Source organism: Massilia timonae (assembly GCF_001866515.1).
Lineage (GTDB): Bacteria > Pseudomonadota > Gammaproteobacteria > Burkholderiales > Burkholderiaceae_D > Telluria > Telluria timonae.
In genome coordinates, this window is sequence record NZ_JRYB01000001.1 from 1,026,594 (window position 1) to 1,083,060 (window position 56,467).

General features: G+C 68.2%; 49 protein-coding genes (2 of these 49 only partly in view). 18 read left to right on the forward strand and 31 right to left on the reverse strand.

Translation table 11 applies throughout. From position 1 onward, the window contains the following. The 4 genes from LO55_RS04530 to LO55_RS04545 all read right to left on the reverse strand — a co-directional run. Nucleotides 1–134 carry the beginning of an FAD binding domain-containing protein gene (locus tag LO55_RS04530; RefSeq protein ID WP_071360608.1) on the reverse strand. 820 nt of this gene lie to the left of the window's left edge, so only the first 134 of its 954 coding nucleotides appear in the window; its start codon is at nt 132–134; the stop codon falls past the left edge of the window. Next, entirely contained in the window at nt 131–787 is a 657-nt protein-coding gene (gene paoA, locus LO55_RS04535; protein WP_071360609.1) for an aldehyde dehydrogenase iron-sulfur subunit PaoA, read from the reverse strand. The genes LO55_RS04530 and paoA overlap by 4 nt, the downstream gene beginning before the upstream one ends. 102 nt (nt 788–889) lie before the next feature. Further along, entirely contained in the window at nt 890–2,089 is a 1,200-nt protein-coding gene (locus tag LO55_RS04540) for an MFS transporter (protein WP_071360610.1), read from the reverse strand. A gap of 77 nt (nt 2,090–2,166) precedes the next feature. Next, nucleotides 2,167–3,216, reverse strand: a complete 1,050-nt coding sequence (locus LO55_RS04545; RefSeq protein WP_071360611.1) for an NAD(P)-dependent alcohol dehydrogenase — start codon at nt 3,214–3,216, stop codon at nt 2,167–2,169. 228 nt (nt 3,217–3,444) lie between these two features. Between LO55_RS04545 and LO55_RS04550 the strand changes: the two genes are divergently transcribed. Beyond that, nucleotides 3,445–4,353, forward strand: coding sequence for an AraC family transcriptional regulator (locus tag LO55_RS04550; RefSeq protein ID WP_071360612.1), 909 nt, complete (start codon nt 3,445–3,447; stop codon nt 4,351–4,353). Here LO55_RS04550 and LO55_RS04555 read toward each other — a convergent pair. From LO55_RS04555 to LO55_RS04565, 3 genes are read right to left on the reverse strand one after another with little or no spacing between them, the layout of a single operon-like run. Then, entirely contained in the window at nt 4,350–6,551 is a 2,202-nt protein-coding gene (locus LO55_RS04555; RefSeq protein ID WP_229410068.1) for a xanthine dehydrogenase family protein molybdopterin-binding subunit, read from the reverse strand. The genes LO55_RS04550 and LO55_RS04555 overlap by 4 nt on opposite strands. Nucleotides 6,552–6,564: 13 nt before the next feature. Further along, on the reverse strand, nt 6,565–7,557 hold the full coding sequence (locus LO55_RS04560; protein WP_071360614.1) for an FAD binding domain-containing protein: 993 nt from the start codon (nt 7,555–7,557) through the stop codon (nt 6,565–6,567). Nucleotides 7,558–7,560: 3 nt separating this feature from the next. Continuing rightward, on the reverse strand, nt 7,561–8,199 hold the full coding sequence (locus LO55_RS04565) for a (2Fe-2S)-binding protein (protein WP_071360615.1): 639 nt from the start codon (nt 8,197–8,199) through the stop codon (nt 7,561–7,563). Between the two features lie 216 nt (nt 8,200–8,415). Here LO55_RS04565 and LO55_RS04570 point away from each other — a divergent pair, with 216 nt between their 5' ends. Then, nucleotides 8,416–9,978 (forward strand): GGDEF domain-containing protein, encoded by a 1,563-nt coding sequence (locus tag LO55_RS04570; protein WP_083415170.1) that lies wholly within the window; start codon nt 8,416–8,418, stop codon nt 9,976–9,978. Between the two features lie 13 nt (nt 9,979–9,991). Here LO55_RS04570 and LO55_RS04575 read toward each other — a convergent pair whose 3' ends face one another. Beyond that, nucleotides 9,992–10,597 (reverse strand): TetR/AcrR family transcriptional regulator, encoded by a 606-nt coding sequence (locus LO55_RS04575; protein WP_071360616.1) that lies wholly within the window; start codon nt 10,595–10,597, stop codon nt 9,992–9,994. 139 nt (nt 10,598–10,736) lie between these two features. On the opposite strand from LO55_RS04575, the gene LO55_RS04580 reads away from it, so the two are divergent. Next, nucleotides 10,737–11,954: an MFS transporter gene (locus LO55_RS04580; RefSeq protein ID WP_071360617.1), complete on the forward strand. Its 1,218-nt coding sequence runs from the start codon at nt 10,737–10,739 to the stop codon at nt 11,952–11,954. Nucleotides 11,955–11,956: 2 nt separating this feature from the next. Here the strand turns inward: LO55_RS04580 and LO55_RS04585 are convergent, their stop codons facing one another. Beyond that, nucleotides 11,957–12,655 carry a YjjG family noncanonical pyrimidine nucleotidase gene (locus LO55_RS04585; RefSeq protein ID WP_071360618.1) on the reverse strand — a complete coding sequence of 233 codons (699 nt, stop codon included), beginning with the start codon at nt 12,653–12,655 and terminating at the stop codon, nt 11,957–11,959. A gap of 64 nt (nt 12,656–12,719) precedes the next feature. Next, nucleotides 12,720–12,914, reverse strand: a complete 195-nt coding sequence (locus LO55_RS04590) for a hypothetical protein (protein WP_071360619.1) — start codon at nt 12,912–12,914, stop codon at nt 12,720–12,722. Nucleotides 12,915–13,032: 118 nt separating this feature from the next. Here LO55_RS04590 and LO55_RS04595 point away from each other — a divergent pair, with 118 nt between their 5' ends. Beyond that, complete coding sequence (locus LO55_RS04595; RefSeq protein WP_005663121.1) at nt 13,033–13,551, forward strand: CcdC protein domain-containing protein; 519 nt, start codon at nt 13,033–13,035, stop codon at nt 13,549–13,551. A gap of 66 nt (nt 13,552–13,617) precedes the next feature. Here LO55_RS04595 and LO55_RS04600 read toward each other — a convergent pair whose 3' ends face one another. From LO55_RS04600 to LO55_RS04625, 6 genes are all read right to left on the reverse strand, one after another. Then, nucleotides 13,618–16,440 carry an ATP-binding protein gene (locus LO55_RS04600; RefSeq protein WP_071360620.1) on the reverse strand — a complete coding sequence of 941 codons (2,823 nt, stop codon included), beginning with the start codon at nt 16,438–16,440 and terminating at the stop codon, nt 13,618–13,620. Between the two features lie 8 nt (nt 16,441–16,448). Further along, complete coding sequence (locus tag LO55_RS04605) at nt 16,449–17,180, reverse strand: hypothetical protein (RefSeq protein ID WP_005663123.1); 732 nt, start codon at nt 17,178–17,180, stop codon at nt 16,449–16,451. Further along, on the reverse strand, nt 17,177–18,553 hold the full coding sequence (locus LO55_RS04610) for a hypothetical protein (protein ID WP_071360621.1): 1,377 nt from the start codon (nt 18,551–18,553) through the stop codon (nt 17,177–17,179). The genes LO55_RS04605 and LO55_RS04610 overlap by 4 nt, the downstream gene beginning before the upstream one ends. Before the next feature lie 187 nt (nt 18,554–18,740). Continuing rightward, on the reverse strand, nt 18,741–19,502 hold the full coding sequence (locus LO55_RS04615; protein WP_071360622.1) for a DUF3108 domain-containing protein: 762 nt from the start codon (nt 19,500–19,502) through the stop codon (nt 18,741–18,743). A gap of 1 nt (nt 19,503) precedes the next feature. Further along, entirely contained in the window at nt 19,504–20,652 is a 1,149-nt protein-coding gene (locus tag LO55_RS04620; protein ID WP_071360623.1) for a DUF3108 domain-containing protein, read from the reverse strand. Nucleotides 20,653–20,715: 63 nt separating this feature from the next. Beyond that, nucleotides 20,716–21,456 carry an SDR family NAD(P)-dependent oxidoreductase gene (locus LO55_RS04625; RefSeq protein WP_071360624.1) on the reverse strand — a complete coding sequence of 247 codons (741 nt, stop codon included), beginning with the start codon at nt 21,454–21,456 and terminating at the stop codon, nt 20,716–20,718. Between the two features lie 146 nt (nt 21,457–21,602). Here LO55_RS04625 and LO55_RS04630 point away from each other — a divergent pair, with 146 nt between their 5' ends. Continuing rightward, entirely contained in the window at nt 21,603–22,274 is a 672-nt protein-coding gene (locus LO55_RS04630) for a TetR/AcrR family transcriptional regulator (protein ID WP_071360625.1), read from the forward strand. Nucleotides 22,275–22,287: 13 nt separating this feature from the next. Here LO55_RS04630 and LO55_RS04635 read toward each other — a convergent pair whose 3' ends face one another. Beyond that, nucleotides 22,288–23,817, reverse strand: a complete 1,530-nt coding sequence (locus LO55_RS04635) for a GMC oxidoreductase (RefSeq protein WP_071360626.1) — start codon at nt 23,815–23,817, stop codon at nt 22,288–22,290. 214 nt (nt 23,818–24,031) lie between these two features. Here LO55_RS04635 and LO55_RS04640 point away from each other — a divergent pair, with 214 nt between their 5' ends. From LO55_RS04640 to LO55_RS04650, 3 genes are all read left to right on the forward strand, one after another. After that, nucleotides 24,032–24,766 carry a PhaM family polyhydroxyalkanoate granule multifunctional regulatory protein gene (locus LO55_RS04640; protein WP_071360627.1) on the forward strand — a complete coding sequence of 245 codons (735 nt, stop codon included), beginning with the start codon at nt 24,032–24,034 and terminating at the stop codon, nt 24,764–24,766. Nucleotides 24,767–24,866: 100 nt separating this feature from the next. Further along, nucleotides 24,867–28,064 (forward strand): patatin-like phospholipase family protein, encoded by a 3,198-nt coding sequence (locus LO55_RS04645; protein WP_143054451.1) that lies wholly within the window; start codon nt 24,867–24,869, stop codon nt 28,062–28,064. A 51-nt stretch (nt 28,065–28,115) separates the two neighbouring features. Next, nucleotides 28,116–28,403, forward strand: coding sequence for a barstar family protein (locus LO55_RS04650; protein WP_071360628.1), 288 nt, complete (start codon nt 28,116–28,118; stop codon nt 28,401–28,403). On the opposite strand, the gene LO55_RS04655 is transcribed toward LO55_RS04650, so the two are convergent. Together LO55_RS04655 and LO55_RS04660 are read right to left on the reverse strand one after the other, a co-directional pair. Next, nucleotides 28,394–29,758, reverse strand: coding sequence for an MFS transporter (locus LO55_RS04655; RefSeq protein ID WP_071360629.1), 1,365 nt, complete (start codon nt 29,756–29,758; stop codon nt 28,394–28,396). The genes LO55_RS04650 and LO55_RS04655 overlap by 10 nt on opposite strands. Before the next feature lie 4 nt (nt 29,759–29,762). Continuing rightward, the gene (locus LO55_RS04660) at nt 29,763–30,776 is read right to left on the reverse strand and encodes a LacI family DNA-binding transcriptional regulator (protein ID WP_071360630.1); all 1,014 of its coding nucleotides are present in this window, start codon (nt 30,774–30,776) and stop codon (nt 29,763–29,765) included. Between the two features lie 302 nt (nt 30,777–31,078). Here LO55_RS04660 and LO55_RS04665 point away from each other — a divergent pair, with 302 nt between their 5' ends. From LO55_RS04665 to LO55_RS04685, 5 genes are read left to right on the forward strand one after another with little or no spacing between them, the layout of a single operon-like run. Then, nucleotides 31,079–33,970, forward strand: coding sequence for a TonB-dependent receptor (locus tag LO55_RS04665; RefSeq protein ID WP_071360631.1), 2,892 nt, complete (start codon nt 31,079–31,081; stop codon nt 33,968–33,970). Between the two features lie 5 nt (nt 33,971–33,975). Further along, on the forward strand, nt 33,976–35,304 hold the full coding sequence (locus LO55_RS04670; protein ID WP_229410071.1) for a BNR repeat-containing protein: 1,329 nt from the start codon (nt 33,976–33,978) through the stop codon (nt 35,302–35,304). Between the two features lie 8 nt (nt 35,305–35,312). Next, nucleotides 35,313–36,470, forward strand: a complete 1,158-nt coding sequence (locus LO55_RS04675) for a glycoside hydrolase family 88/105 protein (RefSeq protein ID WP_071360633.1) — start codon at nt 35,313–35,315, stop codon at nt 36,468–36,470. Then, nucleotides 36,467–38,827, forward strand: a complete 2,361-nt coding sequence (locus LO55_RS04680) for a beta-galactosidase (protein WP_071360634.1) — start codon at nt 36,467–36,469, stop codon at nt 38,825–38,827. Before LO55_RS04675 ends, LO55_RS04680 begins: the two co-directional genes overlap by 4 nt. Nucleotides 38,828–38,850: 23 nt before the next feature. After that, complete coding sequence (locus LO55_RS04685) at nt 38,851–40,101, forward strand: DUF2264 domain-containing protein (RefSeq protein ID WP_071360635.1); 1,251 nt, start codon at nt 38,851–38,853, stop codon at nt 40,099–40,101. Here LO55_RS04685 and LO55_RS04690 read toward each other — a convergent pair. From LO55_RS04690 to soxR, 6 genes are all read right to left on the reverse strand, one after another. Further along, nucleotides 40,095–41,879 (reverse strand): response regulator, encoded by a 1,785-nt coding sequence (locus LO55_RS04690; protein WP_083415173.1) that lies wholly within the window; start codon nt 41,877–41,879, stop codon nt 40,095–40,097. The genes LO55_RS04685 and LO55_RS04690 overlap by 7 nt on opposite strands. Beyond that, nucleotides 41,876–42,577 carry a sensor histidine kinase gene (locus LO55_RS04695; RefSeq protein ID WP_071360636.1) on the reverse strand — a complete coding sequence of 234 codons (702 nt, stop codon included), beginning with the start codon at nt 42,575–42,577 and terminating at the stop codon, nt 41,876–41,878. The genes LO55_RS04690 and LO55_RS04695 overlap by 4 nt, the downstream gene beginning before the upstream one ends. 112 nt (nt 42,578–42,689) lie before the next feature. After that, the gene (gene mnmC1 / locus LO55_RS04700) at nt 42,690–44,390 is read right to left on the reverse strand and encodes an FAD-dependent 5-carboxymethylaminomethyl-2-thiouridine(34) oxidoreductase MnmC1 (protein ID WP_083415174.1); all 1,701 of its coding nucleotides are present in this window, start codon (nt 44,388–44,390) and stop codon (nt 42,690–42,692) included. Further along, nucleotides 44,363–44,929 (reverse strand): DNA-3-methyladenine glycosylase I, encoded by a 567-nt coding sequence (locus LO55_RS04705; protein WP_071360637.1) that lies wholly within the window; start codon nt 44,927–44,929, stop codon nt 44,363–44,365. The genes mnmC1 and LO55_RS04705 overlap by 28 nt, the downstream gene beginning before the upstream one ends. Next, nucleotides 44,926–45,189, reverse strand: a complete 264-nt coding sequence (locus LO55_RS04710) for an antitoxin Xre/MbcA/ParS toxin-binding domain-containing protein (protein WP_071360638.1) — start codon at nt 45,187–45,189, stop codon at nt 44,926–44,928. Before LO55_RS04710 ends, LO55_RS04705 begins: the two co-directional genes overlap by 4 nt. A 10-nt stretch (nt 45,190–45,199) precedes the next feature. Then, a complete protein-coding gene (gene soxR, locus LO55_RS04715) occupies nt 45,200–45,700 on the reverse strand; it encodes a redox-sensitive transcriptional activator SoxR (RefSeq protein ID WP_071360639.1) in 501 nt (166 codons plus the stop codon). A gap of 156 nt (nt 45,701–45,856) precedes the next feature. Between soxR and LO55_RS27335 the strand changes: the two genes are divergently transcribed. Both LO55_RS27335 and LO55_RS26190 read left to right on the forward strand, forming a co-directional pair. Next, on the forward strand, nt 45,857–46,168 hold the full coding sequence (locus tag LO55_RS27335) for an antibiotic biosynthesis monooxygenase family protein (protein ID WP_177185500.1): 312 nt from the start codon (nt 45,857–45,859) through the stop codon (nt 46,166–46,168). Between the two features lie 351 nt (nt 46,169–46,519). Next, nucleotides 46,520–46,777 carry a hypothetical protein gene (locus LO55_RS26190; protein WP_143054452.1) on the forward strand — a complete coding sequence of 86 codons (258 nt, stop codon included), beginning with the start codon at nt 46,520–46,522 and terminating at the stop codon, nt 46,775–46,777. 95 nt (nt 46,778–46,872) lie between these two features. On the opposite strand, the gene LO55_RS04725 is transcribed toward LO55_RS26190, so the two are convergent. Both LO55_RS04725 and LO55_RS26620 read right to left on the reverse strand, forming a co-directional pair. Continuing rightward, nucleotides 46,873–48,213 carry an MFS transporter gene (locus LO55_RS04725; protein ID WP_071360641.1) on the reverse strand — a complete coding sequence of 447 codons (1,341 nt, stop codon included), beginning with the start codon at nt 48,211–48,213 and terminating at the stop codon, nt 46,873–46,875. Beyond that, the gene (locus LO55_RS26620) at nt 48,210–48,383 is read right to left on the reverse strand and encodes a hypothetical protein (RefSeq protein ID WP_169331305.1); all 174 of its coding nucleotides are present in this window, start codon (nt 48,381–48,383) and stop codon (nt 48,210–48,212) included. Before LO55_RS26620 ends, LO55_RS04725 begins: the two co-directional genes overlap by 4 nt. Between LO55_RS26620 and LO55_RS04730 the strand changes: the two genes are divergently transcribed. Together LO55_RS04730 and LO55_RS04735 are read left to right on the forward strand one after the other, a co-directional pair. Further along, nucleotides 48,367–50,496: a sensor histidine kinase gene (locus LO55_RS04730; protein WP_071360642.1), complete on the forward strand. Its 2,130-nt coding sequence runs from the start codon at nt 48,367–48,369 to the stop codon at nt 50,494–50,496. The two genes, LO55_RS26620 and LO55_RS04730, sit on opposite strands and share 17 nt — an antisense overlap. After that, nucleotides 50,493–51,104 carry a response regulator transcription factor gene (locus LO55_RS04735; RefSeq protein ID WP_071360643.1) on the forward strand — a complete coding sequence of 204 codons (612 nt, stop codon included), beginning with the start codon at nt 50,493–50,495 and terminating at the stop codon, nt 51,102–51,104. The genes LO55_RS04730 and LO55_RS04735 overlap by 4 nt, the downstream gene beginning before the upstream one ends. A gap of 4 nt (nt 51,105–51,108) precedes the next feature. Here LO55_RS04735 and pdxR read toward each other — a convergent pair whose 3' ends face one another. Continuing rightward, nucleotides 51,109–52,659 (reverse strand): MocR-like pyridoxine biosynthesis transcription factor PdxR, encoded by a 1,551-nt coding sequence (gene pdxR / locus LO55_RS04740; RefSeq protein ID WP_229410077.1) that lies wholly within the window; start codon nt 52,657–52,659, stop codon nt 51,109–51,111. 114 nt (nt 52,660–52,773) lie between these two features. On the opposite strand from pdxR, the gene LO55_RS04745 reads away from it, so the two are divergent. After that, on the forward strand, nt 52,774–53,322 hold the full coding sequence (locus LO55_RS04745; RefSeq protein WP_071360645.1) for an FMN-binding negative transcriptional regulator: 549 nt from the start codon (nt 52,774–52,776) through the stop codon (nt 53,320–53,322). A gap of 7 nt (nt 53,323–53,329) precedes the next feature. Here LO55_RS04745 and LO55_RS04750 read toward each other — a convergent pair whose 3' ends face one another. The 3 genes from LO55_RS04750 to LO55_RS04760 form a co-directional block, all read right to left on the reverse strand. Then, nucleotides 53,330–53,953, reverse strand: a complete 624-nt coding sequence (locus tag LO55_RS04750) for a DUF4142 domain-containing protein (RefSeq protein WP_005663188.1) — start codon at nt 53,951–53,953, stop codon at nt 53,330–53,332. 241 nt (nt 53,954–54,194) lie between these two features. Continuing rightward, the gene (locus LO55_RS04755; protein ID WP_071360646.1) at nt 54,195–55,853 is read right to left on the reverse strand and encodes an acid phosphatase; all 1,659 of its coding nucleotides are present in this window, start codon (nt 55,851–55,853) and stop codon (nt 54,195–54,197) included. A gap of 262 nt (nt 55,854–56,115) precedes the next feature. Then, nucleotides 56,116–56,467, reverse strand: the 3' portion of a protein-coding gene (locus LO55_RS04760) for a GyrI-like domain-containing protein (RefSeq protein ID WP_071360647.1). The gene runs 119 nt beyond the window's last position; 352 of the gene's 471 nt are visible here — the last part of the coding sequence; its start codon lies off the right edge, out of view; its stop codon occupies nt 56,116–56,118.

Consider the following 56,467-nt stretch of genomic DNA (forward strand, 5'->3'; position numbering starts at 1 on the left):
GGGGTTTCGATCTCGAGCTTCATCAGGTCGAGCAGGTTGGTCCCGCCCGCGATGAAGCGCGCGTTCGGGGTCCTGGCGGCGGCGGCCGCCGCTTCGGCCGGGGTCGCGGCCTTCTGGTAGCTGAATGCCTTCATGCCTTGACTCCTCCGACTTCCTTGATCGCGTCGATGATGTTCGAATAGGCGCCGCAGCGGCAGATATTGCCGCTCATGCGCTCGCGGATCTCGTCGACGGACAGCAGCGGTTTTGTGTTCAGGTCGCCGGTCACATGGCTCGGGATGCCCTGGCGGATCTCGTCGATCACCGCCACGGCCGAACAGATCTGCCCCGGCGTACAGTAACCGCACTGGAAGCCATCGTGCTTGACGAACGCCGCCTGCATCGGATGCAGCTTGTCGGGCGTGCCCATGCCTTCGATGGTGGTGATCTCGGCGCCGTCGTGCATGATCGCGAGGCTCAGGCAGGAATTGATGCGGCGGCCGTCGACCAGCACCGTGCAGGCGCCGCACTGGCCCTGGTCGCAACCCTTCTTGGTGCCGGTCAGGTGCAGGTTTTCGCGCAGCGCGTCGAGCAGGGTGGTGCGGGTGTCGAGCGTCAGTTCGCGCGGCTGGCCGTTCACGCGCAGGGTGACCTTGCTGGTCACCGGCGCCGGCGTCTGGGCCGCGCCGGCGGCGCCCTGCCCCGCCGCCTGGGCGCCTGCCAGCGGCAGGGCCGCCGCCGTCGCGCCGAGCGCGCCGCCGATCAGGACACCGCGCCGGGTCTGGTTGATATTGGTGGAGTCGTCCATCAGGGTTGCTTCCTTCTGTCAGCGGTTAATAAATCTGGTTGATGTTACGGCAAGCCCTTCCCGCGATTCATGAAGGACGCGGCATAGGCTTATGTTTCCTGTTCATGAATCGGCATGGCGCGCCGACCGTCCCGCCAGTACGGCAAGCACGGCGGCGGCGACCAGCAGGCCCGCGCTCAGGTAAAAGGTCGCGCGGTAGCCGCTGGCGTCGAACAGCAGGCCGCCCAGGGTCGCACCTAACATGATCGCGAGCTGGACCACGGCCACCATCAGGCCGCCGCCCGCTTCCGCATCCCGCGGCAGGGTCTGGGCCAGCCAGGTCCACCAGCCGACCGGCGCCGAGGTGCCGACCAGGCCCCAGATCGCGAGCAGCACGGTCACCGCCGCCGCCGAGTGGCCGAACGCCACCAGCGCGCCGGCGACCGCCGCCATGATCAAGGGCATCGCCACCAGCACCCGGTACAGCCGGTCCTTCAGCACGGCGCCGATCAGGGTCGTGCCGACGAAGCCGGCCACGCCCAGCACCAGCAGCATCAGCGACAGGCTCGCGGCGTGCACGCCGGTGACGCTTTCCAGGAACGGGCGCAGATAGGTGAACAGTGCGAACTGCCCCATGAACAGCAGGCTTACCGCCACCATTCCGAGCACCACTGCCGGCCGCCGCAGCAGGCGCGGGATGCCGCCGGCCGCCGTGGCGTCAACGGCGCGCAGTGACGGAAGGCGCAGCAGCAGCCAGGCGAGCGCGATCGCCGCCACCGGCACCAGGCAGAAGAAAGCGCCGCGCCAGCCGACGATCGCGCCCAGGTAGCTGCCGGCCGGCGCCGCGATGACCGTCGCCAGCGCATTGCCGCCGTTGAGCAGGGCCAGGGCGCGCGGCACGTCGCGCGCCGGCACCAGGCGCATCACGGTCGCCGCCGACATCGACCAGAAGCCGCCGATGGCGACGCCGATCAGCGCGCGGCCGACCATGAACAGGAAATAGTTGGGCGCGAACGCGGCTACCGTGCCGGAGACGACCATCAGGAAGGTCAGGCCCAGCAGCAGGATCTTGCGGTCGAGCCGTCCGACGACCGACCCGAGCAGCAGGCTGGTGACCAGGGCGAAGGCGCCGGAGATCGCGATCGACTGGCCGGCCTGGCCTTCGCTGATGCGCAGTTCGGCCGCCAGAGGCGTCAGCAGGCTGACCGGCATGAATTCGGAGGCGACCAGGGCGAAGGCGGCGAGCGACATCGCCATCACGGCGCCCCATGCCGCGGGCGTTGCCGGCTTGCTGTCGCAAGCGGCGGAAATGGTTGGATTCATGATTGAGAAAACGGGGTTGATGCGGAACGAGCGGCGACGCCGCTCGTGAAGGCCCGCGTAGCGGGCCGGTGAATGGATCAAGCGGCCAGGCTGGCGTTATCGATCACGAAGCGGTACTTGACGTCGCCCTTGAGCATGCGCTCATAGGCGCCGTTGATGTCGTCGGCGCGGATCATCTCGATGTCGGCCACGATGCCGTGCTCGGCGCAGAAGTCGAGCATTTCCTGGGTTTCCGGAATGCCGCCGATCATCGAGCCGGCGATCGCGCGGCGCTTCGTGATCAGGTTGAACACCTGCGGCGACGGATGCGGCGACTCGGGCGCGCCGACCAGCACCATGGTGCCGTCGCGCTTGAGCAGGTTGAGGAAGGCGTCCAGGTCGTGCGGCGCGGCGACCGTGTTGACGATCAGGTCCAGGCTCTTGGCCTGGGCCGCCATCGCGTCCGCATCCTTCGAGACCACGACTTCGTCGGCGCCCAGGTCCAGGGCATCCCGGCGCTTCGATTCCGAGGTAGTGAAGGCGACCACGTGGGCGCCCAGGGCGTGGGCCAGCTTGATGCCCATGTGGCCCAGGCCGCCGATGCCGACGATGCCGACGCGCTTGCCGGGACCGGCGTTCCAGTGGCGCAGCGGCGACCAGGTGGTGATGCCGGCGCACAGCAGCGGCGCCACCGCCGCCAGCTGCTCTTGCGGATGGCGCACGCGCAGCACGAAGCGCTCGTTGACCACGATCTGCTGCGAATAGCCGCCCAGCGTGTGGCCGGGCGCATCCGCGGTCGGGCCATTGTAGGTGCCGACCATATTGTCGCAATAGTTTTCCAGGCCTTCGCCGCAATCCGCGCACGCCTTGCAGCTGTCGACCATGCAGCCGACGCCGACCAGGTCGCCGACCTTGTGGCCGCTCACGTGGGCGCCGACCGCCGACACGCGGCCGACGATCTCGTGGCCCGGCACGCAGGGGTACAGGGTGCCGGCCCATTCGGCGCGCACCGTGTGCAGGTCGGAGTGGCAGACGCCGCAGAAGTCGATGTCGATCTGGACGTCGTGGGCCCCGGGCGCGCGGCGGGCGATGTCCAGGGATTCAAGGGGTTTGTCGGCGGCATGGGCGCCATAGGCTTTGACTGTCATGAAGTTTTCCGTCAGTGTCGAGTAGTGATCGTGCGTGTGTAACGCGATTTGTCAGGGAAGCATGGTAGTCGCAAATTCATGTCGAAAACGAGCCTGAATTTGACTGGGCTTATGAATCCACGTCATGAATTGACTGCCGTGCCCGGTGGACGAGGATACCCCTCGCCTTCACCGCGCAGCGCCACGTTCCACTGGACAGCCACGCCAACCGGCGACACACTATTGGTCATGAACCAGGAATTACTCGACGCCGTGGCCGCCTACGCCCGCGCCCACGCCAACCGCGACGGCCTGGCGCTCACGTCCATCCCGGGCCTGCGCATGATGTGCCTCGACCAGCCGGGCGACAAGCTCGAATCGACCTACCGGCCGCTGGTCTGCCTCGTGCTGCAGGGCGAAAAGCATTTGCTGGCCGGGCGCCAGGAGAAGCTGTGCGCCGAAGGCCAGGCGATCATCGTCAGCGCCGACCTGCCGGTGACGGGCCAGGTGGTGAGCGCCTCCAGGGAGCGTCCGTATATCGCGCTGGCGATCGAACTCGACATGGCCCTGCTGTCCGAACTGGCCGACCAGATGCGCAAGAACAGGCCAAGCCCGCCCGACCCGGCGGCGACACTGCTGGTCCAGGATGTCGATGCGGCGATCCTCGATTGCGCGCGCCGCCTGATGCACCTGGTCGCGCATCCCGAGGCGGTGGCCATCCTGCATCCCGGCCTGATGCGCGAGCTGCATTTCTGGCTGCTCAACGGCGCGCATGGCGGGCAGTTGCGCGCGTCCATGGCGCCGGAGGCGCATCCGGTGCGGCTGAACCGCGCGGTGGCGCTGCTGCGCCTTTCATACCGCCAGAAGCTGCGGGTCGAGGAACTGGCGGGGGCCGCGTCGATGAGCCTGTCGGCCTTCCACAAGCACTTCAAGGACTACACCTCGCTCACGCCGGTGCAGTACCAGAAGCGCCTGCGCCTGATCGAGGCGCGGCGCCTGATGCTGTACGAGGGCGTCACCGCCAACAAGGCGGCGTACGAGGTCGGCTACGAAAGCAGTTCGCAGTTCACGCGTGAGTATGCGCGCCTGTTCGGCGCGCCGCCGCGGCGCGATGCGCGGCGTCCGGCCACCGTTGCGGCGCCGGAACTCGCGGCTTAAAGAACATCTTCGATCCGGATCGGCAGCCGGCGGATGCGTTTGCCGGTCGCGTGATGCACCGCATTGGCGATCGCCGCCGCCACGCCCACCATCGCCACCTCGCCCAGTCCCTTCACGCCGCTCGCATTGAGCAGCGGGTCGGGCCGGTCGATGAAGCCCACGTCGATGTGCCCGATGTCGGCATGCACCGGCAGCACGTACTCGGCCAGGTCGGCATTGAGAAAGCCGCCATAGCGCGGGTCGACCTCGCTGATTTCGCGCAGGGCGGCGCCGATGCCCCACACCACGCCGCCGCGCACCTGGCTGTCGGCCGTCACCGGGCTCACCACGCGGCCGCAATCGATCATGCTCACCACGCGCGGCACGCGGATGCGGCGCGTCACCGGCTCCACGCTCACCTCGACGAAGTGGGCCGCATAGCTCATCGACACGAAGTCCGGATACACCGGCCCCGCCGGCGCCGGCATGCCGCCCTGCAGGCGGCCGTAGACGGCGTCCGGCTGGCCCGGCGCCTTGCGCCGCACCTCGGCCTCGATGCGCTCGCGCTGCGCCAGCGCCAGCACCTCGGCCGGCTTCAAAGCTGCATCATGGCCAGGCGCCAGCTGCGCCAACGCGTCCAGCAGCGCCTGCGCGGCTTCGTCCGCCGCCGGCGCCACGCTGGCCGTGCCCCAGGAGCCGGCGGTCAGGTGCTGCGGCGCGCCGCGCGTGTCGCCGATCTGGATCACCAGCGCCTGCGGATCGACCCGGAGCCGGCGCGCCAGCACATTGGCGATCGCGGTGCGCATCCCCTGCCCCATCTCATGGCCGGCCACCGTGAACAGGATGCGGCCGTCGCGGGAGGCGGCGATGCGCGCGATCGCCGGACTGGTCGCGGCCTTGTAGGCGCCGCAGGCCACGCCCCAGCCGATGGCGGCGCCATCGGCCGCCTTCATCGAGGCCGGGCGTGGGTCGCGCCGGCTCCAGCCGAAACGGCGCGCGCCTTCGCGCAGGCATTCGGCCATGAAGCGCGAGGACAGCGGCTTGCCGGTGAGCGCGTCGGCCTGCGTATCGTTGCGCAGCCTGAGCTCCACCGGATCGATGCCAAGCTGCAGCGCCAGTTCATCCACCGCCGATTCGAAGGCGAACGACGCCGGCTGCTCGAACGGCGCGCGCATATAGCCCGGCGTCTGCACGTCGGTGCGCACCAGCCGCTCGCGCCCGCGGAAATTCGGTATGCCATACAGGCGCGCGCTCATGTCGGCGTACGAGGCAGGGAACAGGTCGTGGCGCGAGGTCTGCTGGTCGGCTTCGTGGATCGCCGCCAGAATCTTGCCGGAGGTATCGGCGCCCAGCTGGATGCGGTGGCGGCTGGCCGGGCGGAAGCTGGCGTCGTGGAACAGCTGGCTGCGCGGCACCACCAGCTTGACCGGCTGGCCGAGCTTGCACGCCGCCACCGCCGCCAGCAGCGTCTGCATCTGCAGCGAGTTCTTGAGGCCGAAGCCGCCGCCGCACTGCGGCGAGATCACGTCGATGCGCGCCGGATCGAGGTTCAACTGGCGCGCCAGCCCGTGGCGGATCGCCCCGCTGTTCTGCGTGCCCTCGTGGATCACCAGCGTGCCCTTGCGCCATTCGGCCACGGTCGACACCAGCTCGATCGGGTTCTGGTGCTGGGGCGGGTGCAGGTACTCGGCATCGAGCTTGTGGGCCGCGCCGGCGAAGGCGGCGTCGGCGTCGCCCGCCACCTTGTCGGCGAACATCTGCTGCGGCAGCGGCGAGCCCTGTTGCGGCACGATGTCCCTGGCCGGCGCGTCCAGCGTCACCTGGAATGGCTGTTCTTCATACTTCGCCCGGATCAGCGAGGCCGCTTCGAGCGCCGCTTCCAGCGTATCGGCCACCACCAGCGCGATCGGCTGGCCCCGATACGCGATTCCTGACTCCAGCATCGGCTGCATGCTCTGGAAGGCAAAGCCGCCGCCCAGCACGTGGCCGGCCGGCTTGTACTCGCCCATGTCGGCATGGGTCAGCACCAGCCGCACGCCCCCTACCTCACGCGCGGCCCGGGTATCGATGGAGCGCACTTCGCCGCGGTTGATGGTGGACACCGCCAGCGCCGCATGCAGCATGCCGGGCAGCGCCTGGTCGGCCGCGTACAGCGCGGCGCCGCGGACCTTGTCGCGCGCGTCGATGCGCGGCTGGTTGGGGAAAACGGACTCATTCATATTCATGCTCATGTCAAATCCTTTGTGCGGCGGTCAACAGGGCGTCGGCCACCGTGCGGGCGCCGAGCTCGATGCGAAAAGCATTGTGGTGTCCGGCCCTGGCGTCCGCGAAGGCGGCGAAGCCGGCCGCCAGCGCCGTCTCGACCGTGAGTTCGCGGCCGGCCAGGCCCTGCTCGGCCAGGTGCGCGCGCCACGGCTTGGTGGCGACGCCGCCGAGCGCGATGCGGGCCTGCACGACCCGCTTGCCGTCCATCGTCAGCGCCACGGCGGCGGAACTGAGGGCGAAGGCATACGATTCGCGGTCGCGGATCTTGTGATAGGTCGAGGCGCGCCCGAGCGGCGTGACCGGCACCCGGATGCGGGTGATGATCTCGCCCGGCGCCAGGGTGGTCTCGAGGTCGGGCCGGTCGCCCGGCAGCCGGTGCAGCGCCTCGATCGGGATGCTGCGCACGCCGTCCGGGCCCAGCACGTCGAGCACGGCGTCGAAGGCAACCAGCGCGACGGCGAAGTCGCCGGGATAGGTGGCGATGCAGCTCGGACTGGTGCCCAGCAGGGCATGGCCGCGGTCGATGCCGCCAAGCGCCGCGCAGCCGCTGCCCGGCGCCCGCTTGTTGCAGGCGAACGGTTCGCCGCCGCGGAAATAGGCGCAGCGCGTGCGCTGCAGCACGTTGCCGCCCAGGCTGGCCATATTGCGCAGCTGCTGCGAGGCCGCGCGCCACAGCGATTCGGACAGCGCCGGATACTCCTTGACCAGGCGCGCGTCGGCCGCCACGTCGCTCATGCGCGCCAGGCTGCCGAACACCAGCTCGCGCGCGCCGGACGTGTCGAAGGCGCGCAATTGTTCGATCGCGTTGATGTCGACGATGGCGGGCGGACGCTCGACGCCGAGCTTCATCAGGTCATACAGGGTGGTGCCGCCGGCCATCAGGCGCGCTTCCGGATAGGCGGCCATGGCTTGCACGGCCTGCTCGGGCGAGCGCGCGCGGATCAGGGTGAATTCACGCATGGCTCATGCCTTTCCCATCTCGCCGGCGACCTGGCCGATGGCGGCCACGATGCCGTTGTAGGCGCCGCAGCGGCACAGGTTGCCGCTCATATACTCCTTGATGCGTTCCGGCGAACCCGCGTTACCCTCGCGCACGCAGGCGATCGCCGCCATGATCTGGCCCGGGGTGCAGTAACCGCACTGCAGGGCGTCGTGGTCGATGAAGGCTTGCTGCATCGGGTGCAGGCTGCCGTCGGGCCGCTGCAGGCCCTCGATGGTGTCGACCCGGCGGCCCTCGAGCTGCAGCGCCGGCGTCAGGCACGCCACGACGCGGCGGCCGTCGACGTGGATGGTGCAGGCGCCGCACTGGCCATGGTCGCAGCCCTTCTTGGCGCCGGTGAGCGCCAGCCGCTCGCGCAACAGGTCGAGCGCCGACGTCCTGGGGTCGACCGTCAGCGCGCGCTGCTGGCCGTTGACCACGAAGCTGAGCGGCACGCCGCCGGCGTGGACTTCCGGCGCGGCATCCGCAGGCTGGGCCTGGGCCGGGGCGGCGTTGGCGGCACCGCTCGCCGCGGCCACCGACAGCACCGACAGCACGAACTCGCGCCGGTTGACCTGTGCGCCATGGGCAGTCGGGATGGATGGATCGGGGCCGGTCGTCATGGCGAACTCCTTCTGTGTGGAATGGGGTATTGCCGGGAATGTAGACCAAGCGTCCCGCTCACACGAGCCGCACGAAAAGAAAAGGCAACAACTGCGCAGGATCAGGCAAGCGGGGGCGCGCCGGCGCAGTCCGGCGACAGGATTTTCTTTCTAATGGCACAATTTTTGGACAGCATTGCTACCTTATGCATCGCAACCCTGTTTTGGCGAGGCGCATTGAATTCTTCCACCGACAGCCTGGATAACCACGTCGAACGCCTGAGCGGCAAGCGGCGCCCGGTCGTGCGCCTGGTGGTGGCGGCCACCGCCCTGGGCTGCAGCCTGCTGGTCGCGTTCGCGGCCTGGTTCATCTGGTCGTCGCGGCACACGCAGATCCAACAGACCGAAGTGGCGACCTCGAACGTGGCGCGCATGGTCGGCGTCCAGGTCGAGACCGCGATGAAGGCCACCACCATGGCCCTGGCGAACGTGGTCGAACGGGTGGAGCACGACGGCACCGACGCGGCCGCGCTGAAGCGGCTGCAAGCCCACCTGGTCGTGCTGACCAGGACCACGCCCGAGCTGCACGGGATCTTCGTGTTCGCCGCCGACGGCCGCTGGCTCGCGTCTTCGCTGACCGGCACGCGCCAGGGCGACAATTCGGACCGCGCCTATTTCGAATACCACCGCACCCATGCCAGCCGCAAGATCTACGTGGGTCATCCGGTCAGGAGCCGCTCCACCGGGGTCTGGGTGCTACCGATCTCGCGCCGCATCGACCACCCCGACGGCAGCTTCGCCGGCGTGGCGCTGGTGACCCTGAAGGTGAATTTCTTCGAACGCATCTACGACGAACTGGACGTCGGCAAGACCGGCACGGTGCTGCTGGCGCTGGAAGACGGCACGGTGGTCTACCGCCGCCCTTTCGACGACAAGCTGATCGGCACCAACCTGGCGGGCGGCGTGGTGTTCAAGGCCGTCAAGGAGAACGCGGTCGGCTCGGACTTCCTGGTCGCCCGGATCGACAATATCGAGCGGCTGTACAGTTACCGGCGGGTCGACGACTTCGCCTTCGTGATCGCCGTCGGCCAGACCAAGGCCGAGCTGCTCGGCCCCTGGAAACGGGCGAGCCTGCTGATCGGCGCGGCGGTGCTCCTGATCGCCGCCACGTTCGCCGTCTTCGCCCGCAAGCTGATCCGGCAATTCATCATCCGCGACCGGCTCGACCAGAAGCTGCGCGCCTATTCGCAAGACCTGCGGCGCGACAATCTCGGCCTGCAGGAGCTGGCGCATACCGACAAGCTGACGCGGCTGGCCAACCGGCGCCGCTTCGACGACGTGCTCGCGCACGAGCTGCGCCATGCGCGGCTCGCCGGCACCCCGACCGCCCTGCTGCTGCTGGATGTGGACTACTTCAAGAAATTCAATGACCGCTACGGCCATCCGGCCGGCGACGCCTGCCTGCGCGAGGTGGCCCGCATCCTGGCGGCCCAGGTCAACCGCAACCGCGACCTGCCGGCACGCTACGGCGGCGAGGAATTCGCGGTGATCCTGCCGGATACCGAACTGGCCGGCGCGATGGCGGTGGCGGAACGGCTGCGCCATGAGATCCAGGCCCTGCAACTGCCGCACCAGGACTCGCCGGCCGGCGTCGTCACGGCCAGCATCGGCGCCGCCGTGCTGGTCCGGGCTTCCGGCGGCGATGCCGACCCGGGAGAGCTCATCGCACACGCCGACCGGCATCTGTACGACGCCAAGCATGCGGGCCGCAACCGGGTCGACGGCGGCCTGGCGGAATGAAGCGGCGCCCGCGCTAGCGCGACGCCGCGTCCCATAACCTCATCACCTGGCCGATGGCCGCGTCCAGCGCCGCGTGCGTGGCGCCGTCGCGCGCCAGCGTCGACAGGCCGGTCAGGAAACTGTCGAACACCGTGGCCAATGCCTGCGGGTCGGTCGCGGGCGCGAGCTGCCCGTTCGCGATGCCGCGCTCGACGCAGGCCAGGATGCCGGCGCGCGTTCGCGCGCGCGAGGCGCCAAGGGCGGCCGTCACCCCGGCGTTTCCGGCGCCGCTCGCGCTCATCACGCCCAGCGAGACCATGCATCCTTTCGGGTGGCCCGCCTCGCACTGCATCGCCGCCGAGCGCCTGAGCGCCAGTTCGATGGCGGCGCGCGGTTCGAGGTCGGCATTCCACAGGCATTCGGTCACCCGCCCATGGGATGCGAGATAGCACGTCACCGCCTCCTGGAACAGCGCTTCCTTCGACGCGAAGGCGGCGTAGAAGCTCGGCGCCGAAATGCCCAGGCCGGCCTTCAACTGGCTCAGCGAGGTCGATTCGTACCCGTGCTCCCAGAACAGGTGCATCGCGGTCGTGACCGCAGCGTTGCGGTCGAATTGTCGCGGACGGCCCATGGTCGCCATGTCGTTCTCCTTTGCATTCAACTTCAATACTAATCGGTACAAAAGTCGTTGACAAGCTCATCTTGTCCGACTTACATTTATACCAATCGATACATAAGTGGCCGGCCATCCTGGCTGGCTTTCCTCGACAGGAGTCCTGATGGAAGCAATACACTCACCTCGCCCGGCCACCCGCGCCGGCAGCCTGCCGGTCGCGGCGCTGCTGGCCCTGGCCATGACCGGATTCATCTGCATCGCCACCGAAACCCTGCCGGCCGGCCTGTTGCCGCTGGTCGCCCAGGGTCTCGGCGTGAGCACTTCGATGGCGGGGCAGACCGTCACCGCCTATGCCCTCGGTTCGGTGCTGGCCGCCATTCCGCTCACCATCGCCACCCGCGGCTGGCGCCGCCGCAGCGTCCTGCTGCTGACCATCGTCGGCTTCCTGGTCTTCAATACGCTGACCGCGCTGTCGTCCGATTTCACGCTCACCCTGGCGGCGCGCTTCTGCGCCGGGATGGCCGCGGGTCTCGCCTGGAGCCTGCTGGCCGGCTACGCGCGCCGGATGGTCGCCGTCCACCAGCAGGGGCAAGCCATGGCCATCGCCATGGTCGGCACGCCGATCGCGCTGTCGCTCGGCGTGCCGCTCGGCGCCTGGCTCGGCGGCGCGGTCGGCTGGCGCACGGCGTTCGGCCTCATGTCGGCGCTGTGCGTGGTGCTGGTGGCATGGGTGGTGGCCAAGGTGCCCGACTACCCCGGCCAGGCCGACCGGCAGCGCCTGCCGCTGCGCAAGGTGTTCACGACGCCCGGCGTGCGGCCGGTACTGGCGACCGTGATCGCGTGGATGCTGGCGCATAACATCCTGTACACCTATATCGCGCCTTTCGCGGCCCAGGCCGGGCTGGCCGGGCGCGTGGACGTGGTCCTGCTGGTCTTCGGCGTCGCCGCGCTGGGCGGGATCTGGATCGCCGGCCGGCTGGTGGACAGCCACCTGCGCGCCACCGTCCTGGCCAGCCTGGGCGGCTTCGCCATCCTGTCCCTGCTGTTCGCCTGGCTGTCGGCGCTGCCGCTGGCAGTGTACGCGGGCGTGGCCGCGTGGGGCCTGAGCTTCGGCGGCGCGGCCACCCTGCTGCAAACGGCGCTGGCCGACGCCGCGGGCGATGGCGCCGACGTGGCCTTGTCGATGAACGTGGTGGCCTGGAATGGCGCGATCGCGGGCGGCGGCCTGCTCGGCGGCTTATTGCTCGACCGCTGGGGCGCCGCCTCCTTCCCGTGGTCGACCGCATTGCTGGCGGCCATCGGGTTTGCAATCGCGTGGTCGAGCAGGACGCATGGCTTCCGGCCGGGCGCGCGCTCGGGCCCGGCCGTCGCCGGGCACTGAGTTCAGGCGGCCAGGCCGCGCAATGAGGCGACGATATCGTGCAGGCTGGCGACCTCGCAGCTCGGGATCGCCTGCGAGTCGTTGGCCAGGCGGCCGGGATTGAACCAGCAGCTCTCGATGCCGAAACGGTTGGCGCCGAGGATGTCGGCGTCCAGGCGGTCGCCGACGATCACGGTTTCGTGCCTGGCGAAGCTGCGCGCCATCTTGCTGGTGAACTCGAAGAAGCGGCTGTCGGGCTTGGCGAAGCCGCAGGCTTCGGAGGTGGCGACGAAGGACAGGTGGGGCTGCAGCCCCGAGCTGGCGATGCGGCGGTGCTGGATCTGGTGGGCGCCGTTGGTGATGATGCCCACTTCGCCGATGCCGGCCAGGGTGTCGCACAGCTGGGCGGCGCCGTCGACCAGCACCACGGTGTCGGCCAGCGATTCCACGTACAGGTCGCTGGCGCGCTGCGGATCGATCTCGATGCCGTTGTCCGCGAAGGTCTTGCGGAAGCGCTCGACCTTGAGGAAATCCTTGGTGACGGCGCCTTGTTCAAACAGGCGCCACAGCGCGAGATTGGTCGCCTGGTATTGCTGGAACAAGGCGCCGACCTGCTCGCGCACGCCCAGTTGATCCATGGTGCGCATGAACGAGCGCTGTTCGGAGGCGCGGAAATCGAGCAGGGTATCGTCGAGGTCGAACAGGAAGAGTCGGTGTTTCATTACGTCGGGAAGAGAGTGCAACTATTGCTTCATGGTAGCACGCTCATCCCGGGCGCGCTCCGACTCAGCTCGGCTTGGGATCGGGCACCGGTTCTTCGTCGTGCGGCAGGTGCACCGGCTGGTGGTGCGGGTGCGGGGTGTCGAAGGGCTCGGGCATCGGTTCCTCGATCGGCGCCGGGTCGGGCGCGCGGTGGGCGTGGATGGGCGCGTAGGGCGGCATCCGGGTGAGGCGATGGACGGCATGAGGGGCGGCGTGCATGATGCGTCTCCTTGCTGGAATGCGGTTCGGGCTACCTTATCATGCGGCCCGGCGGCGCGGCGCGCGCCGGCAGTGGGCTACAATGCGGTTTTTCCCGAACCCAGCCTTCGCGCCGCACATGGAATTTTCGATCACCACCCTGGCCCTGCTCGTCCTGACCCCGCTGCTGGTGTGGCGCATCTACAGCCGCATCAAGACGCAGATGCAGCGCCAGCGCTCGATCGTCTCGCGCCACTACACCGGCGTGCTGGTATTCGGCGCGATGATCCTGGTGCCGCTGGCGCAGCTGTTCGACACGCCCTACAACCTGGCGGCGCTGCTGGTCGGCGCCGGCGGCGGCATCGGCTACGCGGTCTGGGGACTGAAGCTGACCCGGTTCGAGGAAACCCCGCAGGGTTACTTCTTCACGCCGCCCGCGCGCCTGGGACTGGTGATGGCCATGATCCTGGTGGCGCGCCTGCTGTACATCGGCATCGAGGTGTATGCCAACCAGGGCAAGGGCATCCCTACCCCACGCCTGACCGACAGCCCGCTCACCATGCTGTGCGTGGGGATCACGGCCGGTTACTTCGGTTACTACTCGGCGGCGCTGCTGCGCTGGCGGCGCCGGGTGCGCAAGGCGATCGACCAGGTGTGATGATCCAACCAGGACGATGCGCCAAGGACGATGCAACGAGAAAGGGGCCGATGGCCCCTTTCTTGTTTATGCGGCCTTCGCCTCGTCCTTCCTTCGCTGCAGCACGAAGATCGGCTGCGCCCACTGCATGTCCTTCTTCTTCTTGCTCGTGATGAGCGTGAGTTCCGAAGGATCGTAGACGTCGGTGTTGTGCGTCAGCGGCGTCGTCATCAGGTACTGGGCGTCGGTGTTCTTCAGGAACTCGCCGACCAGCTGGATGTTGCGAATATCCAGGTGGGCGAACGGTTCGTCGATGAACACGAAGCCGCCCGAGCCTTCTTCCGATTTCAACAGGCCGATCAGCAAGACCAGCGACTTCATCACCTGCTGGCCGCCCGACGCTTCGCCGTCGTTCATCCCGATCTGGTCCTTGCCGTCGAACTTGAAGCGCACGTGCAGGCCGGCCTGGGCCAGCTGCACGTCGTCGTTCTCCAGCCGCACCGGGTCGGCTTGCACGTCGATGCCGGCCAGCGAACCCAGTTCGCGGATGTTCTTGGTATAGGTCTTGATCGTGTAGCGCAGGCGCTCGATGTAGGCGCCGCGCGCATTGCCGGTGGCCTCGATCGCGCGGTTGTTCTGGTAGCGGCGCTCCTCGGTCTCGCTCTGGCGGCTTTCCAGCTGCTCGTGCAGGCGCGCGTACTGGTCGATGACGGTCGGATCCAGTTCCCAGTCCTCGCGCGCCAGCGAATGCTCGAGCGAACCGAGGCGCAGGTTGACCTGGTGCGCGTTCTGGTGCTTGGCCACCAGGTCACCACGCCAGTTGGGGTTCTTCCAGGTGACCGGCACCGCGCGCCAGCCGCGGCGCAGTTCCAGCAGCGCCTTGGCGTGCTCGCTGCGCTGCTCGATCTGGCGGCGATGGTTCAGGCGCATGCCGGCTTCGGCTTCCGACAGCGCCATGCGCGCGTTCTGCCACACGGTGTCGGCGCGGGTGCGCGCCACCGTGGCGTTCTTGCTCAGGGTCTGCAGCTCGCCCAGGCGCGCGCCGACTTCCAGGCGCTCGGTCTTGAGCGGCGCAATCGCGCGCGCGGCTTCTTCGAACTCTTCCTGGCGCGCCGACAGCTCTTTGGCGGCGTCGACGCCGGCGATGCGCGCCTTCAGGCCGCCCACTTCGGCGGCCAGCTTCGAGATGGCGAGGGTCAGCTCGTCTTCGCGCTTTTCCAGCGCCGGCATCAGTTTCTGGATCGCTTCCAGGCGCTGGGTCTTGCCGGCCGCGCCGAAGCGGTAACGCGAGGCCTCGACGAACAGCGAGCGGCCGCCGCGGCGTTCGCGGTGGTAGGCGTCCGGCGTGATCCATTCGTCCGAACGGCTCTTGAAGCCTTCGTCGACCGAGTCGACGCGCTCGATGCGTTCCAGCTGGTCGATCAGCCAGCCTGGCGCTTTACTGGAGAAGCGCACCACCGACAGCAGGCTGTCGTCCTTCACCACCGGCGCGTTGACGCAGTCGGGCACGATGAAGTGGCGATAGCGTTCCTTCTCGGCCAGGCGGTAGGCCGCCGGCGCATCTTTCGCGTTCTCCAGCAGCACCACCGAGGCATAGCCGCCCAGCACGCCCTCGACCGCGCCCTGCCACTTCGGATCGGTCACTTCGACGATGTCCGACAGCATGGCGTGGGCGATGCCTTCGTCGCGCAGCGCGCGGCGCATCAGGCGCTGCGCTTCCGGCTCCGGCATCGAGGTCTTGCCCTGCAGCGCCGAGATGGTCGCCATCTCGCCCGCGATCTTGCTCGACACGGCTTCGCGCGCGCTCTTCTGGCGCGCCAGCTCGGCTTCTTTCTCTTCGAGCTGCTTCGCCACTTCGGCGATGTCGGCGCCGGCGTCCGCCGCCAGCTTCTGCAGGCGGTCGCGCTGCTCGAGCAGGCTTTCCAGGGGTTTGAGGCGCGTGTTCACCTCGGACAGGCGCTTGGCCAGCTGGCCGGCTTCAAGCTCCAGTTCGGTTTCCTGCTTCTGCGCCTCGGTGAGCGCGCGCTGCTGCGCCGCCAGCTGGCTGCGCTTCTCGGCCAGTTGGCCGTCGGCCTGCACCAGCGGCTTCTTCGCCTCGCGCAGCATGCGGCTGTTGTTGGCGGCCTTTTCGCGCGCCTCGTGGTATTGCAGCGCCGGCAGCACTTCTTCCTGCAGCTCGCGCTTTTCCTTGTTCAGGTCGGACCACTGGTGGTGGTTGGCCACGCGCAGGCGCAAGCCCTCGAGGTTGGTGCGCGAGGTCTCGAGTTCGGTCTCGAAGCGCTTCAGTTCGACCTCGGTGTCGCGCTGGTGGCGCTTGGCTTCGTCGTAGGCGTCCAGCACTTCCTTGTCGCCGAAGACCTGGAACACCAGGTCCAGCAACTGGCGCGGCGCGTACTCGCACAGCTTGTCGGTCTCGCCCTGCTCCAGCGCCAGCACCTTCGACATCGCCGGCGACAGGCCGGCCGAGGCCAGGCGTTTGCGGTAGTTCTCGACGCCCAGCCAGTCGGTGGCTTCGGTCACTTCCTCGATCTCGACGTTCCCCGGGCGCATCAGGTACTGGCGCTTCCAGTCGCCGCCGTTCTTCTGCACTTGGCAGAACAAGGTCACCTCGTCGTCCGAGAAGAAGCCCGAATGGCGGAACGGCCGGTTCGACAGCTGGCGCCCGATCGGCTTGTTGTCGACCACGGCGCGCAGCCAGGCGCTTTGCTGGCCCGAGTGGCGCGCATAGTGCTTATAGGTGCGCCCCATCGAGCAATCGAGGCCGAACAGGGTGCGCATCGCGTCGAGCAGCGTGGTCTTGCCCGAGCCGTTCTGGCCGGCGATCGTGATGATCTTGGCGTCCAGCGGGATGTTCTTGATCCGCTGCCAGTAATCCCAGTGGACCAGTTCAAGTGATTTAATATGGAACATCGGCTATCTCAGTTCGGGGTATCGGTTGCGTCGTCAGTGGCATCCGGCTGCTCGACCGCCACCGCATCGTTGGCGGCTTCGGCGTCGACGGCCACCTTGCGCGGAGCGGCGGCCAGCGGCGCGCGCTTGAAGACTTCGGACAGCGCGCCGTTGATGATGCGCTCCTTGAGCACGTCGGTGTCCATCATCAGGTCCAGCAGCGGGCCTTCCAGGATCACGTCGCCGCGCCGTTCGATGAAGCCCAGCTTGGACAGCACGCCCAGGTTCATGTCCATGCGGGTCTTCTTGCCGAGTTTGTCGCCGAAGTCCGACAGCAGCGCGGTGTACGAGATGCCGATCGACGCGTCTTCGGCGCGCGGGATCGGCGTCTCCTTCTCGAACATGTCGTTCTGGTCGTCGTCCACCGTGGTGTGGGTTTCCTGGCGCTCGCGCTTGGGCAGGATGATCTGGGCCCACAGCACCACCAGCAGGGCCACGCCGTCGCGGGTCAGGCCGAAGTTGTTGTTCTGCCAGATGTCCTTGGCGCCGAAGATCTTCGGCTCGACGTTGCGGTGCAGGGCCACGGTCACGTGGTCGGCATACACGTTATCGAGCAGTTTGAGGCCCGATTCGAGCAGGCGCTTGTCGACTTCGGCGCGGAACTGGTCGTCCGACAGCGCGCGCTTGACCATCTTGTCGTCGCGGCGCAGGGTCTGGTGCGTCAGCAGGCGCGCGATCAGGATTTGTGCATCGTCATTCATGTGGGCGTGCCGTCCGAAGGTAGATCTAGATTGAGGGAGAGGGTCGCGAGCGACATGGCCGCCACTTCGGGGTCGTCGAGTTCGATCATCTGGTCCTGGGCCTCGAAGGCGAGCGGCAGGCGCGCCAGGTCGGCGGTCGCGCCCTGCAGGCTGGCCTCGGCCGCGTCGCCCAGCAGCGGCAGCAGCGAGGCGCGGTAGGACGCCAGGGCGAAGCTGGCCGGCAGCAGCGATTCATGCAGCTGCACCCGACGGGGGCCGACTTCCGAAAACTCGGGGAAGTTACCCAGGTTGGCGAAGTCGGCCAGCTTGTTGATCCAGTCGTTCAGCTCGACCATCATGGCCGGGTTGTCGTTGATCGTCAGCGGCGCATCCTGGCCGCTCGGCAGGCCTTTCGGGCCGGTCGAGATCACGCGCTCGGCCAGGAGCTCGGTCTCGGCCACGTCGATCATCTCGGCCGGGGTGGCGAACAGCGGCGTCACCGGGCGGTCGATCGCATCCGAGGCCAGGCTCGCCAGGTCTTCATGGGCCAGCAGCCAGCGCTTGACGTCGGTGGTCGACAGGCCGGACTGGCCCAGGTGCACGCGCTGGCGCTCGATCTGGTTCAGCGCCCGCGAGAACATGCCCTGCATATTGAGCAGCGCGCTCTGGGCCCGGCCGATGGCCTGGGCCGCGCGATGGGTGGCGGAATCGGCGCGTTCGTCCGAGGTGATGGCGCGCAGGATGACCGAGCCCTTCTCCACCCAGTCGCAGGCCATATGCCACTTGGCCTGCGAGGTGCGCAGGCGGAACTCGGAGCCGGAGGCGATCGCGTCGCGGAATTCCTCGGTCAGCTCGATCAGGCGGCCCAGCAGGTGCTTCAGCTGGTCGACGGTCACGCCGCCGACCGCCTGGGCGCCGGCCACCTGCGACAGCAGGAAGCCCATCTCGGCGTCGTCGTCTTCCGGCTTGCCCAGCGCCAGCAGGGTCTCGAGCGCGGACAGGACATTGCGCGCCAGCGGCGTGATGCGGTAGACGGCAGCCGGGGCGTCCCAGGCCAGCAGGCCGTGGCCGCGCAGGCGGTTGAGCACCGTCTCCAGGCTCTCGGGGATCAGGTAGGCCAGCTTCTGGTTGATGTCGGCGCGCGAGAACGCCGAAGTGGCGGTGTCGCCGGCCAGTTCGCGCAAGACGAGCAGGCGCACCAGCACGCCGTCCTGGGTGCCGTGGAACAGGGCCGTGAAGGCCGACAGCATCGGCTGGGCACGCTTGAGGTGGAAGACTTGCTCGATTTCGTCGGGAGCGACGCCTTCCTGGAAGTGTGCTTGCAGCGGATCAAGTTCCGGCGCTAAAGCCGGGGAGTCGGCAGCGAGGGCCGCGCCGGCAAGGGGATCGATCATCGTTGTTACCAGTCTCTCGTGCGCGGTCGAGACGGGCCTGCGCTGCCAATATTGACAATATTGTCATGCACGTACTTACAGGCCCGACCGGCTTCGCGGGGGCGTCAGTATAACAGGCTGGACTGGGCGATTGACGATTGCCGGCCCCGACCGGGGGCCGACAATTGCGGGAAAGACACAGTGTGTCTTATGGCTTGGCAATGCTTTTGAGCGTCTGCTCGATGGTTTCCTTGTCGCCTCCCGTGAAACGGATCTTGACCGGATACCATTCGTGCGCGGGCGCCAGCCACACCTCGATGCTCTGGTCGCGGCTGCCCGGCAGCGCCTCGCGGCTGACCAGCACGGCGTCGACCTGGCCCAGCCCGGTCTTCACCTTCTCGCGCTTGACCACCTTGAAGGTCCAGGCTTCGGCGCTGCTGCGGCCGGCCACGAAGAACGGCCATTCCGAGCCCGGCTTGAACTTGTCGCCGGCGGCGCGCGCGACGGCCGCCAGCTGCCAGGTGATCGATACGCGGTCCTGCTCGCCGCCCTTGAGCGGATAGGTCTTGTCGCCTTCGGAGAAACTCATGACTTTTTCGCCACGGTCGAAGGTGATCGAGGTCGGGTCCTTGCGCAGGCGCTTTTCGGAAAATTCCACCGGCGCCAGGCCGAATTCGTCGATGGCGCCCTGGCTGCGGTTGTCGAGCAGGGTGCCGAGGATCGCCACGCGCGATTCGACCCGCAGGTCGTATTTGCCGTCGCCGGCGCGCCAGGCGACGGTGGCGTCGCCCTTGAGCGACAGGCCGCGCTGGCGCGCGCTCAGGTCATAGTGCAGGTCGGCCGAGGGCGGCAATTCGAAGGCGCGCTTGACGGCAGGATGCGCTGGGTTGGCGGTCTGGGCGCCTGCACTGCCCAGGGCGAGCGCCAGCGTGCACGCCACGCCGACTTTTCGAATGTTGTCTAGAAGCATATCAAAATCCTGAATGGTTCAAGACGATATTATTCACTGTTTGCGTGGTTACTGCTCCATTGGCTTCCGTATTGCGAATCCGCACCGGATACCAGCCGTGTTGCGGGGCCAGCCAGATGTCGAGTGTCGACTTGTAGGAGCCGGGCTGCGGCGGGCGCGTCAGGCGCCAGGTTTGCAGCTTGCCGAGCCTGGTATCGATCTCTTCCTGCCCCACCACCCTGAACCGGTAAACGCTGGCGTCGCGGTCTTCGCCGACAAGGATGTCGATATCGCCGTTTAATTGTTTGGCGCCGCCGCGCGCGATCGCCGACAGCTGCAACGGGATGCTGGCCTTGTCCTGGGCGCCGGGCGCCAGCGGATAGACCGCCTGCGACGCCGAGAAGGTCAGTTTGTTTTCGCCCCAGTCGAAATGGGTGGCCGTGAGCGAGCGGCCGCGCCGCTTTTCCGTCATCCTGATCGGCGCGAAGCCGGTGGCGGCCACCGCGCCCTCGCTGTGCAAGACCACCAGGTTGACCCGCGTAAATACCATCCGGATGCCGGCCTCGACCTGGATCTTGTAGGTGTCGTCGTTCAGTTGCCAGGCCAGCATGGCCTCGCCCGACCATTCGGCGCCGTCCTTGTCGGTACGCGCGACGTCCAGCGTGATCGTGGCCGGAGGCGGCATGTCGATCGTGTAGCGGCGCACCTCCGGCGCCGCCGGGGCGGTCGGCGCGGCCGCTGGCGCCGGCGTTTCCGGAGCGGGAGGCGCGGGCGCGGCCGTTTTCGCCGGCGCCGGCGCTGCAGGCGCCGCCACCGGCTCGACGCCGGCGCCTCCGGGCACGCCATCGGCCGCGGCGGCGTGATTGTCCGGGCTGATGTCGCCAGCCTGCGCGGGCAGCCCGAGTTCGACCGGCAGAGGGGGAATCACGGGCAGGGGCGGCGGTCCTGAATCGGGCACCGGCAGCGGCGCGGGCGGCGGCGGAGGCAGCGGCGCGGCGGCCGGCAGGACTTGCGCCATCAGGGTTGCCGGTCCGCCCTCCCCCCCGGCCTGGCGCGGGAGCGACAGGTTCACGTCGAGCAGCACGCTCAACACGATCCAGTGCAGCAATACCACCAGCGCGACCGGCAGCAGCCGGCGGCGACGCGGAAGAAGGAGTGGTGCGGATGGCATACCGCTAGTGTAGCGCGGGCACGGCCGGCGCTGCACGGCGCCACCGTACCGGCCAGGGGAGCGTCAGGTAATCGCGCCGCCGTCGACGGTGAGGACGGCGCCGGTGATCTGGCGCGCCGCCGGGCTGGCCAGGAAGGCGACCGCCGTCGCCACGTCGCGCGGCGCGCCGAAGCGTCCCAGCGGGATCAGCGACTTCTGGAATTCGGCGAAGTCGCCGTTGGCCGGGTTCATGTCCGTGTCGGTCGAGCCCGGCTGCACCAGGTTGACCGTGATGTCGCGTGGCCCCAGTTCGCGCGCCAGGCCGCTGGTGAAGGTCTTGAGCGCGGCCTTGGTCAGGAAATACACGGTGGCCCCTTCGCCCACGATGCGGTCGGCGCCGGCCGAGCCGATGGTGACGATGCGGCCGCCCTGGCCCAGGTGCGGGATGGCGGCCTGCGCCGCCAGGATCGGACCGCGCACGTTCACGTCCAGCAAGGCGTCGATATCCTCCACGGCGATGTCGGCGATCGGCGCATAGCGGGCGATGGCGGCGTTGTTGACCAGGATGTCCAGGCCGCCCAGCACCCGCGCCGCCTCGTCGACCGCGCGCCGGATCGCCGCCGGGTCGGCGCTGTCGGCCTGGATCGCGATCGCCTTGCGGCCGTGGCCTTCGATGGTGCGCACGACTTCCTGGGCCCGCTCGGCCGAACGCTCGTAGGTGATCGCCACGTCGGCGCCCTGCTGCGCCAGTTCGATGGCGATTGCGGCGCCGATGCCGCGCGATGCGCCGGTCACGATGGCGCGCTTCCCTTGCAAGTTATTCATGACACTCCCTTTCTGTGTTGATCGATACAGAAATAGTAGAGGCCCGGCCGGCGCGCTGTCAATTGATTTTTGTGGTGATCGACACATATATGAGGAAACGGCGTGCGGCGTTGTCCCGACCCGCGGCCGGACATATACTGTGCGCGATGCAAACGCCCGACCATCCCCTCCACGACGAAGCGGCCGCAGCGGCCGGGAATGCGCGCCCGCCGACGCGCGCCCGCGGCCGGCCGCGCGCCTTCGACCGCGAGGCCGCTTTGTCGAAGGCCATGCGACTGTTCTGGCAAAAGGGCTACGAGGCCACGTCGCTCGCCGACCTCACCACCGCGATGGGCATCGCTTCGCCCAGCCTGTACGCGGCCTTCGGCTCCAAGGAGGCGTTGTTCGTCGAGGCCCTGAACCATTACGGCGCCACCTATGCCTGGGGCTGGAAGAACTTCCTCGAGGCCGCGACCGCGCGCGACGCGGTCCAGGCATGGCTGATGGATTCCGCCGCCTTCCTGACCGGCGACATCGAAGACGTCCCGCTCGGCTGCATGGCGACCCTGTCGGTGATCGGCGCCGCGGGCCACCAGGAACTGTGCGAGCAGACGCGCGCCGCGCGCGCCGCGCCGCGCACGGTCGTCAGGACCCGCCTCGAACAGGGCTCCGCGAACGGCGAGATCCCGGCCTCGGTCGACCTGGACGCGCTCGCCCGCTTCGTGCAGGTCGTCCAGAACGGGATGTCGCTCCACGCGCGCGACGGCGCCAGCCGCGCCGAACTGGAGGCGGTGGCGCGGATGGCCATGCGCGGCTGGGACGCCTTGATCGCAGGCTAGCGGCGGCGCGCCATCAGCGCAATGCGGCCAAATGGTTGCCGAGCCGCTGACCGAGCGCGCAAATCGTCAGCGACGGATTGACGCTGCCGGCGGTCGGAAACACCGAGCCGTCGCTCACCCACACATTCTCGAAACCGAATACTTTCAGGTCGGGGTCGACGACGCCGTGTTGCGGCGTCGTCGCCATGCGCGCCGTGCCGAGGTGGTGGGCGGCGGAGGCGCAGGTATCGCGCCAGCCCGTCATCGGGTCGGCCCGGCAGCCGCTCACGTCGCCGTGCCGGCGAAAGCCGGCCATCAGCAGCTCGTGGTACTGCGTGAACATCTCGATGTCCTGCTTGCTGAGATGCCAGTGCACGCGCGCGATCGGCATGCCGTAGCGGTCACGCTCGTGCTCGGACAGGCTGACCTGGCTGTGCGGGTTGGGCAGCTGCTCGGTCATGAAGAACAGGTCGCCATGGTGCGAGCGCAGGCCCAGCGGCAGCTTCTGGTGCGCGATGCGCCACAGGATGTAGGGGTGGCGCACCAGCGACGCCACGTGCGACAGGCCGATGTCGCGCGGCCCGCGCACGCCGAGGAAGGACATCACCGCCCTGTTCGGCACCGGGCGCCGGTTGATGCCCTTGCGGATGAACACCGCGTGGTTGGGCAGGCGGTGGGTCTGCTGGAATTCGTGCTTGAGCATGAGCCCCGGGAAGACCCGGATGTCTTCCTTGCCCCTCCCGGCGCGCGCCTTCGGCTTGCCGCCGAGCGGCTGGCGGAACGTGACTTGCGACAGGTAGCCGGCCGGATGGTCGATCAGGTTGCGCCCGAGCCACCAGGACGGCGGCTGCGCCATGCCATGCTGGCCGAGTGAGTTGAGCAAGAGGCGCGGCGTCTCGAGCGCGCCGGCCGCGATCACGAAGCGGTTGGCCCGGACCTCGATCCGGTGCGCGCCGCTGCCCACGACCAGGACATGCGTGCGTCCATGCCTTTGCCGCAGTTGCAGCGCGGTGCCGTTGTACACGCAGCGCGCCATGCCGTTGCGGCACCATTCGCGCAGGATCGGCTTGCCCCTGAACGGCGGCGAGCGGTAACGGTAAGCCTTGGAAGCCAGCATATTGCCCATCCCGAGCGCCATGCCGCCGTGGTGGCCCGCAGTGTCCTGCGGCATGTCCTGGCCGCCGCACAGGAAGTCCAGCGCCAGCGCATACCAGGGATCGAGATCGCCGCGCGTGATGGCCCAGCCGCTGTGGGCAATCCAGGGGCGCTCGAGAAAATCCTCGTCGTCGAGCGGCGCGCACACGCCATGCCAGAACGCGGTGCCGCCGCCCACTTCGAGCCCGCGACTGGTCGAAATGCCGAACGGACGGCCGACGCTTTCGATGCGCACCGCGGGCGGATCGCGGCGCGACGCGGTCATTGGCCCGGTTTCGACGAACAGCACGTCGCGTCCGGCGCGCACCAGGGGCTGGGCCGCGGAAATCGCCCCCATGCCGGTGCCGACGATGCAGACGTCGGTCTGCAGTGTCGTGTCTGGTGCTAACTGCCTGCCATCGATGAGCATCCGATTCACCACCAAGGTTGATTGCCATAATGCAATTTGTGCAGCGCAACTTTTCCATCGTAACGTAAGGACGGACTTTGCTCAATAGACAATATTCCTATTAGTTAATCCAGCTTTGGTTCCAGCGCAAACTCGGCGTCTTCGGCCCGATGCGCTGCATGGCCTATGGGGGCGTAATCTGCTACGCTTGCCGCACAAACAACGGAGACCGCTCATGCTGAATCAGCCCATGCCTGGAATGACCGACACGCTCGAATTCGTCAAGAACCTGTGGGGCGGCATGAACATCCCCGGCGCCATGCCCGGCATGGGCGGCATGCCGATGCCGGGCGCCGGCCTGTCGGTCGACGACCTGGACAAGAAGATCGCCGACCTGAAGGCGGTCGAGTCCTGGCTCAACCTCAACCTGGGCATGCTGCGCGGCTCGATCCAGGCGCTCGAAATCCAGCGCGGCACCCTGGCCACGCTCAAGGCGATGGGCGACAGCATGGCCCAGGCCATGAGCCAGACCGGCGCCGCCAGCGACGCCGCCATGGCGCCGTTCGCGCAATTCTTCACCCAGGCCGCGCAGGCCGCCGCCAGGCCCGCGGACAGCGCCACCCCGCCGCCTCCAGCGCCGCCGTCCGCGCCGGCGTCCGAGACTGCGCAGCCGCCCCAGGGCGCCGAGGCCGCGCATGCCGCCATGCCGGCGGCCGTCGCCTGGTGGAACCTGCTGCAAGACCAGTTCCGGCAAGCCGTGGCCAGCGCGATGCCGCCGGACAGCGCCAGTCCGGACAAGGCCGGCGGCGCACCGTCCGATGGCGGCGCCGACAGCCCGGCGGCTGGCGCCGCGACCGGTGGCGCTGGCGCCGGCAAGGCGTCCGCAGGCCAATCCGCCAACGCCCAGAATGGCAACGGCAATCCGGCCCCCGCCCGGCGCGGCGCGCGCGGCAAGAGCGACAAGGCCTGACCCCGCTGCATTGATCCAAACGGTGGCGCTCGCCTGCAAACCGTGCTGAACTGACCCGGCGGCCCGGCCCGGCCGCTTTCCCGTCCAGCCGGAGCGAGCCATGTTGCCGAGCGACCTGACCCACCTGACGCCCTCGCAGGTCGACGACCTGCGGCGCAAGCTCGCCGCCGCCGGCTGCGATCCGCCGCCTGGGGCGCGCACCGTCGCCGAACTGCAGGATGCCTTCGCCCAGCTGCGCAAGCGCCATGGCCTGGCGCCGTCGGACAAGATCGACGGCGACCTGCTGCGCTGCCTCGACGCCGCCGCCGGCCACCTGTTCGGCGAGGTGCTGCGCGACGAACTCGACATGCTGCGCCCCGAGGCGGGCGACATGCGCGAGGAAGCGCTGGACGCCGCCCTGCCGCCCGACCGCGAGCGCCTCTTGCGGCGCGCCCATGGCGGCATGCTGACCGGCCTGGCCCTGTCCGGCGGCGGCGTGCGCAGCGCCACCTTCAGCCTGGGCGCCCTGCAGGCGCTGGCGCGCTGCGGCCTGCTGCGCCACATCGACTACCTGTCCACCGTGTCCGGCGGCGGCTTCGTCGGCGGCTGGCTGTCCAGATGCCTGCACGCCAACGGCGGCGACATCGGCAAGGTGGAAGCCATGCTGGCGCCGCAGGCCGGCAGCGTCGAGGCGCCCGAGCTGCGTTTCCTGCGCCAGTACAGCAACTACCTGTCGCCGCAGGGCGGCATGTTCAGCGCCGACACCTGGACCCTGGTCGGCACCTATGTGCGCAACACGGGCCTGAACCTGGCCATGCTGGTGGCCTGGATGTGCGCCCTGCTGCTGCTGCCGCGCTTTACCGTCTGGGCCGTGCACCGCGTGGTCGCGCCTGGCGGAGCCTGGACGCACCTGGCCGACATCGCCTGGATTCTCGGCGTGCTGCTGTTCCTGTTCGCCGTGTTCTGCATCGCGCTGTCGATTTCGAGCAAGCCGGAAAGCTCGCGCGGGATGCGCCGCTTTCCGCTGTCGCAAGGCGCGGTCCTGTGGTGCATCAACCTCCCCTTGCTGCTGGCGGGATTCCTCGGCAGCCTGGGACTGTGGCGCCACGGCGGCGCGGCGCCGTCGACCTTCCTGCCAGCCCAGCTCGAGGGCCGCTGGCACTGGCTGCTGGCGCCGGGCCTGGTCTATTTCATCGTCTGGGCCTGCGGCTGGTACCTGGCCCACGACCGCTCCAGCCCCTACCGCCGCACCGGCTATACCGTGTGCGCCGCAGGGGCGGCGGCCGTGCTGCTGGTGCTGCTGGAAGCCGGCCGCGCCTTCGCGCCCGGGATCCTGGCGCTGCTGCGGGCCGATGCCGCCCGCCTGTCGCTGCTGCTGTGCTGGACGGTCGGCCTGCTGCTGGCGCTGGCCGGCTGGCTGGCCATCTATACGCGGCTGCACGCCGACCCGCCGCTGCGCGACCTGACCCGCGCCGAACTGGGCGAAGGCCTGTCGCACTTCCTGTGCGCGATGGGCGCGCTCACCCTCGGCACCCTGCTGCTGCTGGGCGGGATGGCGGTGCTGCCCGATCCCGCCGGCCAGCGCGTGCTGAACGACGCGATCGCCCTCGCCACCTTCGGCATGCCGCTGATGATGGCGCTGTTCGCCGCCACCATGACCCTGATGATCGGCCTGGTCGGCCGCCTGTACAGCGACGCCAGCCGCGAATGGTGGAGCCGCCAGGGCGCCTGGACCGCGATCTTCGCCCTCCTCTGGTTGACCGTGTACGCCACCTGCTTTTACATTCCTCCCCTGCTGCAATGGGCCTGGCTGACCTACGAGCCCTGGTCGAATTTGGGCACCCTGCTCGGCTGGCTGGCGATGACCGCCTTCGGGCTCAAGGCCGGCAGCAGCATGTCGACCGGCGCGCGCGGCGCCCCGGACCCGAAGCTCGAACTGGTGGCGCGGCTGGCGCCCTATGTGTTCACGGTCGGGATCTTCGCCCTCTTGAGCAGCTTGGTGCAGGCCACGGTGGCGCTGCCGCATATCGCCTGCCCGAAGGCCGAGCTGACCTGCGTGCTGCGCGCCCATGCCGACGCCACCCTGGCAACGGGCGGCGCGACCCTGCTGCTGGCCTTCGGCGCCTTCCTGGGCGCCGCCCTGCTGCTCGGCTGGCGGGTCGACATCAACAAGTTTTCTCTCTACATGCTGTACCGCAACCGCGTGGTGCGGGCCTGGTTCGGCGCCGGCAACCGCGCGCGCCAGCCGCACCCGTTCACCGGCTTCGATCCCAACGACGACATGCTGCTGGCCGAGCTGCGCTACGGGCGGCCCTACCCGATCGTGAACACCGCGCTGAACCTGGTCAGCGGCGCCGAGCTGGCCTGGCAGACGCGGCGCACCGCCTCGTTCGCCTTCACGCCGCGCTGGTGCGGTTACGAGCAATCCAGTGCGGCGCCCGGCGGTGCGGGCGCGCCGGCGGGCTGCTACCGGCCGACCGACCAGTATGCCTCGCGCTCCGGCGTCGGGCTGGACGACGACGCTGGCGTGCGGCTCGGGATGGCGGTGGCCCTGTCCGGCGCCGCGGCCAGCCCGAACATGGGCGCCCATTCGTCGCCGCCGCTGAACTTCCTGATGACGATGTTCAACGTGCGCCTGGGGCGCTGGTGCCCGAATCCGGCGCGCCGCGCCTGGACCAGCGCTTCGCCGCCGATCGGCCTGTTCAGCCTCTTGTCCGAGCTGTTCGGCCAGCTCGACTCCGACGCCGCCTACGTCCACCTGACCGACGGCGGCCACTTCGACAACCTCGGCATCTACGAGCTGGTGCGGCGCCGCTGCCGGCTGGTGATCGCGGTCGACGTCGGCAGCGACCGCTACCTGGCGTTCGAAGACCTGGGCAACGCGATCCGGCGCTGCGCCACCGACCTGCACGTGCGCATCGACCTCGACGTCTCGCGCCTGGGCGCGCTCGGCGACCAGGGCATGTGCGGCGCCAGCTGTGCGGCCGGCACCATCCGCTACAGCCTGGCCGACCGCGGCGCCGCCGACGGCGTGCTCCTGTACGTCAAGCCGGCCATCGTCGGCAACGAGAATGCCGACCTGCTCAACTACCGCAAGCTCCATCCCGACTATCCGCACGAGAGCATCGCCGACCAGTGGTTCGACGAAGCCCAGTTCGAGAGCTACCGCGCGCTGGGCGACCACATCGTCGACTGCGCGCTGCGCGAGGCGGCGCGCGCCACCGTGGGCGCGCACGGCGAGCAGGATATCGAGGCGCTGTGCGCGCAACTGCTGCAGCGGCATGGGCCGGGGGCAGCGCCGCGGCCGCAGGCGTCGTGATAGGCTGCGTCCACCAGCGATGCCAAGGACCATGATGAATCGAGCTTCCCGATGACCCGCGCAACCGTCGTCACCTTCGACCTGTCCACGGTCGCCAGCATCCGCGAGCTGCACGAACTGATGGCCAAGACCCTGCACTTCCCCGAATGGTATGGCCCTAACTGGGACGCATTCTGGGATGTGATCATCGGGCTTGTCCCGATGCCGGAAAAGCTGCGCCTGATCGGCTGGGACGACTTCGCGCAGCGCTTCCCGCGCGACGCCTTCATCATGAAGAAATGCCTGACCGAGCTGGCCGAGGAATACCCCGCGAACGCGTCCGACGTCGACTATCTCTGAAGGATTGGCGCCCGCGCCGGCGCGGCGGGCGGCGCCAGCAGCCGCCCCAGGCAGGCCAGCGCCAGCAGCGAGAACAGCGCCGCGCTGCCCAGGGTCAGGCGGTAATCGTGGCCCGAGTGGTCGAGCAGCGGCCCGATGCAGCTGGCCACCAGGATGTTGGCGAAGGCGACCAGGATGTCCTTGCTCGCGTTGTAGCGCACGAACTCCTCGCGCGGGAACAGCGCCAGCGGCATCGCCGCCGCCGCGGTGAAATAGGCGCCGGAGCAGATCACGTGGGCGACGTAGAACGGCCGGAAACTGGCGGCGCCGTCGACCAGCAGCCAGCCGCCCAGCGCGATCGCGCAATACAGCGCCATCATGGCGGCGGCCACGCGCACCGCGCCGCGCCGGTCGACCAGCCAGCCGATGACGAAGGCGCTGGCGATCGACACCGCATAGGCCAGCGCGGTCAGCTCGCCCAGCTCCGCCTTCGACAAGCCCAGGTCGAGCGCATAGTGCAGCGAAAAGGTATTGAAGGGGACGAAGGTGACGGCCGCCAGCATGAAGGCGCCGAAGATCCACAGGTAGCGGCGCTGGGCGCAGCAGTGCCGCAGCTGCGTGCGCGCCAGCGCCAGCCGCCCGCCCGCTGAAGCCGCGTCGTCATGCGCGGCTGGCGGCGGCGGGTAGTCGCCCTCGCGCACCATCAGGCACATCAGCGGTATCGTCAGGCCGAAGATGAGGGCGATGGCCACCAGGATCTCGGCCAGCCAGGCTTCGCTCAGGGCGAACAGGGTCATGTTGAAGCCGATCGCCACGCCCAGGCCGACGACCCGCACCGCGGCATAGAAGCGGCCGGCCAGCCCGAATGGAATGACGTCGGCCACCAGCCCGGCGAACAGCGCCATGGTGGTCATGGCGGCGGCGTCGAACACGGTCCAGAACAGGCAGAACACGCCCAGTTCGAGCGCGCGCAGGCCAGGAGACCAGGCGCCCAGCAGCGCGTGCGCGCCGGCCGCGAAGGCCGGCGCCAGGGCCACGCACAGCATGGCGGCGGCGGCCAGCGGCGCGCTGACCAGCAAGAAGGGACGGCGCCGCCCCCAGCGGCCGCGGCTGCGGTCGGAACGCAATCCGATCGCCGGCACCACCAGCAGGCTGATGAGCGCGGGCACGGTCGACAGCAGCATGGCGACGGCGGTGTCCGATGCGCCGTGGTTGCGCAGCACGACCAGCCCGATCGGGCCGGCCCAGCGCTCGCGCACCGCGATCCCGAGCGCGCCGACCAGCAGCCAGCCGACCAGCACGCACAAGCCCCAGGCGCCATAGCGTAGCGTGCCGGCCTGCCAGCGTACCTTGTCGGAGGCGGCGCGCGGCCTCACGGCCCTAGGCCGGCGCGGGGCCGGTCGAGTCGCGCACCACCAGCTCGGTGGCGAAGGCGATGCGCTCGGCGGCCGGCGGGCGGCCGTCGATCATCTCGACCACTTCCCGCACCGCGCGCTCGGCCAGTGCCTCATAGGGCTGGTGCATCGTGGTCAGGCGCGGGAACACGTGGCTGGCGGTCGAGATGTCGTCGAAGCCGACCACCGAGACGTCGGCCGGCACCTTCAGGCCGCGGCTGGCGATGGCGTCGATGGCGCCGAACGCCATCTCGTCGTTGGCGGCGAAGATGGCGCTCGGCGGCGCCGCGAGGTCGAGCAGGCGCAGCGTGGCGGCGAAGCCGCCGGGCTGGTTGAAGGCGCCATCGACCACCAGGGCCGGGTCGACGGCGATGCCGGCCGCCGCCAGGGCTTCGGCATAGCCGCGTTCGCGCTCGGCGCTCTGGCCGGTGCGCTTGGTGCCGGCGATGAAGGCGATGCGGCGGTGCCCGAGGCCGATCAGGTGCTCGACCGCGCGGCGCGCGCCGATGCGGTTTTCCAGCACGATGGTCGGCAGCGCCAGCTGGCGCGCATCGAAGAACACCAGCGCGCAATTGAGCTGCTGGCGCTCGACCACGTCGAGGAAGCGGTCGTCGGCGGTCGGCATCAGGAGCAGCAGGCCGTCGCACAGCTTGCTGAGCGTGGCGCAGGTGGTCATCCGGTCCGGGCTGTCGAAACGGTCGGCATTGAACAGCAGCAGGTCGTAGTCGCGCTTGCGCGCCTGCTCGCCGATCGCGCGCACCAGCTCGTGCAGCACCACCGGACCGTAGTTGTTCATGAACACGCCGATCAGCTTGCTCTTGTCGCCGCGCATGCGGCGCGCCAGCATGTCCGGCGTGTAGTTCAGCTGGGCCGCGGCCGCCATGATGCGCTCGCGCGCCGCGTCCGACACATAACCGGTGCCGCGGATTGCGCGCGAGGCGGTGATCGGCGCGACGCCGGCCAGGCGCGCGACCTCGCTCAGTTTGCTGGCTTTGGCCATCGGTCTCCTTCAATCGATCATGTTGTTGAGTGTTTCTAGTTATCCAACCCCGACCTGTGGTTACGATACCACGTCGAGCTCGGCCGATTCCAGACATTTTTCAGCAAAATCAGGTGCTTATCCCACTACTACAGCGTCTATCCCACGCTTGTTGAGTATTTACGACTCACATGGTAACGTGACCATACGGTTGTCATACAAGCGCAATGGTCGGCGACCGGTGCTTCATCTTCAGCCGCACGTGCCAAGCACGGCGGCCCGACATTACAAGCGAACCTCGAAGTTCGCGGTCAGGAGACACTATGCAGAAGAAGATTTTGGCCGCGGCGCTGCCGCTGGCCTTGGCCGCCGCAACCATGCCACCCGCGCTGGCCCAGCAGGCGCCCACCGTTCCCCCCTCCCCGCCCGACGCCGCGACCACGGACACCACCGCGGACACACCGGCCGCCGACAGCACGGCCGCGCCCAGCACCGTGGTGGTCACCGGCTTTCGGTCCAGCCTGCAGAAGGCGCTGAACCTCAAGCAGCAGGCGATCGGCGTGCGCGATTCGATCGTCGCCGAGGACATCGGCAAATTCCCCGAGGCGAACGTGGCCGAATCGCTGCAGCGCGTGCCTGGCGTGATCCTGAACCGCGACGACAGTTCGGGCGAAGGCCAGCGCATCTCGATCCGCGGCCTGCCGACCGAATATTCGGTGACGACCCTGAACGGCGCGCCGGTCAACACCACGTCGACCAGCACCATCGGCAGCGCCGCGCGCGGCTTCAACTACGACGTGTTCGCCTCCGAACTGTTCGGCCGGGTCGACTTCTACAAGTCGCCGCTGGCCGAGCTGACCGAGGGCGGCATGGGCGGCATCGTCGACCTGCAGACCCCGCGCCCGTTCGACAGTCCCAAGCGCACCATCCGCTACGCGGTCTCGGGCGCCTACAACACCAGCGCCAAGGAGGCCGATCCGACCGGCTTCGCGCTGTATTCGAACACCTGGGGCCCATGGGGCTTCCTGGCCGGCGTGGCCCATTCGAAGGCGGTCAACAACCGCTCCGGCTTCGAAGCCACCGGCGGCTACAACAGCTCCGCCAACGGCAGCCGCACGCCCGTGATGGGCAACTTCGCCCTCGCCCTCGACTACGACGACCCGCGCGCCAACCTGTCCGGCTACTCGCGCGAACAGATCGACAACGCCCTGCTGCCGCGCATCTACCGCTACTACGGATCGCAGAACCGGCGCAGCCGCGACGGCCTGGTGAGCTCCCTGCAGTTCAAGCAGGGCGACCTGAACCTGAGCCTGGACGGCCTGTACTCGCGCCTGGAGAACAGCCGCGACGAGCTGTACTACGGCCTCCTGATCCGCAACACCCGCACCACCAACCGCAACGCGCCGCCGGGCACGAACGGCCACAACGGCCTGGTGCCGATCGACGTGAAGATCGATCCCGGCTCGAACCTCCTGACCGGCACCTTCGGCAATACCTCGTACAGTAGCGGCGTGACCTATGGCGAAGACAAGACCGAGTTCGGCTACCTGGCGCTCAACGGCCGCTGGCAGGCGCGCCCGGGGCTGGTGGTGACCGGCCAGGTGAGCGCCAACAACAGCAAGGCCACCAGCTATTCGGACACCCTGTCGGGCCAGATCTTCGGCGTCGACACGACCATCGACTACGGAACCGACCACGTGTATCCGTCGATGTCCTCGCCGGTCGACTACACCGATCCGGCCAGTTTCAGCGGCTTCGACGTCACCACCGGCTGGACCCGCGAGCGCGACAAGGGCCGCCAGGCGCGCCTGGTGGTGGACTACGACTACGACCTGTTTGGCGGCTGGACCGGGCGCCTCAAGACCGGCCTGGTCTACGTCGACACCAGCAAGGACGTCGAAAAACGCAATGCCGGCGCCGCCATGAAGGCGAAGATGGTCGCCCTGGGCGACGCCAGCGTGCGCGCCAATATGGTCTCGGTCCTGCCGATCCCCGACCTCGACATGGGGCCCGGCTGGCCGAACCGCTTCGGCACCTTCACCCGCGACTATGCCTTCTCGACCTACGACCCGGTCGCCTTCAATACGAGCGAAGCGTTCACGCCGGCGCAGAGCTTCGGCGCGGCCGAGAAGGTCAGCACCGGCTTCGTCCAGTCCGACTTCAAGGGCGACGTGCTGGGGCGGGAGCTGCGCCTGAACGCCGGCGTGCGCTGGTCGCAGACGAAGCTCGACATCGACAACTTCAAGAGGAGCGGCAGCGGCAACACCTACCAGCCGAACAGCGAACAGGGCAAGTACACCAATGTGCTGCCGGCCGTCAGCGCGGCCTGGGACCTGAACGACGAACTGATCTTCCGCACTTCATGGGGCAAGACCATCAGCCGCGCCTCGCTGTCGATCATCGCGGCCCAGACCGTGATCCCGAACGCCTTCGACAATACCGCCACCGCCGGCAACCCGAATTTGCGGCCGCAGCAGTCGAAGAACTTCGACACCAGCCTGGAATGGTATTTCAAGCCGGGCAGCCTGCTGTCGGCGGCGTATTTCAAGAAGAAGCTGACCGACGCCACGGTGTCGACCACCACCAACACCACCTTCGGCGCGCTCGGCCTGCCCGACACCGCGCTCGGGGCGATCTTCCAGGACGCCAGCGGCCGGGTCGACCCGAACCTGCCGATGGTGCTGCGCACCTACAGCAACGCCGGCGAACAGACGCTCAAGGGCTACGAGCTGGCCTACCAGCAGGACTTCACCTTCCTGCCCGACCCGTTCAAGGGCTTCGGCGCGCTGGCCAGCTACACCCATATCGATCCCTTCAACAGCATGCGCTGGATCACCAACGCGGGCAAGGAGATCGAGGTCAACTCGGTGCCGAAGTACGCCTACAGTGTCACGACCTATTACGAGCGCGGCCCGCTGGCGATGCGCCTGTCCTACAACTACAAGGACCGCTCGCTGCACGGCGACAATCCGCGGAACAACGGCGACGACCTGATTCGCTGGCGCGCCGCGCGCGGCTACCTGGACGGCACCATCAGCTACAAGCTGTCCGAGAACCTGGAGCTGCGCCTGGATGCGCTGAACCTGACCGACACCCTGAACTACGACTACTTCGAGGACGCCACCGGCCAGTACGGCAGCGGCAAGCACACGCGGATGGACTACGCCAAGTACGACGGGCGCACGTTCAAGATCGGCATCCGCGGCAAGCTGTGATGCGGATGACCGCCTTCCTCGTCCGCTGTACTGGGCTCGTGGCCGGCGCCGCGCTGCTGCACGGCTGCGCCAGCAAGCCCGGACCGGGCATCGTCGACGTCGGCCCCGGCTGGGCCGGCAACTCGGTCAACGCCGTGGTGTTTCGCAAGAACGCCCTGGCGAGCGACGGCGCGCACCAGTACATCGCCTACTACGACGGCGCCGGCCGGGTCGTGCTGGGCAAGCGCCGCCTCGGCGGCGGCGCCTGGGAACTGCGCCAGACCGCCTGGCGCGGCAATGTGCGCGACGCCCACAACGCGATCAGCATCATGGTCGATGGCGAAGGCGTGCTGCACATGGCCTGGGACCAGCACAACAACGCGCTGAACTACGCACGCGGCAGCGCCCCCGGCAGCCTCGAACTGCGCACGGCGCCGATGGTCGGGCGCGACGAAGCGTCGGTGTCGTATCCGGAGTTCTTCCGCATGCCGGGCGGCGGCCTGCTGTTCCTGTACCGCGACGGCGGTTCGGGACGCGGCAACCTGGTCGCCAACCGCTACCATCCGGCCACCGGCTGGCGCCGCGTGGCCGACAATCTGATCAGCGGCGAGGGCCAACGCAACGTCTACTGGCAGGCCGGCGTGGACGGCCGCGGGGTCATCCACCTGTCCTGGGTCTGGCGCGAATCGCCCGACGTCGCCAGCAACCACGACATGGCCTATGCGCGCTCGCGCGACGGCGGCGCGAGCTGGGAAGACAGCAATGGCAAGCCCTATGGGCTGCCGATCACCGCCGCCAGCGCCGAGTACGCGGCGCGCATCCCGCAGAACAGCGACTTGATCAACCAGACCTCGATGGCCTTCGACGCCCTGGGCCGGCCCTACATCGCCAGCTACTGGAGGACAAAGGATAGCGCCGTGCCCCAGTACCGCGTGCTGTACCGGCGCGACGAAGGCTGGCGCCGGCTCGACCTGGACTTTCGCAAGAGCGCCTTTTCGCTCGCCGGCATGGGCACCAAGGCGATCCCGATCGCGCGCCCGCAACTGCTGATCGACGGCCATGCGGGCGACCCGTCGGGCCACCTCGTGTTTCGCGACAGCGAGCGCGGCGAGCGCGTGTCGGTGGTGCGCATCGCCGGCTTCGACGCGCCGCGCTGGTCGGTGCACGACCTGACGAGTAGCGCCGTCGGCGCCTGGGAACCGAGCTACGACACCGAGTTGTGGCGGCGCCAGGGCGAGCTGCACCTGTTCCTGCAGGCGGTGCGGCAAGTCGATGGCGAAGGACTGGCCGACGTGCCGCCATCCACCGTGCAGGTCTTGCAGTGGCGACCGGCAAGCGACACCCACATTGAATGAAAGACGATATGACGCGACGACTCTACCTCAAGCTTGCCCTGGCTACGCTGGTCACTCTCGCCGGCGGCTGCGCCAGCACGGGCGGCCAAACGCCTGCACGGGCCGACGTCTTGGCCGACCTGACCCGCGCCAACGATTACTGGCAGCGCAACCACGCCCCGCAGCAATGGGCGTTCTGGGATGTCGCCGCCTACCACACCGGCAATATGGCGGCCTATGCCCTCACCCGCAACGAGGCGTACCGCGATTACTCGACCGCCTGGGCCGAGCATAACCGCTGGCGCGGCGCGGACTCGGACAACCGGGCCGAGTGGAAGTACAGCTATGGCGAGACCCAGGAATACGTGCTGTTCGGCGACTGGCAGACCTGCTTCCAGACCTATGTCGACCTGTACGAACTCGATGGCCGCAAGGACCCGCGCCGCATCGCGCGTGCGCGCGAGGTCATGGAATACCAGATGGGCACTTCCAGCCGCGATTACTGGTGGTGGGCCGACGGCATCTATATGGTGATGCCGGCGATGACGAAGCTGTACAAGGCCACGGGCGAGCGGCGCTACCTCGACAAGCTGCACGAGTACTTCACCTATGCCGACCAGCTGATGTACGACCCGGATGCCGGACTCTACTACCGCGACGCCAAGTACATCTACCCCAGGCACAAGTCGGCCAATGGCGGCAAGGATTTCTGGGCGCGCGGCGACGGCTGGGTGTTCGCCGCCCTGGCCAAGACGCTGGCCGACCTGCCGCCGGACAATCCGAGCCTGCCCTTGCTGACCGAGCGCTTTCGCCGCATGGCGGCGGCCCTCAAGCCGCTGCAGCAGGACGATGGCTACTGGACCCGCAGCCTGCTCGACCCCGGCCATGCGCCCGGGCCGGAAAGCAGCGGCACCGCCTTCTTCACCTATGCCTACGCCTGGGGCATCAACCACGGCTACCTGGACCGCGCCGCGTATGCGCCGACGGCCCTGCGCGGATGGCGCTTCCTGAGCCGGGTCGCGCTGCAGGCCGACGGGCGAGTCGGCTACGTGCAGCCGATCGGCGAGCGCGCGATCCCCGGCCAGGTCGTGAACCAGGACTCGACCGCACCCTTCGGCGTCGGCGCCTTCCTGCTGGCGGCAAGCGAGATGGCAAGTCTGGTGGATAAGGCAGGAGGGGCGCGATGACGAAATCACTGCCACGCCGGCGCCTGCTGCAGGGCGCCGCGGCCGGCTCCGCGCTGGCGCTGCTGCCGGCCCAGGTCCACGCCGCGGCTTCTCCACGTTTCGCGATCGGCCGCGAAGACTTTCTGCTGGATGGCAAGCCGCTGCAGATCCGCTGCGGCGAGATGCATTTCTCGCGCGTGCCGCGCGAGTACTGGACGCACCGCCTGAAGACCATCAAGGCGATGGGCCTGAACAGCGTCTGCGCCTACCTGTTCTGGAACTACCACGAGTGGCGCGAAGGAACATTCGACTGGGCCGGCCAGCGCGACGCCGCCGAATTCTGCCGGCTGGCGCAGCAGGAAGGCCTGTGGGTGATCCTGCGTCCCGGCCCATATGCCTGCGCCGAATGGGAGATGGGCGGCCTGCCATGGTGGCTGCTCAAGCAGCCGGGCGACGCCTTCCTGCGCTCCACTAGCGAGGCCTTCCTGGCGCCGTCGCGGCGCTGGCTGCGCGAGGTCGGCCGCGTGCTCGGCCCGCAACAGGTGACGCGGGGCGGCCCGATCCTGATGGTGCAGGTCGAGAACGAATACGGCTTCTACGGCGAAGACCTCGACTATATGCGCGCGCTGCGCCAGGCCGTGCTGGACGCCGGCTTCGACGTGCCGCTATTCCAGTGCAACCCGACCAATGCGGTGGCCAAGACCCACATTCCCGAGCTGTATTCGGTGGCGAACTTCGGCAGCAATCCCGAAGCCGGCTTCAAGGCGCTGGCCGGGGTGCAGCAGGGGCCGCTGATGTGCGGCGAATATTATTCAGGCTGGTTCGACACCTGGGGCGCGCCGCACCGCCGCGGCGGCGTCGAGAACGCCGTGGCCGACATCAGGACGATGCTGGCGGCGAACGGCTCGTTCAGCCTCTACATGGCGCACGGCGGCACCACCTTCGGCCTGTGGGGCGGCTGCGACCGGCCGTTCCGGCCCGACACCACCAGCTACGACTACGACGCGCCGATCAGTGAGGCCGGCTGGATCGGCGCCAAGTTCGAGGCCTATCGCGCTGCGATGACGCCCTTCCTGGCCCCAGGCGAGACCTTGCCGCAGCCGCCGGCGCCGATGCCGGTAATGACGATCCCCGCCTTCGCCCTGAACGAGACCGCGTCATTGAGCGCCAGTCTGCCGGCGCGGACGATCCGCGACGCGTCGCCGCGCCCGATCGAGGAATACGACATCAGCCGCGGCATCGTCGCCTACCGCGTCACCTTGCCGGCCGGTCCGGCCGGGGTGCTGGCGGCGGCCAGGGTGCGCGACCTGGCCTGGGTGCGGGTCGACGGAAAATTGGTGGGCACGATGGACACGCGCTACCGCCGCTTCAAGGTGACGATCCCCGCGCGCAGCAAGCCGGCGACCGTCGAGGTCCTGCTGTACACGATCGCGCGCGTGAACTTCGGGGTCGAGATCCATGACCGCAAGGGCATGCACGGTCCGGTCACGTTCACGCCGAACGGCGGCGAAGCACAGGCGTTGGAAAACTGGGAGATCCGCGCCATCGATTTCGATGCCGAAGGCGTGCTGCCGCCGCTGGCGTTCAAGCGCGGCCGCAGCAAGGACGCGGCGTTCTGGCGCGGCAGCTTCGACACGAGCGTCACCCACGACACCTTCCTCGACATGTCGGGCTGGGGCCAGGGCATCGTCTGGATCAACGGCCGCTGCCTGGGCCGCTACTGGAGCATTGGGCCGACCCAGACCATGTACCTGCCGGGGCCGTGGATCAGGCGCGGCCGCAACGAGGTGGTCGTGCTCGACCTGACCGGCCCGCGCGAGGCGCGCATCGCGGGCCTCTCCAAGCCGATCCTCGACCAGTTGCACCGCGAGCGCGACCTGGAGCGCCCGCCCAGCACCGTCAGGCTGCAGCTCGATGGCGTACAGCCCGCGCACGAAGGCGCGTTCGCGCCCGGCTCCGCGACCCAGGACGTGCGCTTCGCGGCGCCGCTGCGCGCGCGCCAGTTCTGCCTCGAGTCGCTCGACGCCTTCGACGGCAAGCCCTACGCCGCGGTGGCCGAGCTGGCGCTGCTGGACAAGAATGGCAAGACGATCGAGCAATCCGCCTGGACCATCGCCTGGGTCGACAGCGAAGAGGCGCACAAGGAAGATGGCAGCGCGCTCAATGCAATCAATGGCCAGAACAGCGACTACTGGCACACGGCCTACAGCGGCCCGGGCGCCGGCACGGCGCACCCGCACCGCCTGGTGATCGACCTCGGCAAGGACGTCGAGGTGGCCGGCCTGCGCTACGTGCCGCGCCAGGGCAAGGACGACGTCACCGGGCGCATCCGCAGGTATCGCGCCTATGCGGGCGAGCGGCTGGCCGGCGAGCCCTGAACCAATCACGACGAGGAGACGCAATGCAGAGAAGAGATTTCATCGGCAGCCTGGCGGCGGGCGCCGCGCTCGGGGGCCTGTCCATGCCGGCGGCTACGGCTGCGGCTACCGCGGGAAGCGACCGCGCGTACATGGCGGGACTGCTGCAGAAGATGGCCGAGCCGGTGCTGTCGAACATGGCGCGCGGCGAACTGAAAAAGAACTTCAAGCTCGAGGTGAGCCCGAGCTCGGATGGACGCGACAGCAGCGTCGCCTACCTGGAAGCCTTCGGCCGGCTGATCGCCGGCGCCGCGCCCTGGCTGGCCCTGCCCGACGACGCCAGCGCGGAAGGCAAGACCCGTGCGCGCCTGCGCCAGATGGCCTTGCAGAGCTATGTGCACTCGGTCGATCCGAAAAGTCCCGACTACCTGACCTGGCGCGGCCATGGCCAGGCGCTGGTCGACTCGGCCTATTTCACCAATGCGCTGATGCGCGCGCCGAAAGCGTTGTGGGAGCCGCTCGACACCACCACCAAGCGGCGCATCGTCGCCGAGATCAAGGGCCTGCGCCGGATCGAACCGCCCTTCATCAACTGGCTGCTGTTCGCGGCGATGAACGAGGCCTGGCTGCTGTCGATCGGCGAGGAAGCCGATCCGCTGCGCACCAATGTCGCGATCCGCAAAATTAACGAATGGTATGTCGGCGACGGCTGGATCAAGGACGGCGAAGCGTTCCACTTCGACTACTACAGTTCCTTCGTGATGTACCCGATGCTGCTCGAAATCCTCGAGGTGCTCGAGCGGCACCAGGCGCCGTTCTGGAACGGCAAGCCGGCCGAGTTGCGCGCCCAGGCCTTGAAACGCACCCAGCGCTATTGCGAGCACCTGGAGCGCTTCATCTCGCCGCAAGGAACCTTCCCGCCGATCGGCCGCTCGCTCACCTACCGCAGCGCCGCCTTCCAGCCGCTGGCCCTGCTGGCCTGGCGCAAGCAGTTGCCGCCGACCCTGCCCGAGGGCCAGGTGCGGGCGGCGATGCAGGCGATGCACCAGGCCTTGTACACCGATCCGGGCAACTTCACCAGCGAGGGCTACCTCACCATCGGCTTCGTCGGCCACCAGCCGGCGCTGGCCGACTGGTATTCCAACAACGGCAGCATGTACATCGCCTCGGCCAGCTTCCTGGCGCTGGGCCTGCCGGCCGACGATTCCTACTGGACCAGTCCGGCCCAGGACTGGACCCAGAAGAAGGCCTTCAGCGGCGCCGCGTTCCGCAAGGACTACCCGGTCGATTACTGAGCGGCGCCGGCCTTGGGCGTCGCGGCCTCTTCTTCCTGGGCCTGCGGCGCGGCGGGCTCCGGCTTCGGCTGCAGCGCACCGAGCTGCTCCATCAGCTGCGCGAAGCGCTGCTGGCCCGGCTGCAGCCGGTCGACGTGCTCCAGGACGTCGCGCGCCTCCTCGTCCAGCTCGGCCTCGTAGCCGCGCTGCTGCATGTGCGAGATCAGGATCTGCACCGCGTTGAACAGCGCCCGGACGTTGTCCGGCAGCCGCTCGCGCGCCTTGCGCATCCACTTGACGGCGTCGGGCAGCTTGCCGGTCTTCCACAGCACCACGCCCTGGTTCATCAGGTCCACCGCCTCCTTGCGCGCGGTGCGGATGATGAGCGCGCCCTCGTCGTGAAGGCGCGCGCGGTCGAAGATCTTCTGCACTTCGTCCTGCAGCAGCGTGTTGTCGTGGTTGTTGCGGATCACGTAGGCCAGCACCTCGTTGGGCGTGCCCTTGACGCCGACCGCGAACAGCAGGGTCGCCATCTCGATGCAGATCGCGGTGCCGGGCCGCTTGGGATCGGCCTGCAGCATCGCATCGAGCTCGTCGCCGGCGCGGCGCGCGTTCAGGTAGTCGCCGCTCTCGTGGTAGACGTGGCCTTCGGTGATCTTCGCGCGCAGCACGATGTGTTCGTGCTCGCTGCCGAATTCGCGCTGGGCCAGCAGGAGCAGCTGCAGCGCATCCTTGGTATTGCCCTTCAGGCCGCACACGCGCGCCAGGCCGAGGTAGTCGTCCGGGGCCTTGCGGATCGAGTATTCGCCGATCACCAGGCATTTGCGGAAGGCCTTCTCGGCCATCGGCACGTTCCCCAGGCGCAGCGCGGCCTGGCCCAGGTGGCGCTGGCGCGGCACCGAGTTGGGCGACAGCTTGGCCGCGCGTTCGAGCACCGCGGCCGCCTCTTCGTGCTGGCCCATGCCCTGGTAGGCGCGCGCCAGCTGGTCGTAGGCGTCGATGTAGTGGCGGTTCTCGGCGATCACCGTCTGGAACATCTGGCGCGCCTGCTCGAAGTCGCCGTCGGCCATGCGGATCTTGCCCAGGCCCGCGCGCGCCCAGTGGTATTCGCGCTGGGCCAGCACTTTTTCGTACACCTCGCGCGCCCGCGCCGGCTGGCCGCTGCGCTCGAGCATGCGCGCCTTCATGCGCAGCAGCTCGATCTCGTGCACCCGGCTGGCGGCGATCTGGTCGTCGCACAGGCGCGCCGCGCGCAGGTAATCCTTTTCGACGAAGGCCTGGTCGATCAGGCGGAAGATCTGCTTGCGGCGCCACACGCGGTTCAGGCGCGTGAGCAGCACGCCTTCGGTGATCGGCTTGACCAGATAGGCGTCCGGCTGGTGCTCGGCCGCGCCCATCACCGACTCCACGCTCTTCTCGGCCGAGACCATCACGAACACCGAGGACGGCGTCAGGAGATGGCGCATGCGCGCTTCTTCCAGCACCTGCTGGCCGTTCTTGCCCTCGCCCAGGTTGTAGTCGCACAGCACCACGTCGTAGCGCAGCTTGCCCAGCAGGCCCATGGCCTCGCCGCCGCTGGACGCCTGGTCGATATTCCTGGCCCCCAGGCTGCGCAGGCTCTCGCGCAGCAGCTGGCGGATGCCGACGAAGTCGTCGACGATCAGGTAATGCTTGCTGGCCCAGTCGATCTCTTCCAGCACCTTGGGCTTCGTGATCCCTGGCGCGGCGGCCGGCTTGACGCCAGGCTTGGCGTCATCCGGCTTGGGGCCCGGCTTGGGAAGGTCGGCAGGCGTGTTCATGGCAAGGTCAGGATGAAGCAGCCGCCGCCGAGCAAGCCGCCGTTTTCGAGCCGCACCGCGCCGGAGCGCTCGCGGTGGCGGTGCATGCGCGCCACCTCGCCCGAAAAGTACAGGCCCAGGCCGGCGCTATTGGTCAGGAAGTTGACGCCGCTGTCGCCGCTGCCCGGCGTGCCGGCCGCCAGCAGCGCGGGCGGAAAGCCGGCGCCATTGTCCTCGACCCGGATCTCGAGGTCGCCGTCGACTTCGCGCGCCGACAGGCGGATGCGGTCGCGCGTGTAGTGCAGCGCGTTGTTGACGGCGTGCGACACCACGCCCACGATCAGGTCTTCGTCGACGTGGGCGATCAGTTCGGGATCGACGTCCAGTTCCAGGGTCACGCCGCGCGACTCGAGCAGCACGCGCTCGAGCGCCACCACCTGCTCGACCAGTTGCCCCACTTCGAGCGGCTGGACGTCGAACGGGTAGCCCGGCTTGCCGACCTGCTTGTACAGCGCCAGCAGCTGCATCAGGTTGTCGTTCAGGCGGCGCGTCTGGTACAGCATTTGCGCCATCTGCGCATACGCCTTCTCGGTCTCGGGCGAGGCGCCGTCGAGCAGGCGTTCGAGCGTGCCGGACAGGACGCTGATCGAGTTCTTCATGTCGTGCGCGGTGGACGCCAGGAACAGGAACAGCTCGGGCGAGTGGTGTGAATCTTCCATCCGGACAGGCCCTTTCGGCCAAAAAGTTGCTACCAGTAAATTATACCCGCAGGCATTCGACAGTTTGGCCTTGCACGGCTATTCCGCGCGCACGTTTGCGGCGGCGCAACGCTCAAGGGCCGATATCCGTGGCGTTTGGCGCAGCGTCTGGGCTATAGCGACTGTTGCGCCGCGCGCGCAGCACGAAGCGGGCCGGATCGAGCGCATCGACCAGGGCTATCTCGAGCGGCAGCGGTTCGCCTTCGAGCTGGGCGGCCAGCAACTCGGCCGCCAGCGGCGCCCAGATCAGGCCGCGCGAGGCATAGCCCAGCAAGCCGTAAAGGCCCGGATGGCGCGGCACGTCGCGCAGGCGTTCGGTGGCGCCGGCGGCGGCGAAGTCCGGCAGGCGCCCGACCAGGGGCAGGCGGTCCGGCGCCACGCAGCGGAAACCCACCCTGCCCGCCAGCGGCGCGCCCTCGGCGGCGCGGGGATCGGACACCAGGCCGCGCAGGCGCGCCACGTTCTCTTCCTGGCTGGCGGCGCGTAATTGCGGATCGGCGTCCAGGGCATAGGTCGCGCCGGCGCAGGTGATGCCATTGGCGGATGGCGTCAGGTAGGCTTCGCGGCACAGCACCAGCGGCAGTTGCGGGGCGTGCTCCGGCGCCAGGTGCGTCACCTGCCCGCGCAGCGCCTGCAGCGGCAGCTCACGGGTCTGCACCATCTTGCGCGCGCCGGCGCCGCTGGCCAGCACCACGGTCGGCGCCTGGCCGATGACACTGCCATCGGCGCCGCGCGCCTGCCATTCGTCGCCCTCCCGCTCGAGGCTCACCTCGCCGGCGCCGAAGCGCCGCGTCAAGCGATCGCCGCAGGACGCCAGCAGCGCCTCGCACACGCTGCCCGGCCTCGCCCAGCCGCCTTGCGGGAACAGCCAGCCGCCATCCGGCGCGGGCAGGCCCAGCAGCGCTTCGGCCTCCAATGGTTCGAGCCAGCGCGCGAAGTCGGGCGGCAGCTTGCCGTCGCCGGCGATCGCGCGCGAGACGGCCGCATGGCCGGCATCGCGCGCCAGCTGCAGCACGCCGCACCCGTCGCCGTCGAAGGCGCGACCGACGCCGCCCAGTTGCTCCCACAGGCGCAGCGCATACAGGTACGCCGCGCGGGTCAGGCGGGTCGGGATATTGTCGTCACGCGAAAGCAGCGGCATGAAGATGCCGGCCAGGTTGCCCGACGCTTCCATCGCCACCTGCGGATGACGCTCGATCAGCGTGACCTGCCAGCCGCGCGCGCACAGGCGCGCGGCCGCGGCGCAGCCGGCCACGCCGGCGCCCAGCACCAGCGCGCGCCGGTCAGGCTCGGGCGTCGACGGCAAGCGCGGCTTGCGGGTCGAGAAGGTCGCGGCGCCGCCATCGAAGACGAATCCCTGGGCGCTCAAGGCCGCGCGCTGTTCGCTATCGAGGCCCTGCGTTTCCAGCCGCGCGCCGAGCGCCGTCAGGCGCGCCAACGGACGGACGAAGGCCGTGCCCTGCGCGCCGTGCAGGCGGATGAAATCGGGATGCGCGTTCAGCTCGGCCAGCGCGGTTTCGAGCGGCGCCGCCAGCAGGTCGAGCGTGACGCCATGATCGTCCTGGGGGATGCGGTGAAAGCCCGGCTGCAAGCTGTCGGTGAGCGCCACCACGTGCAGGTGCGCGGGCCGCTGCGTATCAAGGCGCCAGGCCGCGACCAGGGCGGCGAAGCGGCTGCCGTCGCCATGGTCGCTGTCGAAGACGGTGTAGCGCGCGCGGCCGCGCCAGTGGTCCTGCATCCGCATGATCAGCGCCGCCTGGAGCGGCAGTGGCATTCGCGGTCATGGTCGTCCACCATGCCGATGCCCTGCATATAGGCATAGACGATGGTCGAGCCGACGAACTTGAAACCGCGCTTGGCGAGATCCTTCGAGATGCGGTCGGACAGCTCGGTGCGCGCCGGGCGGGCGTGGTCTAGCCAGTCGTTGACGATCGGCTTGCCGTCGACGAAGGCCCACAGGTAGTCGTCGAGCGTCAGTCCCTGCTCGCGCAGCGCGAGATAGGCCCTGGCGTTGGTGATCGCGGCGGCGACCTTCAGGCGGTTGCGCACGATGCCGGGGTTCAGCAACAGCGCGGCCTTCTTGTCGTCGTCGTAGGCGGCGATCTTTTCCGCATCCCAGCCGTCGAAGGCCGCGCGGTAGGTGTCGCGCTTGTTCAGGATGGTTTCCCACGACAGGCCGGCCTGCGCGCCTTCGAGGTTGAGCATCTCGAACAAGGTGTTCTCGTCGTGGCAGGGCACGCCCCACTCGTCGTCGTGGTAGGCGATGTAGCGCGGATTGGCCATATTCGCCCAGGAGCAGCGCTTGACCGTCATCGCGCCGCTCCCGGTTTCGCTCCGCGCAGGCAGGCCAGGACGTCGTCGGTGCGGTTATCCGCCACCAGTTCGGCCGGCGTGCGTCCGTCCAGCGCCGGCTGGGGCGCCTTCATCCAGGCGTCGGCGGCATCGTCGTTTCCGAGCACCTTGCGCGCCTCGTGCATGACGGCGTAATAGGCCTGCGCCTTGCGCGAATGGCCGTCGAAGCGCGCCTGCAGCGCGGCGATGGAATCGGGAGAAAGGCGGTCGGGATCGGTCATGGCGTCGCGGTCATGGCGTTGGTTTGCTGGTGGAAACGGCATCATACCCCGCCTCGGCCGGACGATCGAGGAACACGGCGCCGGCGCTGTCCGCGCCGAGCGCATCGGCGGGGTTGCGCAGCGGGCAATCGGCGAGGGAAAGGCAGCCGCAGCCGATGCAGGTGTCGAGTTCGTCGCGCAGGCGCTGCAGGCGCGCGATGCGCTCGTCGAGTTCCGCGCGCCAGCCGGCGCCGAGCACCCGCCATTCCTTTGCGCTGATCGTGCGCCCTTCCGGCAGCGCGGCCAGGTTTTCCCGGATCGTCTCGAGCGGGATCCCGGTGCGCTGCGCCACCTTGATGATGGCGATGTGGCGCAGCACTTCGCGCGCATAACGGCGCTGGTTGCCGTCGGTGCGCCAGCCCTTGATCAGGCCTTTCGATTCGTAGAAATGGATGGTGGAGACCGCCACGCCGCTGCGGCGCGCCACTTCGCCCACCGTGAGGGCTTTCTTGTCGGGATCGATCGTCGTCATTGCGCTTGACCTCAAGTTAAGTTGAGATTCTATACTTCTTCTCGCTCCCATTACAAGCAAGGAGAAAGTATGAGCAGGCAGATAGACGACATATCCACGAGCAGGACGTCATCCACTCGCGATCGGACGGCTTCGGCCACAGCCCGACAGGATGTCATGCACGCGATTTACTTTAAATGGAAAGTGGCTTCTGGTCGTGAGCGAGACTTCGAGCACGCCTGGCTGGAACTCACCGAACGCATACGCGATGAGCGCGGTGGCCTGGGGTCGCGTTTGCATCGGTGCGCTGACGGCCATTATTTTGCGTATGCCCAATGGCCGTCCGAACTCGTATGGGGTACGCAAGCCGAGCCTACCGCACGGATGGTTGAGTTGCGAAACCAGATGCGTGAATTCGCTGAACTTGTAGATGGCCCACTTCGGGGTGACGTCGTTGCCGACCTCCTGATATCGGTAGCTCACGACTAAGGAAACACGCGGACGATCGCTTTCACAGGCGCCAGTGAACAGTTTGGGTCGGCTGCGGACGGTCGACTGCCATTGCCCGAAAGCCCTGCAGGCTCCGTTTTGCTTGTAGCCGAAGCATGCGGCCGTATAACTCGATTCCGCGACACCATTGAAATAGTTTAGAAAATCACCAGTTTGGTGCTGTACGGCCACAGGCATTCGCATGGCAAGAGGTGACCATGCGATCGAAAATGTACGCAATCAAGGCGCAGACCTGGCTAAACATCCGGCCCATGATGTTCGTCTGTTTGCCCCGCGTGAGCGGCGAGCCGGTCTATACGCTACAGCACGCAAACGAAAGTGATCTTCTAAGTGGATAACGAAAACAATGAGCCTTCCTCGAGTGCGAGTCTTGAGCCACAGGGTTGGAAAGACCGATATCGCTGGCTCGGCGTAGTGATAATGGCTGCGTTTGCAGGCTTCGCGCCGGTACCACCACCACCGAAACCACCACAAGAACTATCTGAATATGCGCAGATTGCCGAGGATCCAGATGGGCTGAAGTTGGATCCTGACCTCTATTTTTTGCAAAAGGAGCTTGATAAGGAAGAATCAAGCATAGATGCGTAACGATTGCGCATCAGGGAGTGGACGCCGCCGCCAGTCTTGCAGCCCGCATCTCGGGCGCGCCAATCCCGCTACCAGGACTGGCGCCTTTTTACGGCTCAATGCCCGCGCAACTCCGCATCGATCTTCGAATGCGCCGCCGTATCGCGCATGAACCAGCACACGATTAAGGTGCAGGCAATCACGCCGGTGACGTACCAGTAAAAACCCGATTCCAGGTCCACCGACTTGAACCACAGCCCGACATACTCGGCCGTTCCACCAAAGATGGACACTGCGAACGCATACGGCACGCCCACGCCGGTGGCGCGGATCGAGGCCGGGAACATCTCGGCCTTCACCAGCGCGTTGATCGAGGTGTAGCCCGAAACGATGATCCAGGCGCAGGCGATCAGGCCGAAGGCTTCCCACGGGCCGCTGGCGTGGCGGATGGCCGTCAGCAGGGGCACGGTGAAGATCGTGCCGAGCAGCGCGAAGCCCACCAGCAGCGGACGGCGGCCGATGCGGTCCGACAGCGCGCCGTACAGCGGCTGCAGGCACATGGCGAACAGCAGCGAGGCCGCCGAGACGGCGGTCGTTTGCGCGTCGGTCAGGCCCACCGACAGGCGCAGGAACTTCTGCATGTAGACGGTGTAGACGTAGAACGCCAGGGTGCCGCCCATGGTCAGGCCGACCACCAGCAGCACTTCCTTCGGATGCTGCGCCAGCTGCTTCAGGCCGCCCATCGGCTTGGCCTTCTTGCGCGCCTTCTCGAACGAATCGGTCTCCGGCATATCGTGACGCATCATCAGGGCGATCAGGGCCAGCAAGGCGCCGCACACGAAGGGGATGCGCCAGCCCCATTCACGCAGCTGGGCGTCGGTGAGCAGGAAATGCTGCAGCACCAGCAGCAGCACCAGGGCCAGCAGCTGGCCGCCGATCAGGGTCACGTACTGGAAGCTGGCGTAGAAGCCGCGCCGCTTCGAGTCCGCCATCTCCGACAGGTAAGTCGCGCTGGCGCCGTATTCGCCGCCCAGGCTCAGGCCTTGCAGCAGGCGCGCCAGCAGCAGGATGCAGGGCGACAGGATGCCGGCGGTGGCATAGGTCGGCGCGCAGGCGATCAAGAGCGAGCCGGCGCACATCAGCAGCACCGACGCCATCAGGGCCACCTTGCGGCCGTGGCGGTCGCCCAGGTGGCCGAACAGGATGCCGCCGATCGGGCGCACAAAGAAGCCCAGGGCGAAGATACCGGCGGTCGACATCATCTGGGCAGTGGGGTCCTGGGCCGGGAAGAAGGAATTGGCGAAGTACAGGGCGAAGGCCGCGTAGCAGTAGAAGTCGAACCACTCGACCAGGTTGCCGGCCGAGCCGACGAAGATGGCGCGCAGGCGCGCGCCGGAAATAGGTTCGGCGGCCACCGGCTTGGCGCCGGCGACCGGATTGCTGATGGTTGTTGTCATTGGGTGTCTCCTCGATCAGAGATCTCATTGTCGGCACCGGTAGAAGCCGGCACATCCGCAATATTGGCGCGCGCTCCTCCGTAAAAATACGGAGAAGCCGGCGCGACGTTCATACAGCTGCTATCGTTGGCGCTTTTGGCCAGGGACTCTTCGATGTCATCCTTGTTCAAGCGACATCTCTGGCGCAAGCTGCTCGCCGTGGCGGGCGCGCTGGCCCTGATCTTCGCCGCCGGCTGGTTCGCCGAGCAGCGCGAGCTGCAGGCCAAGATGGAGGCGCTGCACCAGGCGACGGCGGCGCACGTGCTGGGCCTGCGCGGCCTGGTGGAAAAGCACGACTTTTTGCCGCATGCGGCGGCGCGCCATCCCGACGTGCACCACCTGTTACAGGCGCCCCACGACGCGGCCCTGCAGGCGCGCGTGAACGCCTATTTCGCCGACCTGCAGACGACGACCGGCGCCACCGCGCTGTTCCTGATCGATCGCGCGGGCCTGACCATCGCCTCCAGCAACTGGAACCTGCCATCGAGCTTCGTCGGCGAATCCTACCGCCAGCGTCCTTATTTCGAAGATGCGGTGGAGGGCCGCCGCGGGCTGTTCTTCGGCCTGGGCCTGACCACCGGCCAGGCCGGCCTGTTCATCGCGGAGCCCGTCCGCAGCGGCAGCGACGTGATCGGCGTCATGGTCGTCAAGATCAGCCTCGACCAGCTGGAGCAGACGTGGCGCCATGGCGCCAATCCGGTGGTCCTCAGGGACAGCCGCGGCGTGGTGTTCCTGAGCGGCGTGCCCGAGTGGCTGTTCAAGAGCGTCGGGCCGGTATCCGCGCTGGATGCGGCCTGGATCGCGGACCACGGCCAGTACGGCGCGCGGCGCCGCTTCGACGTCCTGCCCTGGACGGTCCGGGTGCGCGACGACGTGCCGGGCTTCGTCCTCAGGACCAGCACCGGCGGAAAGGCGCGCGACTATCTTGCGTTGGATACGCCCTTGCCCGGCCTGGGCTGGACCCTGACGGTCCTTGAAGACATGCGCGAGGTGCGCGAGGCGCGGCGCCTGGCGCTCGCGCTGGGCACGCTGGCGATGGCCCTGCTGCTGCTCGGCGTGCTGTACTGGCGCCTGCGCGAGCGGCGCTACGCCGAGCAGCAGTCGGCCCGGCTCGAGCTCGAGCACCGGGTCGAGGAGCGCACCCGCGACCTCCAGCAGGAATACGCCTTCCGCAAGGCGATGGAGGATTCCCTGCTGGTCGGCATGCGCGCGCGCGACCCGGAGGGCAAGATCATCTACGTCAACCCCGCCTTTTGCGCCATGGTCGGCTACAGTCCGGGCGAATTGCTCGGCTGCCGGCCGCCGTATCCGTACTGGCATCCGGACGACCTCGAAAAACACGAGCGGGACAGCGACGACGCCCTGCTCGGACGCGCCGCGCCGCACGGCTTCGAATCGCGCATCCGCCACAAGGACGGGCACGACGTGCTCACCATGGTGTACACGGCGCCCCTGATCGACGCCGACGGCGTGCACCGTGGGTGGATGAGTTCGATCGTGGACATCACCGCGCAAAAGCAGGCCGAGGCGCGCCAGCGCGACCAGGAGCTGCGCCTGCAGCGCAGCGCGCGCCTGGCCAGCGCCGGCGAGATGGCCTCGACCCTGGCCCATGAACTGAATCAACCGCTGATGGCGCTGTCCAACTTCGCGATCGCCTCGCGCGCCCTCGCCGCCAGGGGCGACGCCGCCATGCTGACCGGCGCGCTCGACGACATCGTCGAGCAATCGCGGCGCGCCAGCGAGATCGTCAAGCGGGTGCGCGCGATGATCAACCCGCAGCGCGCCGACTACGCCACCCTCGTCATCGGCGCCGTGATCGACCACGTCGAAGCGCTGCTCCGGCCCGAGCTGAGCGGCCAGGGCGTGCTGCTGCGGGTGATGCTGGAAGACCCCGCGGTGAAAATCCGCGGCGACCAGGTCCTGCTCGAGCAGGTGCTGGTCAACCTGATCCACAATGCGGCCCAGGCCATGCACGAGCAGCCGCGCCATCGCCGCCGCATCGTGCTGGCCACCTGCCGTGTCGCGCAAGGTGTACGCATTGCCGTCAGCGACCAGGGGCCGGGCATCCCGCCGGAGCAGCTGGAACAAATCTTCGCCCCCTTTTTCACCACCAAGCCCGACGGCCTTGGCCTGGGCCTGAACATCTGCCGCACCATCGTCGAAGCCCATGGCGGCTCGATGATGGTCGCGAATGACGCGGATGGCGGCGCCACGTTCTCATTCATTCTTCCCATAGTCCAATGAAAGATTCACCACTGACCCCGCCACTGACCCTGTATGTCGTCGACGACGACGAAGCCCTGCGCCGCTCGATGCTGCTCCTGCTGTTTTCGCAGGGGCTGGCGGTGCAGGCCTTCGCGTCCGGCGAAGCCTTCCTCGAGGCCGTCGACCCGAGCCAGCCGGGCTGCGTGATCCTCGACCTGCGCATGGGCGGCATGAGCGGGCTGGCCGTGTTCGAGCGCCTGCGCGCCGAGCACAGTCCGCTCGTGACGGTGTTCCTGTCCGGGCACGGCGACATCCCCATGGCGCTCGAGGCGGTGCGCAGCGGCGCCTGGGACTGGGTGGCCAAGCCCGACACCCAGCAATTGCTGGACAAGCTGCCCCACGCCATCACGGAGGCCCGCGCGCGCGGCCACGCGAGCCGGCTGTGGGAAGAATTGACGCCGCGCGAGCGCGAAGTCGCGCGCCTGGTCGGCCTGGGCCAGCCCAACAAGGAGATCGCGCGGGTGCTGGTGCCGCCCTGCGGCCCGCGCTCGGTCGAGACGCACCGCGCCAACATCTTCCACAAGCTGGGGTGCGCCAACGACAACGAGCTCGGAAGGTGGCTGGCGGCCTACCCCTGGCTTCGATAGTTTTCTACTTGCGCGGCCACTGGCTCTCGATCACCCGCGCCAGCGCCTCGACGCCCTGCCGGATCGCCTCCGGCTGCACCGCCGAAAAGCCGAGCAGCAGGCCGGGCGCCACCGCGCAGGCGGGCGTGGCGGCGGCGTTCGCGTAATACCCGAGCGGGCGCAGCTCGATGCCGGCTTCCAGCGCCGCCTGCGCAACCCTCGCTTCATCCGGGATGCGCCCCTTGCGGTCCGGCCTGAAATGGGTGCACAGGTCGAGTCCCACGTCGGCCGGCCCGCAGGCCAGGCGCTCGCCGAGCCGGTGTTCCAGCGCCGCCATCAGGACCGCGCGCCGTTCGGCATAGGCCTCGCGCGTGCGCCGGATATGGCGCATGAAGTGTCCTTCGGCGATGAAGTCGGCCAGCACCGCCTGCGGCAGCATGGCGTGGTGCATGTCGACCACCGCCTTGGCGCGCGCCAGCGGCTCGGCCAGCGCCGCCGGCGCCACCACATAGCCCAGGCGCAGCGCCGGGAACAGCACCTTCGACAGGGTGCCGACGTAGACCACGCAGCCGGCGCGGTCCAGGCTCTGCATCGAGGCCAGCGGCGCTCCGGTGTAGCGGTATTCGCTGTCGTAATCGTCCTCGATCACCCAGGCGCGCCTGGCCTCGGCCCAGCGCAGCAGCTCCAGCCTGCGCGCCAGGCTCATGGTCGCGCCCAGCGGCAGCTGGTGCGACGGCGTCGCGAACACCATGCGCGCATCGGGATAGTGGCGCGCGCCATACGCCACGTCCATGCCCTCGTCCGTCACCGGCACCGTGCGGACGCGCGCGCCGGCCACCAGCATCGGCGCGCAGGCGCCCTGGTAGCCGGGCGACTCGACCCAGACTTCGTCGCCCGGCGCCAGCAGCAGCTGCGTCAGCAGGTACAGCGCCTGTTGCGAGCCCGAGGTGATGACGATCTGCTCCGGCGTGCAGACCACGCCGCGCGAGGCGCGCAGGTAGGCGCACAGCAGTTCGCGCAGCGGGGCGTGGCCGTTGGCGGGGCCATAGCCAAGGTAGGGACCATGATCGGGGCCGCGCTGCGCATGGCGCAGGTGGCGCGCTTCGAGCTTGCGCCACAGGTCGAAGGGGAACAGGTCCAGGCCCGGCATGCTGGGGCGGAAGGCGCGCACCGGGCCTTCGTAAAGGCGCCGCGCTCCCATGGCGTCCGCCAGCAGCGCGCCGCGTTCCGGCAGCGCGCGCAGCAGCCCCGGCGCCGCCGGCGCCTGGCGCGCCAGCGGCAAGGCTTCGTCGACGAAGGTGCCCTGCCCCACGCCGCCGCGCAGATAACCTTCGCTGGTGAGCTGGTCGTAGGCCGCCAGCACGGTCTGGCGCGACACGCCGAGCTGCCGGCACAGGTCGCGCGTGGCCGGCAGGCGCGCGCCGGGCGCCAGCGCGCCGTGCAGGATCGCCTCCTTCAGGCGGGCATACAACTGGCGAAACAGCGGCACCTCGCTGCCGCGATCGAGCGGCGCGCTGGCGATCAGGTCATGGACATGCATGGCGGACGGCGAAGGATTGGTATGCCCATCTTCCATGGAATTGGCTATTTCAGCAAGCCAAAGCAGGGCCTACGATACAGGTCCTCGACACGAGCGCCGCTCTGTCGCCAATTACCTCACCACGAGACCGTCATCCTGGAGAACGCCCAGATGTACTGCGCTGCCCGCTTCATGCAATCCGAATCCGCCCCGATGCACGCCCTGGTCGCCGACCATCCGCTGGGCATGCTGGTCACGCAGCAGGGCGGCATGCCGGACGCCGATCACCTGCCGTTCGAACTGCTGGTCGAGGAAGGCGTGCTGCGCGCCCACGTGGCGCGCGGCAATCCGGTGTGGCGGCGCGCCGGGCAGCGGGTGCTGGTGGTGTTTCGCGGGCCGTCCGGCTATGCGACGCCGGACCGCATCGAAAAAGCCGAGACCGGCGGCCGGGTGGTGCCGACCTGGACCTACAACGTCGTGCACGTGCACGGTACGCTGCGCGCGATCGATGACCGCGACTGGCTGCGCGCGCTGGTCGAGCGCCAGACCGACCGCCAGGAAGCGGCGCTGCCGGATCCGTGGTCGGTCGACGATGCGCCGCCCGACTATACGGCCAGGCTGCTGGCCGCCATCGTGGGCATCGAGATCGTCATCGACCGCATCGAGGGCAAGTGGAAAAGCGAGCCGCCGCCGCGGGTGGCAACGGCCCAGCTCGCTTGAGAACTGCTTAGTGGCTGGAACCGGTATGGCCCGCGCCCGAGCTGCCGGTGCTGCTCGACTTGCCCTGCGCCAGTTGCTCTGCATGCTTCAGGTGTTCCTGGACGACCGGGATCATCTTGTCGACCTGGCCCTTGACTTCCGGATCCTTGGCGCCCTTCGAGGCCGCCTGCAGCTTGGTCAGCGTTTCCTTGTGGGCGCCGACGCCGCCCTGCTTGACGTAGGCCTTGTCGAAGGCGTCGCCGCTCATTTTCTCGAGCTTGGCCGACATGGCCTTGTGCTTGGCGTCGAGCTCGGTCGGCAGGGTCACGCCCTTCGACTGGGCCAGGGTCTGCACCTCGGTCAGCGCCTTGCCGTGGTCATCGACCATTTTCTGCGCGAAAGCCTTCACCTCGGCGTTCTGGCTCTTGCTTTGCGCCAGCTTGCCCATTTCGACTTCGGCCATGTTGGACATGCCCATGTCCATGATCGCCTTGCGGTCGGCGCTGGTCAGCTTGGCGTCGCTGCTGGCGGTGGCGGCGGTGCTGCTGGCGCCCGATTGCTGGCTGGTCTGTGCCTGCGCGCCAACCGCACCGAACATGGCCGCCGCGACCGAGACGGCCATCAGGCGCTTGAGGATCTGATTCTTTTGCATGTTGCTCTCCTGTCTGAAATAGAAGGGGCGATGCACCGGCCCGATGCCGGCGCCCTGGCCTGATTGTTGTAGTCGGATCGCCCGCCTCATCAATGCAAAATCCATTGATTGTCAACGAAACAATCTCGAGTCTGCCAAGTGTATCGCCGCGTGTTCAAGACCAGCGCGCGTTAGCCGACAAGCAATTTCAGAACAAAAAAGCCAGCCCGGACAGGCTGGCTTTCGAGGAAAGCGGGTGCGATCAGCGGAAGCTGAGCGTCGCCGTCAGGTCGCCCGGCGGCCGCGCGCCGCGCGCTTCGAAGGCGGCGTTGCGGGAGGCCAGGCCCTCGAGCAGCGGCAGGCCGTGCAGGCGCGTGATGAAGCGCAGGATCGAGGTCGTGTCGTAGAAATTGTGGTCGACCGCGCCGCGCTTGGCGTGCGGCGACACCACGATCGCCGGGATGCGCGAGCCCGGGCCCCAGCGGTCGCCCTGTGGCGGCGCCACGTGGTCCCACCAGCCGCCGTTCTCGTCGAAGGTGATCACCACCACCATGTCCTTCCACTGCGGCGACTTCTTCAGGTGCTCGATGATGTTGGCCACGTGGGCGTCACCCGACTCGATGTCGGAGTAACCGGCATGCAGGTTCAGGTTGCCCTGCGGCTTGTAGAAGGCCACCGCCGGCAGCTTGCCGGCGACGATGTCGGCGATGAACTTGTTGGAGATCGGGCTATCGCCCAGGCCGCCGTCGCGCAGGTGTTCCGCGCGTTCTTTCGTACCCGGCGCGAACTGCTTGAAGTAATTGAACGGCTGGTGGTGGTACTGGAAGTTCGGGCGCTCGCCGGCGCCGCGGCCGTCGAGCGCCGCCTGCATGCCGCCGCCATACCAGGCCCAGCTCACGCCCTTCCTCGACAGCAGGTGGCCGATCGTGTCATAGGTCTGCGGCGGCAGGGTCGACGCGTCAAGCGGGTCGGCGTGCAGCGGGTCGCCGTCGAAGGCCGGCCGCACCCAGCTCGGCTGGTACGGCGGCGCCATCGTATTGACGGCGTAGCCGTCGGGCGTCATCGCGCCGTTGCGCACGAACTTCGGCTTGCCGTCCAGCGCCGAGGCCGGCGAATCGGGGGCCAGCGCCAGGCGCACGCCCTGCGGGCCGTCTTCCAGCACCGCGATCTTGTTCTTCGCCGCCGTCTCGGCCGCATTGAAGTATTCCGGCACGCGGCCGCTGATCAGGAACTGGTGGTTCAGGTAGGAGCCGCCGAAAGCCGCCATGAAGAAGTTGTCGCACAGGGTGAACTCGCGCGCGATCTGGTACAGGCCCAGGTTCTTCGCCGTCTCGCCGTAATACCCCATCACCATGCCGCCGGCGTCGGACCAGGCCGCAAAGCCGTCGTTACGGCCGCCATTGATCTGCATCTGGTTATGGTAGAACTGATGCACCAGGTCGCGCGTGATGACGCCTTCCGGCAGCGGCTTGCCTTCCGCGTCCGTCAGCTTGTACGGCGCGTTCGGCAGGTTGGCCGACTGGGCTTCGGTGGTGATGTAGTCCTTGCCGCCGATGTTCTGGCGGCCCGGCACCACGCCGCCCCAGGCCTTGGGCAAGGTCGGCAGGATCGAGCCGTCGCGGTCGCGTTGCTGGACGCTGGCCGCCGGCACGCTCGCCAGCGGCGCGGCCAGGCCGGGGAAGTCGGCGAACAGGTTGTTGAAGCTGCGGTTTTCCAGGTAGATCACGACCACGTTCTTGACGTGGGCGCGCAGCTTGGCGTCGAGCGACCCCTTGGCGACAGGCTTCGCAGGGGCTGCGACCGCATTCGTCATACCGGGCAAGGTGGCGGCGCCGACCGCAGCGGTGGCCTGGAAGATGCGCCTGCGCGCGGGATTGTCTGGCTGGATGGACGCTTCGGGTCCCTGGTCTCGATCGTGCACGAATTGCTCCTATTGCTGTCGGCGTGGCAGCCGCAAAGGAAGTATTATCCGCGCAATTTACAATTAGAAACAATCAGAAACAAATAAAGTGTGATTCGTCAAAGAGCCGTCACATTTTATGGGCACAATGCAAGTGCTCCTGGGAAGGGCACTCGGCGGTGCAAACCGCCCTACCGGCGCCGGCGGTCGGGAAACATACCGGCACCAATTTCTTTGAATGCAGGCCCACATGTGTGGGCCTGCATTTTTCTTGCTTCCCGCTTCAGCCGTATAGCGGAACCAGGATGTCGTAGGCATTGTCTGGACGCGCATCGTCGTCGACCGTCGGCGTATAGCGGCGGTCGTAGCGCTCCAGGCGGATGCCGTCCTCGTCTTCTTCCATGCCCAGCTGTTCCATGGTCGCGATGCCGGTGACGGTGCTGGCCTGGGCGTGCACCATGGGCCCGCGATGGGTCATCAGGGCGTAGCGGCGTTCCGGGATGCGGATGCCGATCATGCCGGGAGGGAGGTTGTTCAGGTCTGCGACTTCGACGGCGATGCACTCGAGTTTCACGCCGCCATATTGCGGCATGCGTACGCCATAGTGCAGGCCATCGGTTTCGCCCAGTTCCCCC

Coding starts and splice junctions, on each gene's coding strand:
- paoA (WP_071360609.1), bottom strand. CDS start 787: ATGGACGACTCCACCAATATCAACCAGACCCGGCGCGGTGTCCTGATC.
- LO55_RS04540 (WP_071360610.1), bottom strand. CDS start 2,089: ATGAATCCAACCATTTCCGCCGCTTGCGACAGCAAGCCGGCAACGCCC.
- LO55_RS04545 (WP_071360611.1), bottom strand. CDS start 3,216: ATGACAGTCAAAGCCTATGGCGCCCATGCCGCCGACAAACCCCTTGAA.
- LO55_RS04550 (WP_071360612.1), top strand. CDS start 3,445: ATGAACCAGGAATTACTCGACGCCGTGGCCGCCTACGCCCGCGCCCAC.
- LO55_RS04555 (WP_229410068.1), bottom strand. CDS start 6,551: ATGAATGAGTCCGTTTTCCCCAACCAGCCGCGCATCGACGCGCGCGAC.
- LO55_RS04560 (WP_071360614.1), bottom strand. CDS start 7,557: ATGCGTGAATTCACCCTGATCCGCGCGCGCTCGCCCGAGCAGGCCGTG.
- LO55_RS04565 (WP_071360615.1), bottom strand. CDS start 8,199: ATGACGACCGGCCCCGATCCATCCATCCCGACTGCCCATGGCGCACAG.
- LO55_RS04575 (WP_071360616.1), bottom strand. CDS start 10,597: ATGGCGACCATGGGCCGTCCGCGACAATTCGACCGCAACGCTGCGGTC.
- LO55_RS04580 (WP_071360617.1), top strand. CDS start 10,737: ATGGAAGCAATACACTCACCTCGCCCGGCCACCCGCGCCGGCAGCCTG.
- LO55_RS04585 (WP_071360618.1), bottom strand. CDS start 12,655: ATGAAACACCGACTCTTCCTGTTCGACCTCGACGATACCCTGCTCGAT.
- LO55_RS04590 (WP_071360619.1), bottom strand. CDS start 12,914: ATGCACGCCGCCCCTCATGCCGTCCATCGCCTCACCCGGATGCCGCCC.
- LO55_RS04595 (WP_005663121.1), top strand. CDS start 13,033: ATGGAATTTTCGATCACCACCCTGGCCCTGCTCGTCCTGACCCCGCTG.
- LO55_RS04600 (WP_071360620.1), bottom strand. CDS start 16,440: ATGTTCCATATTAAATCACTTGAACTGGTCCACTGGGATTACTGGCAG.
- LO55_RS04605 (WP_005663123.1), bottom strand. CDS start 17,180: ATGAATGACGATGCACAAATCCTGATCGCGCGCCTGCTGACGCACCAG.
- LO55_RS04610 (WP_071360621.1), bottom strand. CDS start 18,553: ATGATCGATCCCCTTGCCGGCGCGGCCCTCGCTGCCGACTCCCCGGCT.
- LO55_RS04615 (WP_071360622.1), bottom strand. CDS start 19,502: ATGCTTCTAGACAACATTCGAAAAGTCGGCGTGGCGTGCACGCTGGCG.
- LO55_RS04620 (WP_071360623.1), bottom strand. CDS start 20,652: ATGCCATCCGCACCACTCCTTCTTCCGCGTCGCCGCCGGCTGCTGCCG.
- LO55_RS04625 (WP_071360624.1), bottom strand. CDS start 21,456: ATGAATAACTTGCAAGGGAAGCGCGCCATCGTGACCGGCGCATCGCGC.
- LO55_RS04630 (WP_071360625.1), top strand. CDS start 21,603: ATGCAAACGCCCGACCATCCCCTCCACGACGAAGCGGCCGCAGCGGCC.
- LO55_RS04635 (WP_071360626.1), bottom strand. CDS start 23,817: ATGCTCATCGATGGCAGGCAGTTAGCACCAGACACGACACTGCAGACC.
- LO55_RS04640 (WP_071360627.1), top strand. CDS start 24,032: ATGCTGAATCAGCCCATGCCTGGAATGACCGACACGCTCGAATTCGTC.
- LO55_RS04645 (WP_143054451.1), top strand. CDS start 24,867: ATGTTGCCGAGCGACCTGACCCACCTGACGCCCTCGCAGGTCGACGAC.
- LO55_RS04650 (WP_071360628.1), top strand. CDS start 28,116: ATGACCCGCGCAACCGTCGTCACCTTCGACCTGTCCACGGTCGCCAGC.
- LO55_RS04660 (WP_071360630.1), bottom strand. CDS start 30,776: ATGGCCAAAGCCAGCAAACTGAGCGAGGTCGCGCGCCTGGCCGGCGTC.
- LO55_RS04665 (WP_071360631.1), top strand. CDS start 31,079: ATGCAGAAGAAGATTTTGGCCGCGGCGCTGCCGCTGGCCTTGGCCGCC.
- LO55_RS04670 (WP_229410071.1), top strand. CDS start 33,976: ATGACCGCCTTCCTCGTCCGCTGTACTGGGCTCGTGGCCGGCGCCGCG.
- LO55_RS04675 (WP_071360633.1), top strand. CDS start 35,313: ATGACGCGACGACTCTACCTCAAGCTTGCCCTGGCTACGCTGGTCACT.
- LO55_RS04680 (WP_071360634.1), top strand. CDS start 36,467: ATGACGAAATCACTGCCACGCCGGCGCCTGCTGCAGGGCGCCGCGGCC.
- LO55_RS04685 (WP_071360635.1), top strand. CDS start 38,851: ATGCAGAGAAGAGATTTCATCGGCAGCCTGGCGGCGGGCGCCGCGCTC.
- LO55_RS04690 (WP_083415173.1), bottom strand. CDS start 41,879: ATGAACACGCCTGCCGACCTTCCCAAGCCGGGCCCCAAGCCGGATGAC.
- LO55_RS04695 (WP_071360636.1), bottom strand. CDS start 42,577: ATGGAAGATTCACACCACTCGCCCGAGCTGTTCCTGTTCCTGGCGTCC.
- mnmC1 (WP_083415174.1), bottom strand. CDS start 44,390: ATGCCACTGCCGCTCCAGGCGGCGCTGATCATGCGGATGCAGGACCAC.
- LO55_RS04705 (WP_071360637.1), bottom strand. CDS start 44,929: ATGACGGTCAAGCGCTGCTCCTGGGCGAATATGGCCAATCCGCGCTAC.
- LO55_RS04710 (WP_071360638.1), bottom strand. CDS start 45,189: ATGACCGATCCCGACCGCCTTTCTCCCGATTCCATCGCCGCGCTGCAG.
- soxR (WP_071360639.1), bottom strand. CDS start 45,700: ATGACGACGATCGATCCCGACAAGAAAGCCCTCACGGTGGGCGAAGTG.
- LO55_RS27335 (WP_177185500.1), top strand. CDS start 45,857: ATGCACGCGATTTACTTTAAATGGAAAGTGGCTTCTGGTCGTGAGCGA.
- LO55_RS04725 (WP_071360641.1), bottom strand. CDS start 48,213: ATGACAACAACCATCAGCAATCCGGTCGCCGGCGCCAAGCCGGTGGCC.
- LO55_RS04730 (WP_071360642.1), top strand. CDS start 48,367: ATGTCATCCTTGTTCAAGCGACATCTCTGGCGCAAGCTGCTCGCCGTG.
- LO55_RS04735 (WP_071360643.1), top strand. CDS start 50,493: ATGAAAGATTCACCACTGACCCCGCCACTGACCCTGTATGTCGTCGAC.
- pdxR (WP_229410077.1), bottom strand. CDS start 52,659: ATGGAAGATGGGCATACCAATCCTTCGCCGTCCGCCATGCATGTCCAT.
- LO55_RS04745 (WP_071360645.1), top strand. CDS start 52,774: ATGTACTGCGCTGCCCGCTTCATGCAATCCGAATCCGCCCCGATGCAC.
- LO55_RS04750 (WP_005663188.1), bottom strand. CDS start 53,953: ATGCAAAAGAATCAGATCCTCAAGCGCCTGATGGCCGTCTCGGTCGCG.